At 36.0% G+C, this 57,671-nt stretch carries 49 protein-coding genes and 1 riboswitch; of the genes, 11 read left to right on the top strand and 38 right to left on the bottom strand.

Features of this window, described 5'->3' with window-relative positions; genetic code table 11:
* Positions 1 to 6 precede the first annotated feature (6 nt).
* Positions 7 to 702: a DUF4309 domain-containing protein gene (locus MT489_RS08245; protein ID WP_244681057.1), complete on the bottom strand. Its 696-nt coding sequence runs from the start codon at positions 700 to 702 to the stop codon at positions 7 to 9.
* A 421-nt stretch (positions 703 to 1,123) separates the two neighbouring features.
* On the opposite strand from MT489_RS08245, the gene MT489_RS08240 reads away from it, so the two are divergent.
* Together MT489_RS08240 and MT489_RS08235 are read left to right on the top strand one after the other, a co-directional pair.
* Positions 1,124 to 1,507, top strand: a complete 384-nt coding sequence (locus MT489_RS08240) for a hypothetical protein (RefSeq protein WP_244681056.1) — start codon at positions 1,124 to 1,126, stop codon at positions 1,505 to 1,507.
* Positions 1,497 to 2,012, top strand: coding sequence for an endolytic transglycosylase MltG (locus tag MT489_RS08235; RefSeq protein ID WP_244681055.1), 516 nt, complete (start codon positions 1,497 to 1,499; stop codon positions 2,010 to 2,012). Before MT489_RS08240 ends, MT489_RS08235 begins: the two co-directional genes overlap by 11 nt.
* A 159-nt stretch (positions 2,013 to 2,171) precedes the next feature.
* On the opposite strand, the gene MT489_RS08230 is transcribed toward MT489_RS08235, so the two are convergent.
* The 16 genes from MT489_RS08230 to MT489_RS08155 all read right to left on the bottom strand — a co-directional run bounded on the left by MT489_RS08230 (position 2,172) and on the right by MT489_RS08155 (position 23,708).
* Complete coding sequence (locus tag MT489_RS08230) at positions 2,172 to 3,848, bottom strand: methyl-accepting chemotaxis protein (protein ID WP_244681054.1); 1,677 nt, start codon at positions 3,846 to 3,848, stop codon at positions 2,172 to 2,174.
* Between the two features lie 552 nt (positions 3,849 to 4,400).
* The gene (locus MT489_RS08225) at positions 4,401 to 5,786 is read right to left on the bottom strand and encodes a family 4 glycosyl hydrolase (RefSeq protein ID WP_244681053.1); all 1,386 of its coding nucleotides are present in this window, start codon (positions 5,784 to 5,786) and stop codon (positions 4,401 to 4,403) included.
* Positions 5,787 to 5,788: 2 nt separating this feature from the next.
* The gene (locus MT489_RS08220) at positions 5,789 to 6,508 is read right to left on the bottom strand and encodes a 6-phosphogluconolactonase (RefSeq protein ID WP_244681052.1); all 720 of its coding nucleotides are present in this window, start codon (positions 6,506 to 6,508) and stop codon (positions 5,789 to 5,791) included.
* A gap of 4 nt (positions 6,509 to 6,512) precedes the next feature.
* Positions 6,513 to 7,622: an ROK family protein gene (locus MT489_RS08215; RefSeq protein ID WP_244681051.1), complete on the bottom strand. Its 1,110-nt coding sequence runs from the start codon at positions 7,620 to 7,622 to the stop codon at positions 6,513 to 6,515.
* Positions 7,623 to 8,316: 694 nt separating this feature from the next.
* On the bottom strand, positions 8,317 to 9,474 hold the full coding sequence (locus tag MT489_RS08210; RefSeq protein WP_307416235.1) for an N-acetylglucosamine-6-phosphate deacetylase: 1,158 nt from the start codon (positions 9,472 to 9,474) through the stop codon (positions 8,317 to 8,319).
* A complete protein-coding gene (locus MT489_RS08205) occupies positions 9,471 to 10,229 on the bottom strand; it encodes a glucosamine-6-phosphate deaminase (RefSeq protein WP_244681050.1) in 759 nt (252 codons plus the stop codon). Before MT489_RS08205 ends, MT489_RS08210 begins: the two co-directional genes overlap by 4 nt.
* Positions 10,226 to 11,068 (bottom strand): sugar phosphate isomerase/epimerase family protein, encoded by an 843-nt coding sequence (locus MT489_RS08200; RefSeq protein WP_342345942.1) that lies wholly within the window; start codon positions 11,066 to 11,068, stop codon positions 10,226 to 10,228. The genes MT489_RS08205 and MT489_RS08200 overlap by 4 nt, the downstream gene beginning before the upstream one ends.
* Before the next feature lie 36 nt (positions 11,069 to 11,104).
* A complete protein-coding gene (locus tag MT489_RS08195; protein WP_280518550.1) occupies positions 11,105 to 12,004 on the bottom strand; it encodes a Gfo/Idh/MocA family protein in 900 nt (299 codons plus the stop codon).
* A complete protein-coding gene (locus MT489_RS08190; protein ID WP_244681048.1) occupies positions 11,997 to 13,040 on the bottom strand; it encodes a Gfo/Idh/MocA family protein in 1,044 nt (347 codons plus the stop codon). Before MT489_RS08190 ends, MT489_RS08195 begins: the two co-directional genes overlap by 8 nt.
* Before the next feature lie 306 nt (positions 13,041 to 13,346).
* On the bottom strand, positions 13,347 to 14,510 hold the full coding sequence (locus tag MT489_RS08185; RefSeq protein ID WP_244681047.1) for an MFS transporter: 1,164 nt from the start codon (positions 14,508 to 14,510) through the stop codon (positions 13,347 to 13,349).
* Positions 14,511 to 15,281: 771 nt separating this feature from the next.
* Positions 15,282 to 17,186, bottom strand: coding sequence for a glycoside hydrolase family 127 protein (locus MT489_RS08180; protein WP_244681046.1), 1,905 nt, complete (start codon positions 17,184 to 17,186; stop codon positions 15,282 to 15,284).
* 197 nt (positions 17,187 to 17,383) lie between these two features.
* Entirely contained in the window at positions 17,384 to 18,232 is an 849-nt protein-coding gene (locus tag MT489_RS08175) for a carbohydrate ABC transporter permease (RefSeq protein ID WP_244681128.1), read from the bottom strand.
* A gap of 47 nt (positions 18,233 to 18,279) precedes the next feature.
* Positions 18,280 to 19,197: a carbohydrate ABC transporter permease gene (locus MT489_RS08170; protein WP_370876424.1), complete on the bottom strand. Its 918-nt coding sequence runs from the start codon at positions 19,195 to 19,197 to the stop codon at positions 18,280 to 18,282.
* A 51-nt stretch (positions 19,198 to 19,248) separates the two neighbouring features.
* A complete protein-coding gene (locus MT489_RS08165) occupies positions 19,249 to 20,604 on the bottom strand; it encodes an ABC transporter substrate-binding protein (RefSeq protein WP_244681045.1) in 1,356 nt (451 codons plus the stop codon).
* Between the two features lie 81 nt (positions 20,605 to 20,685).
* The gene (locus MT489_RS08160) at positions 20,686 to 21,678 is read right to left on the bottom strand and encodes a LacI family DNA-binding transcriptional regulator (RefSeq protein ID WP_244681044.1); all 993 of its coding nucleotides are present in this window, start codon (positions 21,676 to 21,678) and stop codon (positions 20,686 to 20,688) included.
* Positions 21,679 to 21,830: 152 nt separating this feature from the next.
* On the bottom strand, positions 21,831 to 23,708 hold the full coding sequence (locus tag MT489_RS08155; RefSeq protein WP_244681043.1) for a beta-L-arabinofuranosidase domain-containing protein: 1,878 nt from the start codon (positions 23,706 to 23,708) through the stop codon (positions 21,831 to 21,833).
* A 130-nt stretch (positions 23,709 to 23,838) separates the two neighbouring features.
* Here MT489_RS08155 and MT489_RS08150 point away from each other — a divergent pair, with 130 nt between their 5' ends.
* Together MT489_RS08150 and MT489_RS08145 are read left to right on the top strand one after the other, a co-directional pair.
* Positions 23,839 to 24,708, top strand: a complete 870-nt coding sequence (locus MT489_RS08150) for a helix-turn-helix domain-containing protein (protein ID WP_244681042.1) — start codon at positions 23,839 to 23,841, stop codon at positions 24,706 to 24,708.
* A gap of 130 nt (positions 24,709 to 24,838) precedes the next feature.
* Positions 24,839 to 25,681, top strand: coding sequence for an AraC family transcriptional regulator (locus MT489_RS08145; RefSeq protein ID WP_244681041.1), 843 nt, complete (start codon positions 24,839 to 24,841; stop codon positions 25,679 to 25,681).
* A 23-nt stretch (positions 25,682 to 25,704) separates the two neighbouring features.
* Here MT489_RS08145 and MT489_RS08140 read toward each other — a convergent pair whose 3' ends face one another.
* Positions 25,705 to 27,105, bottom strand: a complete 1,401-nt coding sequence (locus MT489_RS08140) for a HEAT repeat domain-containing protein (protein WP_244681040.1) — start codon at positions 27,103 to 27,105, stop codon at positions 25,705 to 25,707.
* A 134-nt stretch (positions 27,106 to 27,239) separates the two neighbouring features.
* On the opposite strand from MT489_RS08140, the gene MT489_RS08135 reads away from it, so the two are divergent.
* Positions 27,240 to 28,094, top strand: a complete 855-nt coding sequence (locus MT489_RS08135) for a nuclease-related domain-containing protein (RefSeq protein ID WP_244681039.1) — start codon at positions 27,240 to 27,242, stop codon at positions 28,092 to 28,094.
* A gap of 38 nt (positions 28,095 to 28,132) precedes the next feature.
* Here MT489_RS08135 and MT489_RS08130 read toward each other — a convergent pair whose 3' ends face one another.
* From MT489_RS08130 to MT489_RS08100, 7 genes are all read right to left on the bottom strand, one after another.
* Positions 28,133 to 28,894, bottom strand: coding sequence for a glycerophosphodiester phosphodiesterase (locus MT489_RS08130; RefSeq protein ID WP_244681038.1), 762 nt, complete (start codon positions 28,892 to 28,894; stop codon positions 28,133 to 28,135).
* Between the two features lie 91 nt (positions 28,895 to 28,985).
* Positions 28,986 to 29,741, bottom strand: coding sequence for a glycerophosphodiester phosphodiesterase (locus MT489_RS08125; protein ID WP_244681037.1), 756 nt, complete (start codon positions 29,739 to 29,741; stop codon positions 28,986 to 28,988).
* A 189-nt stretch (positions 29,742 to 29,930) separates the two neighbouring features.
* The gene (locus MT489_RS08120) at positions 29,931 to 31,310 is read right to left on the bottom strand and encodes an ABC transporter substrate-binding protein (protein ID WP_244681036.1); all 1,380 of its coding nucleotides are present in this window, start codon (positions 31,308 to 31,310) and stop codon (positions 29,931 to 29,933) included.
* An 82-nt stretch (positions 31,311 to 31,392) separates the two neighbouring features.
* Complete coding sequence (locus MT489_RS08115; RefSeq protein WP_244681035.1) at positions 31,393 to 32,208, bottom strand: carbohydrate ABC transporter permease; 816 nt, start codon at positions 32,206 to 32,208, stop codon at positions 31,393 to 31,395.
* A complete protein-coding gene (locus tag MT489_RS08110; protein ID WP_244681126.1) occupies positions 32,205 to 33,143 on the bottom strand; it encodes a carbohydrate ABC transporter permease in 939 nt (312 codons plus the stop codon). The genes MT489_RS08115 and MT489_RS08110 overlap by 4 nt, the downstream gene beginning before the upstream one ends.
* A gap of 2 nt (positions 33,144 to 33,145) precedes the next feature.
* Positions 33,146 to 34,258 carry an ABC transporter ATP-binding protein gene (locus tag MT489_RS08105; RefSeq protein WP_244681034.1) on the bottom strand — a complete coding sequence of 371 codons (1,113 nt, stop codon included), beginning with the start codon at positions 34,256 to 34,258 and terminating at the stop codon, positions 33,146 to 33,148.
* A 470-nt stretch (positions 34,259 to 34,728) separates the two neighbouring features.
* Positions 34,729 to 35,355, bottom strand: coding sequence for a hypothetical protein (locus MT489_RS08100; RefSeq protein WP_244681033.1), 627 nt, complete (start codon positions 35,353 to 35,355; stop codon positions 34,729 to 34,731).
* Positions 35,356 to 35,617: 262 nt separating this feature from the next.
* On the opposite strand from MT489_RS08100, the gene MT489_RS08095 reads away from it, so the two are divergent.
* Entirely contained in the window at positions 35,618 to 36,451 is an 834-nt protein-coding gene (locus MT489_RS08095) for a 5'-methylthioadenosine/adenosylhomocysteine nucleosidase (protein ID WP_244681032.1), read from the top strand.
* 69 nt (positions 36,452 to 36,520) lie between these two features.
* Here the strand turns inward: MT489_RS08095 and MT489_RS08090 are convergent, their stop codons facing one another.
* The 8 genes from MT489_RS08090 to MT489_RS08055 form a co-directional block, all read right to left on the bottom strand.
* Positions 36,521 to 37,519, bottom strand: a complete 999-nt coding sequence (locus MT489_RS08090) for a LacI family DNA-binding transcriptional regulator (protein WP_244681031.1) — start codon at positions 37,517 to 37,519, stop codon at positions 36,521 to 36,523.
* Positions 37,520 to 37,548: 29 nt separating this feature from the next.
* A complete protein-coding gene (locus MT489_RS08085) occupies positions 37,549 to 38,430 on the bottom strand; it encodes a DMT family transporter (RefSeq protein ID WP_244681030.1) in 882 nt (293 codons plus the stop codon).
* The gene (locus tag MT489_RS08080; protein WP_244681029.1) at positions 38,431 to 40,113 is read right to left on the bottom strand and encodes an amylo-alpha-1,6-glucosidase; all 1,683 of its coding nucleotides are present in this window, start codon (positions 40,111 to 40,113) and stop codon (positions 38,431 to 38,433) included.
* Positions 40,114 to 40,207: 94 nt separating this feature from the next.
* Complete coding sequence (locus tag MT489_RS08075; RefSeq protein WP_244681028.1) at positions 40,208 to 43,261, bottom strand: glycoside hydrolase family 2 TIM barrel-domain containing protein; 3,054 nt, start codon at positions 43,259 to 43,261, stop codon at positions 40,208 to 40,210.
* Positions 43,262 to 43,326: 65 nt separating this feature from the next.
* The gene (locus tag MT489_RS08070) at positions 43,327 to 44,148 is read right to left on the bottom strand and encodes a carbohydrate ABC transporter permease (RefSeq protein WP_244681027.1); all 822 of its coding nucleotides are present in this window, start codon (positions 44,146 to 44,148) and stop codon (positions 43,327 to 43,329) included.
* Positions 44,145 to 45,077: a carbohydrate ABC transporter permease gene (locus tag MT489_RS08065; protein ID WP_244681026.1), complete on the bottom strand. Its 933-nt coding sequence runs from the start codon at positions 45,075 to 45,077 to the stop codon at positions 44,145 to 44,147. Before MT489_RS08065 ends, MT489_RS08070 begins: the two co-directional genes overlap by 4 nt.
* Positions 45,078 to 45,369: 292 nt before the next feature.
* On the bottom strand, positions 45,370 to 46,614 hold the full coding sequence (locus MT489_RS08060; RefSeq protein WP_244681025.1) for an ABC transporter substrate-binding protein: 1,245 nt from the start codon (positions 46,612 to 46,614) through the stop codon (positions 45,370 to 45,372).
* Positions 46,615 to 47,338: 724 nt separating this feature from the next.
* A complete protein-coding gene (locus tag MT489_RS08055) occupies positions 47,339 to 47,743 on the bottom strand; it encodes a hypothetical protein (protein WP_244681024.1) in 405 nt (134 codons plus the stop codon).
* A gap of 503 nt (positions 47,744 to 48,246) precedes the next feature.
* On the opposite strand from MT489_RS08055, the gene MT489_RS08050 reads away from it, so the two are divergent.
* From MT489_RS08050 to MT489_RS08035, 4 genes are all read left to right on the top strand, one after another.
* Positions 48,247 to 48,990 (top strand): glycerophosphodiester phosphodiesterase family protein, encoded by a 744-nt coding sequence (locus MT489_RS08050; RefSeq protein ID WP_244681023.1) that lies wholly within the window; start codon positions 48,247 to 48,249, stop codon positions 48,988 to 48,990.
* 471 nt (positions 48,991 to 49,461) lie between these two features.
* A complete protein-coding gene (locus tag MT489_RS08045; protein ID WP_244681022.1) occupies positions 49,462 to 49,887 on the top strand; it encodes a hypothetical protein in 426 nt (141 codons plus the stop codon).
* A gap of 570 nt (positions 49,888 to 50,457) precedes the next feature.
* Positions 50,458 to 50,604 (top strand): hypothetical protein, encoded by a 147-nt coding sequence (locus MT489_RS08040; RefSeq protein ID WP_244681021.1) that lies wholly within the window; start codon positions 50,458 to 50,460, stop codon positions 50,602 to 50,604.
* A gap of 28 nt (positions 50,605 to 50,632) precedes the next feature.
* Positions 50,633 to 50,773, top strand: a complete 141-nt coding sequence (locus tag MT489_RS08035) for a sporulation histidine kinase inhibitor Sda (RefSeq protein WP_244681020.1) — start codon at positions 50,633 to 50,635, stop codon at positions 50,771 to 50,773.
* A 130-nt stretch (positions 50,774 to 50,903) separates the two neighbouring features.
* Here the strand turns inward: MT489_RS08035 and MT489_RS08030 are convergent, their stop codons facing one another.
* The 5 genes from MT489_RS08030 to MT489_RS08010 form a co-directional block, all read right to left on the bottom strand.
* A complete protein-coding gene (locus MT489_RS08030) occupies positions 50,904 to 51,407 on the bottom strand; it encodes a sigma-70 family RNA polymerase sigma factor (protein WP_244681019.1) in 504 nt (167 codons plus the stop codon).
* 687 nt (positions 51,408 to 52,094) lie between these two features.
* Complete coding sequence (locus tag MT489_RS08025) at positions 52,095 to 52,466, bottom strand: PilZ domain-containing protein (protein WP_244681018.1); 372 nt, start codon at positions 52,464 to 52,466, stop codon at positions 52,095 to 52,097.
* A 27-nt stretch (positions 52,467 to 52,493) separates the two neighbouring features.
* Complete coding sequence (locus MT489_RS08020) at positions 52,494 to 53,330, bottom strand: GGDEF domain-containing protein (protein ID WP_244681017.1); 837 nt, start codon at positions 53,328 to 53,330, stop codon at positions 52,494 to 52,496.
* 39 nt (positions 53,331 to 53,369) lie between these two features.
* Positions 53,370 to 55,556 carry an EAL domain-containing protein gene (locus tag MT489_RS08015; protein ID WP_244681016.1) on the bottom strand — a complete coding sequence of 729 codons (2,187 nt, stop codon included), beginning with the start codon at positions 55,554 to 55,556 and terminating at the stop codon, positions 53,370 to 53,372.
* Positions 55,557 to 55,628: 72 nt separating this feature from the next.
* Positions 55,629 to 55,718: riboswitch (cyclic di-GMP riboswitch) on the bottom strand.
* 332 nt (positions 55,719 to 56,050) lie between these two features.
* Positions 56,051 to 56,638, bottom strand: a complete 588-nt coding sequence (locus MT489_RS08010; RefSeq protein ID WP_244681015.1) for a competence protein ComK — start codon at positions 56,636 to 56,638, stop codon at positions 56,051 to 56,053.
* A 571-nt stretch (positions 56,639 to 57,209) separates the two neighbouring features.
* On the opposite strand from MT489_RS08010, the gene MT489_RS08005 reads away from it, so the two are divergent.
* Positions 57,210 to 57,533 carry a hypothetical protein gene (locus MT489_RS08005; protein ID WP_244681014.1) on the top strand — a complete coding sequence of 108 codons (324 nt, stop codon included), beginning with the start codon at positions 57,210 to 57,212 and terminating at the stop codon, positions 57,531 to 57,533.
* The last annotated feature ends 138 nt before the right edge of the window (positions 57,534 to 57,671 follow it).

The raw sequence follows: 57,671 nt of genomic DNA, 5'->3' as shown, positions 1-57,671 counted from the left end.
TTGCACTTACTGTTTCAATAAAATTACATGATTAGCTGCGCCGTCCGCATTCATAACAAATTGAAATTCGTATTGACCAAATCGATAAATATAATTTTTTTCGTCCGTCATACTAATTTCTCTTATTTCATCCGGTTCTCCAATTTGCTTCTTTAAATCATTGACAGTGATTCCACCAAGATTTGACTGTCTTTCAACCTTTGTCCCTCTATATCTCGCCTCTTTTAAGACATCCTTATCGTCATAGGCTAAATCATAGGAAGCATATCCCATTGATCCGTGATAGCGATCAAAGTCACCCTTTTCCTCAGGTTCACCAATTAAGTCATACACTTCATTTCGTTTTGTTTTCCCAACATAAATCTCGCTAGCCAGCTTGTAAACTCGCCCATCCTTTGCTTCTTCAAGCAATTCTTTCAAGGTGTCTAACGCCATTTGTTTCTGCTCATTTTCAACAGAAGTGGATTGATTATCTGATTGCTCTTCTTTTACTTGCTTATCTTCTGATTCAAGACCATTAGCTTGTTCATTTTGCTTAACATCTTCTTTTTCAGGTTCGGACTCAGTTGAATGCTCTATTTCTGAAGATTCCATTTCATTTATATGACTATCACCTTGAACTCCCTCTACCTTTTTCTTACCACACGCTACTAATCCGGACACCAACAAAATAGTGATCATTAAAAATCCTAACTTTTTCATATTTCTAACCTTCCCTCGATGCATCATACTTGAATTTACCCTACCACCTTTTTTAAAAAACTAATAGCAAATCCCTTAGCATAGAAAGAGTAATTCCATGTCTGAAGGGCGTTTGAATTTTAGTTTACTCTTTTATTCCTTTGAAGAAGGAATACTTGGGCGGGAGTAGCAACTACTTACCGCTTTAAGAACAAAGTGGCCGGTTGCCTAAAAAGTGTTGAAAAAGAGGTAATGTGTCTAACACGAGGATAAATGGGGTTAATTACCTTTTTTTACATCTTTTAATTCCATAATTCGCCATTATACTATTACTTTGTCACAAACACATGACGATTGTGACATTTTCATGTTTTCAAACGAATTCTAGTTTAATTTATGTATAATAAGAAGGTAAAATTTTTGGTAAGGAGGATACATAATTATGGAATGGGTATTAGCCATTTTGTTTGGTGCAGCTGTTTTGCTGCTCATTTTGTCGTTTATTAAATCGATGAAATCATCATCAAATTTTGAAAAACAAATGGATCAGCTTTCATATTCTTTAATGGATGATATACATCAGCTAGAACAGAAAATTAGGAATCTAGAGATAGATGCTGAAATCACTGCACAAGAGGCAGGTGTATTACCGGGGTCTTCAAAGGAGCGCCTCTTGTTACGCGACATGCTCGACTTACACAAGCGTGGGTACTCATTTGAAAGCATTGCAATGAAAAAACAATTGCCTAAGAATGAAGTAGACCATTTGCTTGCCCCTTACATAAGAGTAAAGGATGAAAGGAGCAAAGTTGCCAATGACGCATAAATCAATGCGCAGCTTTGCCGGAGGAATAATTGTCGCTGCAAGTATGTGTGGCGCGGTATACTATTTTGGTCCTAGCGAAGCAGATAGCGCAAAAGCAGTAGAAAAACCATCGATAGATGAGATGAAAAGTACATTAATTTCTGAAGGCTATGTTATCCATTCAAAAGAAGAATGGCAGAAGCAGGAAGCTGCCATTGAAGCAGCTAAAGATAGCGCAAAAGAAAAAACAGAAGAACAGACAAAAGAAAATGGGGAAGAAAAGACAGAAGAAAAATCAGAAGAAGTTAAAGAAAAAATTATATACCGAACGATGATATCCGTAACTCCAGGCATGACAAGTATTGATGTTGGTAAAGCTCTCGAGCGAGCAAACATCATAGATAGTGGGATGGAGTTTTTTAAAGAAGTTGAAAAGCAGGGATTGTCGAAAAATTTGCGTCCTGGTACATATGAAGTAGAGAGCGAGATGACGATGAAAGAAATAATATCGATCATCTTTAAATAACATTATGCCGAACGAAAAAAGCCATCAGTGGCTTTTTTTTAATACAAAAAAAGGGTGACAAGCACCCTAAGTTTTCTAAAAGTATATACCCAGTGCTACAACCACATTAAAGAAGTACATCTTCAAATTATATTAGACAACTATAAAACAAGTAAATTCTCAAGAAGCACGAAATCGTTCCATCACATTACTAAGATCTTTGGCTAAGTCATCTAAGAAATAAGCTTCCTTTGCTACTTCGTCAATAGAAGCGATTTGTTCCTCAGTGGAGGATGCAACCATTTCCGTACTTGTTGCAATTTGCTGAGAAATAGCCGTAATTTGCTCCATGCTTCCTACCATATCATGAGCTCTTTCACTTACGTCACGAGCTACATCAATTACTTCTTTTGCTTCCTGTAAAACTTTTTCTATGGCAAGCGCAATGTCATCAAAGGCTATTTCAGTCTTTCCTACCATATCCATCCCATTAGTTAATACTTCTGCTCCTCTTGTCATTGACTGCACCGCTTGTTCAGTCTCTACTAAAATCGTTTCTATAATATGCCGAATTTGAACCGCAGATTCAGCCGTTTTTTCCGCAAGCTTTCTCACTTCATTCGCGACTATTAGGAAACCTTTTCCATGTTCTCCCGCACGTGCAGCTTCGATGGTAGCATTCAAGGATAATAGATTTGTTTGATTGGCAATATCACTGATTAAGTTTACTATTTGATCGATTTGAGCCGATTTTTGCCCTAATGAATATATTTTTTCTGCTGCTTCATTTACAGCTTCATGACAATCTGTCATTTGATCTACCGTTCTACTAACTAACTGATTTCCACTTTTAGCTTTCTTATTTGCTTCATCAGCCGAAAATCCGACAGCACGAATTGAGGAATCAACACTTTGTATGCCGGCAGATATTTCAGACATGATTTCTGTACCGTGTATAGCTGATTGAACTTGTTGATCCATACCAACGGAAACTTCTCCAACTGCTGCTGCAATCTGTTCTGTAACATGCTTCGCATCTTGAGAAGCCGCTCGCAAGTTACCGGAAGTTGATGTTACGGAATGAGTACTCTTTTCTAGGTGACCTATTAACGTATTCAGACCTTCAATCATATGGTTAAAGCCAAAAAAGAGTGCTTCAATTTCTTTGGCATTAGATTTCTGCTGAATTTTTCCTTGGAAATCCCCTTTTGCAACATACTCCATTGACCGTTTTAATAATGAAATAGAGGTAAGCATTTTTCGAATGATTAAAAATACTAATACACTTGCTATAAAAATAGAAATCAGCGTCATACCAATTGTAATGTTTCGATACTCATAGACAGGCTGCAAATACTCACGATCGTAAAGAGCGATCACATATAACGAATCGTCCATTTCTACTTGATATGCTATAGAAATAGTCATTCCATCAATATGAAATATCCCTTGTTTTTGTTTATACATTTTCTTTATATCATCTACAGATAAAGTGGGGATACTACTTTTGAATCCATCAAATGGAGTGAGTTTCCCTTCTTTGGTAATTTGAAATTGCATTGGTTTTCCATTGCTTTTAGTAAATGAATTTGCATTTTGCTGAAGAGCATACGCCAGTTTCCGATCAAATTCTTTTTTGGTTGCAGTTGCTTTTAGCATTGTAATTTTTTCTGTTAAAACTTCTGCAGAGGACCGAAGCTGCTGTTCAACCGCATTAATCGTTAATTGCTTATTTTTTTCGTAACTGATATATGCGATGCTTATAGACGTTAATGAAATAACTAGAATGATAGGAAATACTAATAAGGTTTGTAAACTAAACTTCCAATGATGATTGATGATTTGCCATTTTTTCAATTAGTTCACTCGTTTCTTCACATGATTAAATTATTAGTTTTATGTAAAAGGACTTTATGCCTATTAATAATTAAAAACGATAATGTTTAATTTAATGTGAAGACAATGTAAAGTTTATGTGTAGAATGGTTATGACTCTTAACATCTATAACAATGAGAATGCGAGGAACAAAATATGAATTTAAACAATTTCACAAGTGTGATTAATAAAGCGATTATTGATTAAAACCTATCCCATTGGAAAAACAAATTCTGTTTAAAGTTAAAGGAAGCGATGACTACAAAATTGTTGTGAAACTGGAAAGGAATGGATAAATTATTCATTCAAATTGTAATTCCCTTTTCGGATTTTAGCAAAATTAAAAGGCATAAGTCCGGTTCAATACCGAACTCATACCTAATTAGCTGCATAAATTCCAGTGTCTATCTTTTTGGGTCTAGAACATACGGTGTGAGATGGCTTTCTTTCAATCTATTACAGTATTACGAACGATATATACCTAGCTTTCACGGACAATACCTTTCACAATTTAGCGAACATCTCCAATTTAACTACTTCCACTCCAGTTTCGGCAAAATATCCTTTTGCAACTCACACATTTCATCAATCATAGCACACGCTTGATAATAACTAGGAGCTTGTGGATCTAGCAGGATTGCTTGTAATAATTTTGTCTTAGATTGTTCTACAAATGCTTCAAGTAAAAGTTTATGAATTGTTCCTTGAATATGGATGGTTCCAATAATTGCTGTAGGCAGCTCCACAGACATTGGTACAAATTTAATCCCTTGTCCATTTACAATGGCTTGGGTTTCTACGACCATATCATCTGGAAGTCCTTTGATAGCACCATTGTTTTGCATATTGACTGAGTTTAATTGAATTTCTTCGTCGAAAAAGATTGCCTCAATAATGGGAATCGCATATTCATTACTTTTATGAACTTTGTCTTTATCAAATTTAAACGTTTCCTCAATCCACTCTTCTTCGGTCATATCATCTGAAAATAGACCTTTATCCAACGTATGGCCGCTCGCACAATAAATAAAATCCGGTACTCTTGAATCTTTTTCCCATAGCTCTTCTCTTATTGGATCATAACGATACTGCAACGATAACCCCGCGTAAAAATCCCCTGCATACGAAACGTACTCACCAATATGGTTTGTACCAGGATAAGGGTAGTAGCCGTACGTACGATACATCGTTCTAGAAAGACCAATATGATCAAATTGCGCTAAACGATCTGCTTTCTTTTCTTTTTCATCAAATAAAGGATACAAATCTTCCCCTGTTTTTTTATTCCATATTTTTGTAAAGAAACCGAAGTGATTTAAGCCTCCACCTTCTACTCCAATGTCTTCTCTATCCATTTCTAAAAACTGTGAAATCTGATCAATTCCCATGTCCAATCCATGGCAAAGACCGACTATTTTAATGGACGTTAATTTTGAAATGGCTTCAACTAACTTCGCCTCTGGGTTTGTAAAATTAATCATCCAAGCATCCGGACACACTTTTTCCATCGTTCTAGCAATCTCTAGCATAGGACCAAGATTGCGCAAAGTATGGAACATGGATCCTGGTCCGCCATTTTCCCCGTAAATTTGCTTACTTCCATAACGGCGAGGAATATGAAAATCTTGAGACCAGTAAAAGTATCTATTTACTTCAATTGCGACGATAACAAAATTAGCATTTGTGAGTGCTTCTTCTAGTTTCGTAGTTTGGGTGATTTTCGCTGGATGCGAGAATGCTGAAAACATTTCAGTAGCATATTTGTATGTTCTGTTTAGGTTCTCTTCCACAATATCCATTAGGGCTATTTCAAGATCCACCTGATTTTTCAAACGATCTGATAAAACCATGTCTTGCAGTGCTCCTAAAGCAAAAGATAAACTCCCTGCTCCAACAAGTGTTACTTTCATTTTTTTCATCTTTATCTAGCCCCTTTTTTAATATACTTTGCTGCATCTGCATCCAAGTAAAAATCAATATGGTCGTATCCAAGCAGCTCTTGCGCAGGTAATTTTGCTTCTTGATTCTCAATAATTTCTTTTACAATTTCAGCTTTATGCTCACCTGTAATGGCCACGACTACCCTTTTACTATTGATAATTTGCTTTAATCCGAGTGTGATGCCTTCCTCTAGATGTGTTGGTTGGTCGAAGTATTTTTGCGCAACTGTCTTCGTTGTTTCTGATAATTTTACAATGGAACTATTATTTAGTACTGGACTGCCTGGTTCATTCAATCCGATATGACCATTCATTCCCAAACCCATTAAACTAAACGTTATCGGATTATTTTCTATAAAATGATCAATTCTAGCACATTCCTCCTGAAGGTTTTGGGAGGTTCCGTCGAAAAATTCAATTTGATCCTTTTCTAGCTGTAGTAATGAAAATAAATCCTTGTTTAGCATTTGGTAGCAGCTTCCTTCAGAATCTCGACTAATTCCCACCCATTCATCAAGACTGACAATTTTAAGATTCTTTTTTTCTTCACCTACGTTTTTCGCAAACTGTTCATAACTTTTTTGCGGTGTGCTACCGGAAGCTAAGCAAAAAACAGGATTTTCATTTTCGATTAAATAGTGGTTCATTTCTTCTGCAATTTTATTAGCGACTGCTTCTGCACTTTCAAATATTTTTATCATCATGTCAACTCCCTGAAATTACTTTTTGAATCTCCTGTTGGAGAATTAGTATTGCCGCTCCAAGTGCCGCTGAATGCTCTAAATGACTAAGTGAAATATTCGGTGTCCATTCTGTATATTGTTCAACGTATTTTTTAGTACTTTTTAATATAGCATCTGGAAATAAATCGATCGTCTTTCCGCCAATAATGATTTCATGGATATCCAGGATACTGATTATGCTTGTGATTGTTAATGCGAGATTTTTTGAAATATAATCGACACGAGTTTGAATATCTTCTTTTTCGAAAAGATTTTTGATTCCGATTTTACTTTCTAGCCATCCTACAGACGAAGGATTTTTCCTGTAATCCGGATCAAAGCACATATATTCTAATTCCCCAGCGCTAGAATTAATTCCTCTATGCAGCTTTTTGTTAATAATAATACCGGCTCCAATCCCATCCCCCAAAGTGATATGTACCAAATCCGTTAAAGATGAACCATGATTCTCTAAATTTCTAAACTCAGCAACTGTTGAGGCGTTTACATCGTTTTCAAGAATAATAGGCAAATTGCTTTTTAGATTCCCCATAATATCCTCGTAAAGAAAATCTTGTTCCTTATATTCTTTTGTCTTCATTCTTATTGTCTTTTTTCGAGTATTGATTGCGCCATCTACACCAATCCCGATTCCTAAAACGATGCTGTTCGTTTTGGATGCTTTCGCTTTCATCTGATTAATGACTTTTTCAAATACCATCGTAAAATCTTCGCGATAAAATGGAATTTCTGTTTCCAGCGAATACGAATTAATCACTTGGCTATGTAAATTTACAAGTACAGCCGTTATTTTATTGCCGATAATTTGAATGCCAATTGTGACATAACTGTTTTCAACAAATCGATAAACTGTCCGTTTTCTTCCAAGGCCACCTGATCCTTCACGACTTTCGCCAGTAGCTTTTAGGATTCCGACGGATTCAAAAAAATTAACGATTTTACTTACAGTCACAAAACTAATCGCTGTCTTTTCAGTAATCTCCACTTTTGCCAGTTCTGGATGTTGCAAAAGAATATCAAATATAATCTTTCGATTTTCGTCTTTTATATCGTTCGGTAAGTACGATTTCATTACTTGTGCCCCTTTAATACTAAACTATATTAATTAATAAAGTTAAATAATTAGTTATTTAAAAATCATTATATACTTACTAGTACGGGTGTCAATAAAATCTATATTGATTGCTTGAAAATAACTTTATATTTTAATCTTTAATTCAGAGGAAATGATTTCACCATTCCACACTTTTCGTAATGAATAATAGTAACTTGGATTTGTTACATATGCGTCCAGGATTCACGAGGTACCTTATATTCATCGGAAATCTGTACCTTATTCTCGACGTAATCCTTTTAAAACTCAAGTTCATCGAGAATTAACACCTTATTCTCGACGTAATCCTATTAAAACTCAATTCATCGAGAATAAACACCTTATTCTCGACGTAATCCTTTTAAAACTCAAATTCATCGAGAATTAACACCTTATTCTCGACGTAATCCTTTTAAAACTCAAATTCGTCGAGAATTAACACCTTATTCACGACGTAATCCTTTTAAAACTCAAATTCGTCGAGAATTAACACCTTATTCTCGACGTAATCCTATTAAAATTTCAGTTCGTCGGGAATCCGCACTTTATTTACAACGAACCCCTTATAAAAAAAGATTTCATCGTGGATCGACCAATGTACTATTTCACGATGAAATCTAATTATATGTAATTCCGTATCTAATAAAAGCCTCATTTTGCTAGAACGCTCCACCTATCTACTTTTATCTGCCATATATACTAACTTTCCCGCCTTGTAAGTTTGAACCACATTCACACGACTTTCTTCCAAGCTAAAAACAACCAAGTCAGCTATCGCGCCCTTGCTCAGCCCCTCCAAAGTAGAGAGTCCCATAAAAACTGAAGGTCTAACTGAAGCCATTTCCCAGGCTTCCTGTAAAGTCGCAATACCACTTTTAACAAGATGTCCGATTCCGTCTTTTAACATTTGTGCAGAGCCAGCCAACATCTTTGGATTTTCCTTTAAATGCAATTTACCTTCTGGCGTTAATACAACTTCGCCGCCAATATGCGTTTGATAAGGTCCAGGTGCCATACCACTCAAATATACAGCATCGCTTACCAACATCGCACGGGGATCTTTCACTTTCATCGCAACTTTCAAAAATGATTCTGGAAGATGAAAGCCATCTGCAATCAGACATGCCCACAATTCATCCTGTGCTAATTGTTCCCATATATAATTCGGATGACGGGGAAGCATTAAGTGTGCTCCGTTTCCAAGATGCGTTGACATTTTAGCACCAGCGGCAACGGCATTCCGTATTTGTTCTGGGGTCGCCGCTGTGTGCCCAATTGAAACAACCACTCCGTTTTCTACACATTTCTTAATAAATTCAATCGACTCCGGCCATTCAGGTGAAATCGTAATTATTTTAATTCTCCCACCAGCGGCTTCTTGCCATCTTTGAAAAAGCTCCCAATCAGGCGCCTTCACAAATTCCTTCCCATGCGCTCCTCTTGGACCATCTTCAGGTGAAATGAACGGGCCTTCAATATGAATACCGGGAATACATTTATTAATAAAATGATCCTTTTCGCAAACTTCAGCAATCATTGCTACGGCCTTTTCAATTACCTCATCGCTATTCGTGATTACGGTCGGGTAAAAAGAAGTAACCCCTTCCTGCCAGACTGCTCCCGTAATTTCATTAACAAGGTCTTCTGGTATCGGCAGCGTATTAAAGTCATAACCTTTATATCCATTAATTTGTAAGTCGACCAGTCCCGGGGCAATGTAATAAGGAGAATCATGTTTTTCCTTAGTGATATTGCAAATTTTTTCTCCATCAATCGTAACAGAAATTGATTCCCCAGTTCCAAAGTGAACTCCTTTTATCGTCGTCATCATTTACTATATGATTCCTTATCCAAATAAAGGATGCAGCTGGGATGGCGACGTAAAATAGTAGCAGGATTATCTGTAGATAATGGACCTTCCAATACTCCTCTAACTGCTTGCCTTTTGGTTGGGCCAGGAACAATACAAAATAAATGTTTCCCTGACATTAAGGCAGGAATTGTTAAAGTAATCGCGTGAGTTGGTACGTCTTCAATTGTTGCAAAACATCCATCATTCACTTGTTGTTGCCTACAAACATCATCCAACTCAACCACTTTTATTAATTCAGGATCATTAAAATCAGCCACAGGCGGATCGTTAAAGGCGAGATGTCCGTTCTCTCCAATCCCTAAACAGACAATATCAATTTCCTCTTCTTTAATAAGATTTCCATAACGTAAAAGTTCCTCAGCAACATCCTGTGAGCTGTCCATATAATGAACAATCCCCGGTTTTACTTCATCGAAAAGCTTCTCCTTCAAAAAGACTCCAAAACTTTGCGGGGCGCCCGCCTCAAGCCCAATGTATTCATCCATATGAAATGCAACTATACGACTCCAATCAATCTCCGAATCTTTCTTCAACGTTTCAAAAAGTTCGTTTTGAGAAGGTGCTGCTGCAAAAATCATTCGAATCGTATCTTGTTCTTCCAAAAGTTCTTTTATCTTAGCAGAAACCTGTGTTGCTGCTGCTTTTCCTAAATCCTCACGCGTCTCATATACCTGCACAACCAAATGATCAACTCGTTCTACAGTTATACTCATTTTTCACACTCGACTCCCCATATTTTTTGTAGGCCTTCCAATGTCATTTGCGTGCCTTCTTTTGCCGTTCCACCTTCAGGAATGTAGTGAGTTTCAATTGTAAAAAGCCCCTCGTATCCATCATTTATCAGGGCTTGAAGCTGATCGAAAAAAGGTACACTTCCTTCACCAATTGGAACACATCTTGATTGTCCTTTCTCGTCAACGAAAGCATCTTTCAAGTGAACATGACCAATAAGCCCACGTACTTCTTCATAGCCTTCCGGAAAAGCGGGACGTCCTCCGTATTGTTCATTTCCAGGATCCCACAAAACCTTCAAGGAAGGCGAATCAACTTGCCGAACGACATGCGCTACTTCAGATGCATAGCCGCCATTACATGAATTTTCGTTTTCTAATAATAATAAAACACCATTTTCTTCTGCTATTTTCGCAGCTTTCTTTAAATGCTCAATAATGTCCGCATTGTATAAGGAAGGATTTTCTTCTCTCCAAAAGGAAAAGATTCGAATTTTATCAGACTTTAATTTTTTACAGATTTCTATGACTCTTTCAAGTTTTAAAAAGTGATTTTCAACACTTTCTTCTATTTGCCCGAACGTATCTCCAGAAGCAACAGGTCTCGAAGGATCGAGTGCACATTTGAACAGTGGGGAAGCGATGCCCGAAACGAATAAGTCCCTTTTTTCAACTTCAAAAAGTAATTGTTCTAATTCTTTATCGGAAAAATCCGCTATATTTTTCCCATCGACCATCCGAATCTCCACATGTTTCATTCTATTCCTCTCGGCCCAGTCAAAAGCCTCCGTTATGTTTTGCGATACCTCGTCCGTCAACACCCCTAATCGATCAAATATCAATGTATTCACTCCAGTCTATAGTTTCACAGTTTTTCCCGTTTCACCACTTTCGCCTGCCGCCTCTAAAAACCTCGTAATCTCTAATGTTTCTAAGTGGTTAATTGGTGATTTACCTGTTTTAAAAAATTGGATAATCTCTTCCAAAAGTGTTGCATAAAAAGGTGTTTTATCAGCATTCACATCGACAAATTGCGTACCTTTTTCCCTATGAATCAATGCACCAAACGAATTATTTCCTTTTCGATTTCCGCGCACGGTACCAATCCTGCCATCCTTCCATTCTCCGACAATTAAATCATGGTCATCGTTTTTCGTAACCTTTACTTTCTCGCACCCAGGACCAAACACTTTGTAAAGCATTTCTACCGTATGTACTCCATACCAGAACAATCCGTGTGTTGGTTCCATCGCCAATGGTCCATAGCAATCTACACCGAAAATTGCACCGCTTTCATTATTTTCAATGCCTGCCGTTAACCCTTCCGAATATCTAAGCGAGGAACTACTCATAACAGGAGTCCCAAATTCCTCAGTTAATTGAAAAATTTTCTTTGCATCTTCCGTCGTTGTAGCAATTGGCTTATCAATAAATGTTGGCTTTCCAAACGATGCAATTTTACGAAATTGCTCAAGATGAACACGGCCATCAACGGATTCTAGCAATATCGCATCGCTTTGTTCCGCAACTTCTTCAGGAGACTGAACAATCCTGATGCCAAAATCATTACGCATCTCCTCCGTAAACCCTTCCACACGAGTGTAACTAAATTCCATATCTTTAGATCCGCCCGGAAATGCTACAACAACTTCTCCTCCTGGAACATGATGTTCATGTTGCTTGCCATTGAGAAGCTTTGTAAAAGCTATCACGTGTGAGGTGTCTAATCCTATCATTCCAATTTTAATGTTACTCAAGAGAATCAGCTCCTACTTTTACTTCTTTTCCTGTTCTCGAGGATTCATAGATTGCTAGAATTAAATCAACTGCTTTGCGCGCTTCCTCACCTGGTACAAGAGGTTCTCGATTGTCAGTAACAGCCTGAATCATATCTTCGACAAAAACAAAATGTCCTTCATCCGAAATTGCCTTAGGATCGCTGCCTCCACCTTCTACATTTTCAACTTGCGGAATCTCGTTATCACCATCAAGGAATGTCCATTGTTGAAAACCACTATCTGAAAAAATGATCGAACCATTTTCCCCATGGATTTCAAATCTAGTTTCCTGCCCAGGGTAAACAGAAGTGGTCCCTTGAATGACTCCGAATGCTCCATTTTTATATTTGACCGCAATTACCGCAGTATCTTCTACTTCAATATCTCTAACTAACGGAGCAGTATAGGCAAATACAGAGTCGACATCTCCAACCATCCATTGGATCAGGTCTATCCCATGTACTCCTTGATTCATCAGAGCACCGCCCCCATCCAATTCCCAAGTCCCTCTCCATCCAGCACTCGCATAATATTCAGGACTTCGATAATATTTTAAATACGCGTCACCTAGTACAAGCTTCCCTAACTTACCTTCTTGAATCGCTTTACGCGTAATGACCGCAGCATCTAACGTTCTTCTTTGAAAAACACACCCCAATTTCACATTATGTTCCCTGCATGCCTTAATCATCGCAGTCATTTTTTCACTTGTGATATCTAAAGGCTTTTCACAAAGGACATGGATTCCCGCCTTTGCCCCCGCAATGGTCACCTCGGAATGAAGTCCGCTTGGCACACAAACGGAAACAATATCAATCTCTTCTTCCCTAAACATTTTCTCATAATCGGTATACGTTTTAGAAACTGAAAATTCCTCAGCAAGACTATCCGCCTTTTCTTTTCCCGTATCACAGATAGCAACTAATTCAGCCTTTTCATTAGCTGTTATTGCCTTCGCGTGAAACGGAGCAATCACACCAGCACCTACAATTGCGAACTTCATTTTGTCTGACATATGGTACACTCCCTCTAAGAATAAATTAAAACGCCTTCATTTTAGTTGAAAAACTATCCTCTTATATAGAAATTCTATGTTAAATACTAATATCCTTTAATAATCACATAAAAGAAAAATGTACCCAATCTAAAAATATAGGTACATTTTTTTCAGCAAGTAAATCATATTAGTTTAAACCTATGAAAAATTCCATTTAATTTTGTAAGATCAGCTGAATTTATTTACCGCATTTTCCATTGAACTGCAAATTGTTTGTAAAAGTAGGAGGCTGACCCAAATACCATGTAATTCTCCATTTTCCACTTATTCACCCATTCCAGCTGAACGCACCTTTTTAACGTTAAAATAAACTAAGCCAGCGATGCCCATAAAAGTAGAAGCGGCCATAAGAAAATATAGAGTTGAGCCTCCATAAGTATCAAACACAAATCCACCTGCGAAGTTACCAATAATTCCCGTCACACCAAACACAATGATCATGAAAGCCATATGACCGGTTGCCTGCATTTCTACCGGAAGCCGTTTATACAAATACTCAATCGCTCCCATAAATAAAATCACATAGCAAACTCCGTGCAAGGATTGGACGATGAGGAGGATGAACGGATTGGAAATAAAGCCAATGACGATCCAACGTCCCATATATAGAAATCCAGCAAGGATGATATAGTGAATTGGTTTTTGGGGACGGAACCAAAGAGTCGCTGTTAAAAACATAATCGCTTCACTCGATACACCAATAAACCACAGCCAACCCACAAGTGTCTCATCTCCACCAATATCAAATAAATACAAGCTGATAAAGCTGTCATTCATACGATGGGTTAAGGTAATAAACGAAACAACAAAGAAAAAAAGCAATAAAGTCGGGTTTTTGAAAAAGGCTCCCATCTTCTTAAAGTCCATTTTTTCTGTTCCTGTTTTTGCATCTTTCAACCGCAAGCTTAACAAAAATAACAAAATCCCTATGAATATCATTGGATAAGCAAGGTATTGAATTCCTATTTTTGCAAATAAGAATCCGCTTATAAGGGAAATTAAGGCAAATCCGATGGCAGCCCATGAACGTATGGAGCCAAAAGACACCCCGTTCTGGTCTGCAAGCCGTTTTGTTAAGTTTTCTGATAAGGGAAAAATGGCATTATAAAAAAGAAAAAAGAACGAGCCCGCAACAAAAATCCAGCCAATATGAGATAGCTGAAATATCCACACGAGACCAAGAATACTTCCGAGAACAACCACGATCACAATCTTTTTAACCGTTTTGTATTTATCGCTAATCAGTCCCCAAAATGGCTGTCCAATAAGACCGGCAAATGTACCAAGCGCCAAAAACATTCCAATTTCAGAAGTAGTTAATCCCAAATTCTTAAAATAAAGCGGTAAATAGCTGATTACAAAGGTATTCATCGACCCAACTAAAAATAAAAATCCTTTTAAATTCCAAAATAACGGTTTTTGATTCATATGTACGCTTCCTTTTCTATGATGTTCCCGTTGGTGAGGACACTCCTAATAATACGGACTAACCAATCCAAAAAAGACCCTTTTCCAAGCAAAAGAGAATGAATCCGCTTCAATTAAAGTTTTAATCTATTAATCACGTTGAAATGGCGATGTCCTTAAATCGACAAAGAAAAGGCTGAGACTCACCTTTTCGATTCAGCTATTTTCCATCTTCGCTTACGATTTAAATTTATTATTTTTCCTCTTTACTAAAAAGTGCCAACATCATAAATATTACACCGAATGTTCGAAATAGGCTATTTTATAAATAACTTTTTTATACTCAAATGGCTTCGTTAGAGGAAACGATTCACTCTAATCTTGTACTTTTTTTTCAACTTATTGTTCCTCAGAAAAGGTGGTGAAGAAACGTCATTTATTACGGTATGGAACTTTAAGGACATCTAGACAACATTACACAAAAATTTTTAATCTTTATGTATGATAGATATATAATAAAAAAGACCGAGAGAAAACTTGGTCGGAGTAGAAACTACTTGCAGCTTCAAGATTTGCTGGCCAGTTGGCTATAGAGTTTTAACAAAAGAAGTAACGGCCTGACTCTGGTGAGAGCGGTGGGCAGTTACTTCTTTTTTCTATTGGTGACTAGTGCAATCATAGCTACACTTTCGCTAAAGGTGAAGCCAGAAAAATGCCAAATTGAAATAGCATGTTCATTGCTTCATATGTCACCCTATCAAACACCAACTTTTCACATAGCCTGTTTTAGCTTCAACCTATCTCCTGTATCCAGACTCTCATCTGTCCCGGCTCACGGTTATCCCACGCATAGTAAGGAACTGCAGTAAATGTAAAAGGAGAAACATTAGGTTTCACAGGTCTATAGAGTTTGCTATCCCAATCATTATCCTCCATTACCTTTCCTTTACCACTAATTTTAACAACTCCATCAAGTAGCTCAGGAACGAATTCTTCAACAAAACCACTATCTCTACATACGCTAATTTTTTGAAGGGATTCGATATTGTCAGTGGATTCTAAGCAATAGACAACCGGTCCTTTTTGGATTGCAATGTGATTAATATTTTGGCGTACTTTTGGATTGGAATAAAAACGTTGAGCTGGCATGGCTAAAATGAGCTTTACTGTATCATCACTTGACCATTCTTTTTCAATCGTCACATACCCTTTCACAAGCTTATCAGGAATTTCAACATTCTCTCCGTTTACTTCTAATAGCGCATCTTGACACCATTCCGGTATTCTCAGTTTAAGACCGAATTTCTGCGGTGTTTGTAATTCAAACGTAAAATTAATCTCTCCATCCCAAGGATAGTTCGTTTTCTGATGTAAAATAACTTCTTGACCTTGTATGTTAAATTTTCCGCTTCCTTCTACATACAAATGAGTCGCAATTTCATGTTCGTTCTGGGAATATATATATTCTCCTAATGAAGCTAACAATCTAGCAACGTTCGGAGGGCAGCATGCACACCCAAACCAATCTCTTCTATGCACATTCCCTAGGCTTGCCAAAGGATTTTCATAAAAAAACTTCTTCCCATCCAATGAAATTCCACTGATTACTCCATTATAAAGAGCACGTTCCAATGCATCTGCATACTTTCCATCGCAGTCAAGCTGCAACAAGCGATGATTCCAGAAAACAACTGCAACCGCTGCGCATGTTTCACCATATGCTGTTTCATTAGGTAAATCATAATCGAAAGTAAACCCTTCATTTGCACGAGTTGAGCCTATTCCACCTGTAATATACATATTTTTATTATGAAGGTTATCCCACAAGCGTTCGCTAGCCTGAAGCAGACTTTCATCTCCAAGCTCGCCAGCAAGATCAGCCATCGCAGAGTACATATATAATGCCCGCACCGCATGTCCAACCACTTTATCTTGTTCCCTCACCGGTTTATGAGATTGATTATAGGCATTCCTATCTTGATGACTATTCATAAAGGCATCAAAAAATCCTGGCTGTATTTTTTTCTCTAAATCAAAATAATGGGGCTGTTTTCCTCTTTCATCAATAAAATATTGGCTCAACCTCAAATACTTTTCATTATCTGTAACTCTATATAATTTCACTAAAGCTAATTCGATTTCCTGATGCCCACAATAACCTCTCTTTTTACCCTCTTCTAACCCAAATACAGTATCAATATAATCCGCGTACTTACATATAACATCAAATAATGTTCTCTTTCCCGTGGCTTTAAAATGAGCAATACCAGCTTCAATTAAGTGTCCCGCACAATATAATTCATGTGCATCACGTAAATCCGTCCATCTTTTCTCAGGTTCAACAACAGTAAAATAAACGTTCAAATATCCATCCGGCTGCTGAGCACCAGCAATTATTTCAATTACTTCATCTAATAAGGCGTCTAGTTCTTTGTCAGGATGTGTGGCTAAACTGTAACTAGCGGCCTCAATCCACTTTGCTACATCTGATTCCCAAAAAATATGAGGCACAGGCTCTACCCCTGGCTTCCAATCTAGTCGAAATGCATCAATTCTACCTGTCGTCTTACATTGTTGATATTGAAAAGGAATCGTCTGTTTGCGGTTAACCTCTATTTTTTTCGCCCAAAACGAATCATTAATTGCCACATCTGTAAAAGAAAGCGGTTTATATTTTATAAGTTGTTTTGTAATCATTCTATTTCCTCCCTACCTTTTATCATTTTCATCAATTCTTGTCTTGAATTCACCAATTAACATAAGAAGATCATCAAACCGAGCAAAGATCTAAACAATTTCCCGAAAAATTTCATCATTTCTAACTAGAATTTCATCATTTAACTAAAAAAGGCCATCCTTCTAATTGGTTTATTGTTTAGTTTCCTCGCATACTCTTAACCTTTTGTTCCCGTCAAAGCAATTCCTTCAATAAAATAGCGTTGCATAAAAAAGAATAAAACAATAATCGGAGCGACAATCGTTGCAGATGCCGCCATTAAATATCCCCATTGAGCATTGTACATTCCTTTAAAGGAAGCCAGTCCTAAAGCTAACGTGAACTTTGAGTCATCGTTCAAATATATTAACGGTCCCAAAAAGTCATTCCAAGCACCGATGAATGTAAATAAGGCAACTACAATAATCGCCGGTTTTGATAATGGAATGATGACGGTTACAAGGACCTTTAATGGAGAGGCACCATCTATATAAGCTGCTTCATCCAATTCCCTTGGGATCGTTCTAAAGAATTGTCGCAATAAGAAAATATTAAAAGCCCCACCACCAAACCACGCAGGAACCGTAAGTGGCAAAATTGTATTAACAGCTCCAAGAGCCTTCCACCCCATAAAAACAGGAATGAGCGTAACTGCATAAGGCAACATCATTGTACTAAGGACGCAAGCAAAAATGATGTCTCTACCTGGCCAACGCAATCGTGCGAAGCTATAAGCACTAACAGTACTAGAGATCAAAACTCCACTGACAGCAAAAAATTCAATCGTCATCGTGTTTAAAAAGTATTTATGAAACGGAACAATAGTCAGGGATTCAGAGTAATTACTCCACACAAAAGGTCTTGGAACCCATTCAGGCGGAAACGTAAAGATTTGAGCAGTTCCCATTAATGAACTTCTTAGCAACCAAGCAAAAGGAAACAGCATGATAATACTTCCCGCAATCAAAATGATATACACAAGGATTCGCCAAATAGAAATCTTCTTTTTTCTCCTCACCTTAATCATTTGAGGACTTGTTTTATTGCTAAGACTAACATTGGATTCACCATTCATCATTTGTCACCGCCTTCGTAATAAACCCAGCTTTTAGAGCTTTTAAATACGATTAAGGTTAGAACCATAATGATCAAAAAGAGAACCCAAGCAAGTGCACTTGCATAACCCATTTTCGTTTCCTGAAAAGCAGTTCTAAACAAATAATAAACATAGAATAAAGTAGAATTATTCGGCCCGCCATTTGTCATAATATAAGCTTCATTAAACACTTGTAATGTTCCTATTAAGGACATGATTAAATTAAAAAAGATGGTTGGCGTCATAGTAGGAATCGTCACATATAAAAGTTTATGAAACGCATTCCCACCATCAATATCAACAGCCTCGAACAAATGAGTAGGAATTCCTTGCAGCCCTGCAAGAAAAATCACTGCAGAATTTCCGATTCCCCAAGTACTCATTAGGATAAGGGAAGGAACAGCGGTCTTCTCATCATAAATCCATTGCAAACCAGGCATTCCCATCATTTTTAACATGGAATTAAACAATCCAAAATCAGGATTAAAAATCCATAACCATAACATCGTGCTTGCGATACTTGGCACAATAACGGGAAGGTAATAGATTGTCCGGAAAATAGATAGACCTTTTACTTTTTGATTGAGTAATAGAGACACTATAAAGGCTACTATTATAACAAGTGGAACACTACCCAATGAATAATAGAGAGTAGCACCAAGTGATTTTTTGAAAAGAGGATCCTCGGTAAACATTGTTTTATAGTTTTCTAAACCTATAAAAGTAAATTCTCCCCCTATTTTCCAGTCCGTAAGGCTAAAAAAAAGTGAAGCAACCATTGGTCCAAGTGTAAAAATGAAAAATCCTAATATAGCAGGCAACGCAAGAAGAATTCCCCATCTTCGTTCTGAAACATATAAACCTGATCTTTTGTTCTTCTTCACGTTCAAAAGCATTCCCTCCTTTTAAAGAGACAGGAAGAAAAGTATTCCTCCTGTCCTCATTTTTTATCGCTCATATAACCCTTGAAGTAATGGTTGAACCGATTTTTCAAGTTCATCTAAAGCATCTTTAGCTGACTTTTTGCCTAGCCATATTGGATCTAAGCCTGCTCCAATTGCAGGATCAATCTCTACGAAATTTTTCAAGCTATAAGATGGACCTGGTTCTATATTATTCATTGTGTAGTCAACGACCGCTTCTTTAAATTCCGGAGGGTGTACCTCATTATTTGTCCAGCTATCAATATATTCCTGTTCTGTATAGTATTTTTCTTCCAGCGGCATCCATAACCCTTTCGCAAATAGATCTACTTCTTCAGGATTATTGTGAAACAGATAAAACTTCATTGCTTCATCAGGATGCTTAGTATCTGCAAAAATAACAGTTGGAGCTCCGAATATAACCGATTTCGCTTCTTTATATTTTGGAAGGACCCCGATTCCATAATTCAATTTACTTTCTCCAAAATCAAGGATATTCCAATGACCATCTATCACCATAGCGACCTTTTTTGTTTGCAAAAGAACACTTGTTGCAGGCATGTTTTCTTTTTGCGTAGGGGTAGGAGCTACATGATATTTGTACATTAAATCTTGTAAGTTTTGGAATACTTCCACCGCTTCTGGACTGTTAAGAGTATACTTCGTTCCATCTTCGTTCGTGATTGCTCCTCCGTTGCTCAGTAAAAATGGATACCAACCAGCCCACCAAGTTGGGAAGGATATTCCATATTGTGCAATGTTTTTAGCATCAAAATCAGGACTAAGTGCATTTCTACCTTGATTATCAAGCGTTAACTTTTGTGCAGTTTCAACAAAGCTTGCCCAGTCCCAAGCATTTTGCGCATCGGCAGGAGGCAAATCAACACCTTGTTCTGCAAATAAATCTTTATTATAGAAAAGGCTCATAATTTCTCCGGCTGTATTCGTACCTATTGTTTTGCCTTTATCGAAGTAATAGAACGTTTCAGGGATACGATTTTTTAACTCATCATATTCCAACATATATTGAGTAACATCCATAACCTTGCCTTCTTCAGCCCATTTTAATGCTAAGCCTTCACCTAAATAGGCAACATCGGGCAAATCTCCTGAAGCCATTAAAGTATTTATTTTCGTACCATAATCATTAGGAACATGTTGTGCATCGATTTTAATATTTGGATTTTTTTCTTCAAAGGATTTTACCATCTTCTCTACTGCTTGCTTTTCAAACACACTTCCCCAATACATGAATTTTAACGTAACTTTTTCACCATCACTTTTTCCGTCACTATTCTTGGATGAATTGTCTGAGCTGCATGCTGTAATAAAAATACACAAAATTGAAGTGAGAATTAAAATCCATATTTTTTTTGGCATCGGTACACTTCCCCCTTAATATTTATTACAAACTTTGAGACTACAGACGTTCAAAATTCTTACAATGAAGAGACCACCTCCCTAATGCTTATTCGCCATCGTTGATTCTCTAACTATTAACTTGCAATCTACTTTTTTCTTTTGGCCAGAACCTCTTTGACCTTGTATATTCTCAAGCAATCGTTTGGCAGCCAATTTTCCCATCTTAAAAGTAGGCAATTCCACTGTCGTTAAAGCAGGTATTAATATAGAAGCGAAATTCGTATTATCAAAGCCTACCAACGAAAGTTCTTCTGGAATCCTAATTCCATGCTCTACACAATACCGTATGACACCCGCAGCCATACTATCATTCGCCGCAAAAATTGCAGTAGGTCTTTCATTTCCCTTTAAAATATCAGCGGCTAATGAATAACCCGACTCACTTGACCAATCGCCTGTTTTAATCCATCTTGGGAATATTTCAAGTCCTTCTCTTCGATGTGCTTCAATAAATCCATTTAACCGTTCAATTGAGGCGTTCCAATCGATCGGCCCATTAATAAAACCGATTTTATTATGTCGCAATGTGATTAAGTGCATCGTCGCATCAAATGCGCCTTGAAAATCATTCGGAATGACATAATCTTCAGCTAAATCTTGGGTATATCCATACACATACGTGTGAGGAATATCGGGCGTTTTCCACTGAATTTCTCTCACCCAAGAACTTGCATAGATCAAACCATCAATTTGTTTTGGGTTAAAAAGCTGAGTATAATCCCACTCACTTTCATATTCATATCTGATTTTAGAGATTAAGATTGAATAATTTTGCTGATGCAAATATTCCTCTATTCCACCAATCATTGAAGGTACAAAATCCATAAAATTATCTGTTAAAACACCGATTGTAAATGTCCGGTTCTGTTTCAAACTTTTTGCAATAAAATTGGGCTGAAAGTGATACTCATTAATTACTTTTTGAACTCTTGCTTTCGTTTTTAAGCTAACCGGTGCAGTTCCATTCAACACATGAGATACTGTAGAAGGAGCAACACCGGCAATCCTAGCTATATCCCTGATAGTGGTCAATGTTCAGTCCCTTTCACTTTTATATAAAACCGATTTCATAAAACCGGTTCAAATTAGTTGTTGATTATTTTCACCAACTCTTTTTTTAATTTCCTAAATAATCGTAAAAGCTACCTCAATCGCAATTTCATCAATTATTGAAAGATCCTCTACTACCGTAACACTGGAAATTCCCCAATCCTCAACCTTGCACATCCATAGGGAACAAGTTCGATTGTTTCGATTGGTGCATTCTCATAAGGCTTTGGATCTTTTGGAGGTGCTGCGGCTGAATTTTTCTTCATCATCCAGTTTGAAAGCAGCCTTCCTTTTGTCAGTAATCTTATTGGGGCGTGGTTTGTTGTAAAAGGTTGATGATGAATTTCTTCATTTTCCTCTACTTCGAACTCAACATCATTTATTAAGGCATAACGCCATGAAGAAGTGGGGTAAATCTCCCAATCGTGGAATCGTTTGCGTTCCTGAACACAAACCCACTGTTCACCTATCGGCAACACATATACGAGTGGTCCACGATTCACACTAACCGCATTGTTATTTCGATCCTCCAATTGAACTTGCATCGGAAGCATAATCTCAATGCGATCCCCAGGATTCCATTCTCTTTCAAGACGCGAATAACCCTTTTCCGTTTTAACCTGTTGCACATCCCCGTTCACTCGTATTTCCATTCCTGAACACCAACCCGGAACTCTGAACAGAAGCGGGAAGGTGGACTTTTCTTGAAGATTCACTTCAATATCCACTTCTTTGCGGAATGGGTAATTACTGTTAACGACAAGTTCAATATCCCTTCCATCAGCTACAGTCGCTTGTACAGAACACGGCGCATACGAAACAGCGGCTAGCCCACCATCTTGAGTCGCCATCCACAAGCTTGAAGTAAACTTCGGCCAGCCTTGGTGCATATTTGCGGTGCAACATCCAAAGTTCGGTTCCAACCCAAACATGTTTGCATCCGGACCATTGGACCATGGTCGTTTGGCTAAGTTGCAAATCACTTGATTTACTTGCTGATCATATTGATGAGAATCCCATTCTGGTGAGATTGTTGCGGGCAGTGCATTAAATGTAACTTTTTCTAAAATATCTCCGAACATCCCATCTCCTAAAATGCGAGTTAGGTTTTCCAAACTGAACATATACTCAACAACCGCACATAACTCGACACCCTGACTTGGATGGGTTCCTGATAACCATTCATCGCCTGAAAACATTCCTTGTGCTTGACCATGATAGGTCATTAAGCTTTGAATTCCTTTATAGACAGCTTCCTTATCGCTTTCATCCCCAGTTTGTCGATAAAAAACTGCTGGTGTTTTAATCCCCATCGCTACATTTACAACATGCGTCCGATGATTCCATTCCGTTTGTTTACGCCAATAAGGGAATTTATTAAAAATCTTATTCCATTCAATTGTTTGGTCTTGAACTATTTGCGCTAATTCGAGTAACTCAGAATCCCCCGTTCGCTCATATAGCCAATGAATCGATAATAATAAATCCGCTCCACGGGCTTCATGCCATTCCTTTAATGGATGATCCAAAAGAGCCGTTTTCAAATACAAAAAATACTTCAACATAAATGGAATGACTCTTTCATCTTTCGTTGCTTCTTCATACTGTGTTAGCACTTTCAACATAATAAAATCTTGCCACCAGTCATAGTCATCCATAATGTTATTTGCATTTTTTAAATATGAAGGGCCAAACGAACCATCTTCTTTCTGGCTAGCAAACGTCCATTCTATCCAAGGCTTCATCTTTTCTATCAATCTTTCATCCTCTAAAAGATAAGCTAATGGCAGGAGCCCATCTAAATAGTAGGGACCACGCTCCCAGCTGTCTCCATTCCCACCAAGCCAGCCATTGTTTTGTCCAACATCTTCCCAATGTTCATCTAAATGGCCAGTGAAACCATTAGCTTGGATTTCCAACTGATTTTTTAACCATCCGCTAGGCTTTACACTTCCAAGTGGCAACGACTGAAAAACGGTTTCTTTTAATCCTTGATACGTTGTATGACTCAAAATCCTCCCACCTTTATCTTCTTTTCTATGTACCGTGAGCCCATTATATTGCTATAATGGTAGAAAAATAATGCAAAATTCAAACAATTTTTTGCACAATCGTAACCTTCTAATGAGGAGAAAAGACAAAATGCTACAATTCAGTGCACCACCTTTACCAATCTTCTTGGCCGCCGGGGAAGATACATATACAATTGGTCAAACTCACCCAAACCGTAATAATATTGGAGTCTTTGATTTACTTGTGGTAACTAGAGGTTGTTTAATAATGGGGGAAAATGGAGAAAAATACCCTGTTGAAGAAAAACAAGCGCTGATATTATATCCTGATAGACATCATTATTCGTTTACACCATGCGAATCTGAAACACATTTTTACTGGATTCATTTTGTTATGTCAAAGGAATGGATTGACATCACTGAGGATTCATCTAGAAGAGGATATGACTTTACAAAATCAGAACATCGAAATGCTTTCTCAGAACAATCATTTTGGATCAGACTTCCAAAGCACGGAAAAATTCAAAACTGGAGTGCAGTTGACGTCTTATGCAGGCAATTACTATTAATAGAAGAAAATACAACCTACTCGTGGGAATGGAAAAGACAAATGCAATTTCAGCAGTTACTGCAAGAACTAGCTAATAAAAATCACTGGGCAAAGTCATCTCCAGCATTAGCCGTGGCAGAACAAGCCGCTTCTTTTTTAAGAAAAAATTTTGCCAAAAAAATAAACTATAAAGAGCTTGGAGAATCACTGAGCTACCATCCTAACTATATTGCGAGATGCATGATAAACACATTAGGATACAGCCCAGTGGATTACATAAACCAAGTTCGATGCGACCATGCAAAAATACTTCTCGTCTCCACAAATTGGAGCATCGAAAAAATCGCGGAAAACTGCGGCTTTCAACAAACTGCGTATTTCAGCCGCTTTTTTAAAAAGAAAGAAGGAATGAGCCCGAATCAGTTTCGGAAGCAGTATGAAGGGCATTAAATTGTAAGCGACTAAGGCGTTTTCAATATTCTTCAAACTGTCTTTTCATCTTTTCTCCTAATTGTTCCAAGCAGGAACGTTTCAAAGTCTTAGCGAATTATTAGTTAAGACCTATTGTTGAGGTGATTAGGTGCTCAAGACAGAAGCTGATTTTTTGAAAAAGTACATTGCTAATGCTCAAGTTGATGTATTGGTCGCTAACCGTACAAAAGTGCCAGTTTCTTGGGGCGAAACGAATTTCACCCCAGAGTTCAATAAATTTTATTACATTCAATCTGGCACTGGCTTTGTAAAAGTTGGTGAGCAAATATATTACCCACGCTCTGGTGAGCTATATTTATTACCTGCTGGGTTAGAGCAATCATATGGAATATTAACGGATGATACATTTGATAAATTCTGGTGTCATTTCTTAGCCAAGGTAGGAGATACACACTTATTTGATTTAGTTAATGCTCCTCTTTTTATTAAAGTAGAAGAATCAACTAAGCTACAAAAGCAATTTGGACAGCTTATTAAACATTTGGAGAAAAACTCATTATCATCCTTATTTTATGTTCAATCAATTATATTGGAAATGATCGCATTCATGTTAGAGGGACATGACCAAGTAAAATCCCAACCTTTTTCTAACCCCTCTTTTGAAAATATTGAAGAAGCTAACCAATATGCAGAAAGACAATTATCTGAGAATATTTCAATCGAAGATTTGGCTACTGTTGCTGGCTTCCATCCAAATTATTTCATACAACTCTTCAAACAATTTACGGGTACCTCTCCGATTCGATTTCTTAATCAAAGACGGATGGAAAAAGCTCGCAATTTACTTACAACTACTAATCAAACTATTTCAGCTATCGCCGATTCAGTAGGGATGGAAGTATCTTACTTTTCACGGATGTTTCGTGAACAATTCGGTTTCACGCCATCACAATATCGAGACATGATGACCAAAAGGAACAGGCATATATAACCTGTTCCTTTTGGTATTTTAAATTAAAACGTACTTGCTGGGTTCGTTATTGGACACCATCTTGAAGTAAGCAAGAAATCTATTAGAATTTTTTTTGCTGCGTCAGTATTAATATAGTTTAGTGCCTCCACTGCATGGCCTCTTACATAACGATTTTCATCTTCCAGGGCTAAAGCTAAATGTGAAACAGCTGCATCTGCTTCTGAACCAAATCGGCAAAGGGCCAGTCCAGCAGTAAATCTTGTTTGAACATCTTCATTTTTTAGTCCTTGAATCAATGCTGCCACTGCAATTTCTGTAGGCTTTTGAATCATACTAATTGCATCGATGGCTGTGTTGCGAACAAATGAAGATGGGTGGTCCACCAATTCATTTAGCTGTGGCATCGCTGATGAGGCGAGTCCCCTTAATTCTCCAAGGGCAAAGGCAGCGTAGGCGATTACTTGAACCTGATCACTTTCAAGTGCTTCCAATAGTGCCGGGACCGCTTTTTCTCCTGCAACAGACAGTCCGTAAGCCGCCAGTCGAGAAATTTTTGGCTCATCTGAATGCAAAGCTTTTACCAAAGCCGTGATTCCATCCTCTCCCGAAGCCGCTAATTGATAGGTTGCATTAATGGCGTCTGGTTCATGTTCTCCCATCATCGTTTCGGAAAGTTTCTCGATATTAACGTTTTGTTGCGTATCAGCCAAACTTCCAATTTTTCCAGATAGCCAATTCCATGTTTCTTCCCACATTTCTTCATGCTGAAAAAGTAAGTCATTCGCTGATTCAGGTGTTACCCAGTTTGTATTTTCGTTATTCCAGCTTGGAGCAATTGGAGCTTCAGTTCTCATGAACTCAAACTTTAACATATATCGTGGCTGTCCAAGCGTATTGGCTGTAGCTCTATGCCAAATATCGTAATGGATTAAGATAAATGTGCCAGCTTCGCCGCTAGCAAGCGCTTCTTTTTCCATTTCATCTTCTTTAAAAACTCTCGTCTCATAGTTTTGCGTTCCTGGCATCACACCAGTTGGACCCAATTCGACCGGCGTATCTTGAGGAAAATACATAATCATCGCCCACCACGGATGATGATTTCGCATTCTGTTATAACCCCAATAACTATCTTTGTGCCATCCGCCAGGTTGAGGAGAGGCATTAAAATGACCGTGGCGATGAGTATGCATCAAATAATTTGAGCCAAGGACGCTTTGTAGAGCACCATGTACAGCGGGATGATTAAATACCTTCTGTAACTCTGGTACCCGTGGCAATAAGTTATTACCTGGATTCCCTTCTTTTTCATATACATGATTCAATTTCTCCATAAGCTGTTCATGAAACTCTGGTGAAAAATCAGTTTTTAAAATAAGATACCCTTTCGTAATAAATTCGCGCATCTGTTCGTCCGTCAATAAAGTAGCTTGTTGCATCACCATTTTCATCCTCCTCCTAGTTATGAATTAAAAACTTCATACATTTCCAATTATATGTAGTTCAAATATTATTAATATAGACGATATTAAGGTAGATTAGTACAATACTAAGAAGCTTTATGGCAATGGATTTTTAGATGATTTACATAGACAAAGAAGGAGAAGAAAATGTTTTTGTTTTTAAGTTTTTTAAGAAGAAAAAGGAAGAGCTTAATCTAAAGCAGGTTAATTCTAAATCCAAACAAGACAACACTAAATCTAATGAACGGATTGCTAAAAGAAAAGGAGAAATAGGAGAATACAAAATTGATATTCAACTCGAACAATTCCCCAAGGATTGTCGCTTTTTAAGCGATTTGCTTGTTGTAAATCCGAAAGCAACATCAGGGTATTCACAAATTGATCATGTTGTTCTAACTCCTTATGGAATTTTTGTCATTGAAACGAAAAACTATCAGGGTACCATTTACGGAGGAAAAGATCGAAAAACTTGGCTAGTCAATGGCAAATTCAAAATGATGAATCCTTTTGTACAAAATTATGGACATATCAAAGCGTTAAAAGCATTGATTGATGAAAAATACCGTGATCTATTTATTTCAATGGTTTCATTTACAAAACGTTGCACATTTAAAGTGGAGCTAGACTATCGCAAAATTCAGTCCAACGAATTGATTGTATACGACATTGAATTATCAGAGTTTATCCTTCGCAAGCTTTCTATATTAAAAATACAACACAAAGAACCTCTACTAAATGAGCAAGACATTTTAGCAATATATAATAGTTTTTATAGAGCAAACATTGTTGATCCAAAGATTAGAGAGGAACATACCCACGGATTAAAAGCTCAATTAGAAAAAACAAACGTTCCATCTACTTGCACTGTCTGCAATCAACCTGTTACTGATAAAGTTAAGTCTTACTGCTTAAGTAATAAAAAATTCAACGGTAAAATCTACTGTTTCGAACATCAAAAGACAGTACATTAAAATAAGGGAACATAAAATATCCTCATTCCACGGATATTTTATGTTCCCCCTCTAATTGCCTTTGCTTCATACCTAAGTATTTTTTTCGTAAAATGAATATAGTCCGTAAAATACCCATCTACATTTAAAGCTTTCACACGTTTTTGCTCTTCTTTTTGCGTATCCGGATTTGTGAAATATACATGTACTTCTTTACTGTTTCGATGTAAGGCATCGACCATTTCCCTCGTTACATTGGACGCTTCCACACCTATCATTGGGTAAGAAACGGATAAAGCTTTTCGTAAATCAAACTTACCTTTACCAAATAGAAGGGTTAACGGAATTTCAGGGGCTAATTCATTCACTTTTTTCAAACTAGCTTCTGAAAAAGATTGAATCATAACTAAATCTTTATTGATCAAATCATATTTTTCCAATAACTGTATTAAAGGTACTTCCATCTTCAATTTACCATCCACAAGACGGGTTTCAATATAATACATTTCAGAACCTCTAAAAGTCTGGATGACTTCCTCTAATGTAGGAATAGTTTCCATTGTCGTTTGTTGATTGAATACAGCAACCGTGCTAAATGATTTCAGTTCCTCTAAAGTAAAATGGGAAACGTCACCTGCTCCATTAGTCGTTCGATCAATTGTTTCATCGTGCATCACAACTAAACTACCATCTTTCGTCATTCGCAAATCCATTTCTAGTGCATCAACACCGTCATTGGCTGCTAGCTTATAGGCTGTTATCGTACTTTCATTGAAACGATCATTTGCACCACGATGAGCAAAGATTTTAGGCGAACCCATTTTAGCATGCTTCAAATTGTGATCCGAAGTATGAAATAGTATATGGAATGTAATGGCCATCATTATGACCAAAAGGCCAATATGTATGTTTTTAAGTATATAATTTTCGTGCATTTCTGATGCGTAATGCTTTTTCTGGATAGTCTGAAATAATGGCGTCCACACCTAAATCAAGAAGGTGCATAATTTCATACTCATCGTTTACGGTCCAAACCCGAATATTTCCATTCAAATTTTTCAAATAATGATTCCCCATTAAGACAATGCGTTTTGATATGTGCAGTCCTTCCATATCAAACGTTTGAATATAATCATTTGGATGGGGAAGCTGATGCTCATATAATAAGGCAATCTTTGATGAAGGATCCAATTTTTTCATACGAACCAAAGTTGGTAAATGAAAAGAAGAATAGATAACGTTACGATTATTTCCATATTGTTTAACGACTTTTAATACTTTTTCTTCAATGCCCTCATAATCTACTAGATACGTCTTTAATTCAATGTTCAGTTCGATATCATAAGGTGCAAGAAATTCTAGTAATTCCTGTAGCGTCGGTACACGCTCTAATTCCCAGGACTGGTCATAGTGTGGAAAATGGGGAAACTTTGCCCCTGCACTATACTCCTTTATCTCCGCTAAGCTTAAGTTTTTAATATATCCCATGCCGTCTGTCGTTCTATCTAATTTCTCATCATGAATCACAACGATTTCCCCATCGCTTGTCATATGTACATCTATTTCTAGGCCATCTACACCTTGCTCGATTGCTTTCTTAAAACTAATCATTGTGTTTTCAGGATAGATTCCCATGCATCCGCGATGACCATAGATTTTAGTTTCCATTATTTTAACACGTCCTTTATTTTATATAGTTAAAAGAAAATCATTTACTCTATTATATTAGAAATAATCCATTCAACGGACAGAAAAGGCAAGAGCCTAAAGTACGGGGGGAGAGTCTTTAGGTGATCTTGCCTACTACGATGATTAGTATCACTTGACTAGCAATAAAAATATTTTACTCACAAAATATTATTTACCTCTAGCTGCATTTGCTTGTTCTATTGCACTATTGAGTTGGTTCACTGCCGTTTTATACGCTTCATCTACATCTCCACCGTTATAAACTGTTTCAAGTGCTGTTTCAATAATTTTTCTTTCTTCAGGAATCATATCCATAACAGCACCTTGTGTGGCAAAAGATGATTTCGTATCTTGAAGCTGATTAATCGTTATTTTTAATTGCGGCATTTTGTCATGAGCGTCTTTAACGATTGGTTCGTCATAGGCAGCAGGGTTGATTGCAAAATAACCAGTGCCTACATGCCACTGAGCTTGTATTTCAGGAGATTGTACATACTTCATGAAATCCCATGCTGCTTTTTGTTCTTCATCCGATTTGCCGTCCACCATCCATAGACTAGCACCACCAATGACAACACCTTGGCGTTCTACACTTCCTGGATGAGGCAAGTAAGCTATTCCCACTTCAAATGGAGCATTATCAATAACATCTCTTGAACTTGCAGATGATTGTATGAACATCGATACGTCTCCAGCTAAAAAACCGGCAACCATGTTATCTTCATTTGTACCATAATTTGCAAATGTTCCATCATCAACCATACGTTTCACCCAATTAAAGATTGATTTACCTTGTTCATCAGTGAACCCGATTTCTGTAGGCGAATCAGTACGACCATTATCATTGTTCATTAATAAAGCGCCTTGGTTTGCTAATAATTGTTCGAATAACCATCCATAAGCTTGTAAGGCAAAACCTTTCATTTTCTGGTCGGATTTTAGGATAACTTTACTGGCTTCCTCTACTTCTTCAAATGTTTGTGGTGGGGATTCAGGATCCAAACCAGCAGCTTTAAATGCATCTTTATTATAATACATGACAGGTGTAGATGAGTTAAATGGCATTGAATAAAACTGATCATCAATTTTATAGTAGTTTACAATATTTTCTTCTAAGTGATCCATGTCATATCCTTCTGCATCAATAAATTCTTGGATTGGTTTAATAAAACCACTGTTAATCATCGACATCGTTCCAATTTCAAATACCTGAATCATCGTTGGCGCATTATCAGTACCAGCAACACTATGAAACTTCGCTAATGATTCATCATATTTTCCTTGATACTCAGCATTTACTTGTACGGAATCTTGAGAATTATTATAGCTTTCTACTACAGCATTCAGTGCTTCCTGTCCTTTTCCACTCATCGAATGCCAAAATGTTACAATTTGCTTTTTTGGGCTTTCGTCTTTTTTCTTTAGATCATCATTTGATGAAGTTTTTTGACCCGTTGCAGCTTGAGGAGAAGCTTCTCCCGAACTGCATGCCGCCATAAAAAATACTACCATTAGCATTAATAACGGTAAGCCCAATATCTTTTTCATGTCCACATACTCTCCTTTTATATGAAAAATGATTTCCGCATATTGCGGATAGAAAACCAATAGTCTTGAAGACTGCTCTAAATTATTTCAATGCACTTTCAGCTAAGCCTCTTTGTAATTTGTTTTGTCCAAAAAACAATATAATTAACGTTGGGATTACGACGATAATAGCACCAGCCATGATGACACCCCAGTCGTTTAATTGCTCTTGTGTCTGTAATTGTTTTAAACCAATTTGTACAGTACGTACTTTATCGTTTGTCGTTGAAAGCAGCGGCCATAAATACATATTCCAGGATGTTAAAAATCCATATACTCCTAAGGTAACTAAACTCGTCTTCGCTACTGGCAATACAATTGTAAAATAGAACTTAAAATCGCCAATTCCTGCGACTTCGCTTGCTTCCTTCAATTCTTTTGGTATTTGCTTAAAGGTCTGCCTTAATAAAAATGTTCCAAATGCTATCGCAAAGAAAGGCACAGATAAGCCTTGGTATGTATCAATCCATCCTAGGTCACGAATAGTATGAAAGTTTGGAATCACTGATGCTTCAAAAGGAACCATCATGGTAGCGATAAAAATGTAAAATAGAAAATCTCTACCCTTAAACTCTAAAAACACAAAAGCATAAGCAGCTAAACTAGAAAGTAATAATTGACCTAGCATGATGACAATGGCAACTACAAAACTATTAAATAAATATTTAAATAAAGGGAATTGGTTAAAGGCTTTTATATAATTATCAAATGACAATTCCTTTGGTAAACTCCCTGTCATAATATCTTGATTCGTCATAAAGCTCATAATAAACGCCATAATCGTTGGTGCAAAGACGATGATACTTGTCAGTATAAGCAAGGTATATAAAGTGATTATTTTACTGATAGGCACAGTCATTGGTAATGAACCTTCCTTTCACCTAGCTTAAATTGCAAGATTGTCATCAATAGAATGATGATAAATAACACAATGGCTTGGGCACTTGCTGAACCAAATTTATAATTAGTAAAAGCTTCCCGATAAATCGAATAAACGATTAAATTGGTAGTATTTTGTGGCCCGCCTTGCGTTAAAATATCAATTTGCCCAAACGTTTGGAAGGCGTTAATGATCGTGACGGTTATTACAAAAAATAAAGTTGGTGACAACATGGGAATCGTGATGCGTCTTAGTTTATAAAAATAACCAACTCCATCAATATCTGCACTCTCATAAAGATAAGCATCAATCGATTGTAATCCACCTAATAAGATCAAAAATGTAAACCCGAGATTCATCCAGATTGTTGTAACAGCTATAGCAAATAATGCCCAGTGAGGATCCGTTAACCAACCGATATTTTCTAAGCCAAACGCATTTCGAATTTGATTTAGTAACCCAATGGTTGGATGAAATAAATATAACCAGAATACAGATGCAGCTGCGACAGATATCCCCATAGTTGAAGCGTATATGGTGCGAAAAAAACCGACACCCTTTACCTTTTCATTTGCAATAATGGCTAAAAATAGACTAATAATAATCGTGATTGGAACGGTATAAAGGACAAATAAAAAAGTTGATTTAATACTTTGCAAAAATATTGGTGACGTAAATATATTGACGTAATTATCCAATCCAACAAACACAGTAGTTTCCCCATTTGCTTTCGTTAAGAAAAAGCTTAAATAAATAGTTCGGATCATTGGATAGAATAAAAAAACACTAAATAAAACAATAGAAGGCAGTAGAAATAACATTCCTTTAATAAAACTTTTAAGCCTTTGGTACTTTCTCACTTGATGAAAATCAATCGAACTAAAATCACTTGTTTGAACAGCTACTTGATCCATGCTCATATTGCTACTACCTCTTGTTGATTAGCTATTGAGGCTGCTTTCATTAATAAACCTGATTCTGAATCAAAGAAATTAAAATAATCAACAGATATTTGGACAGGAACCCGATCTCCAACATTAACCATCCATTGACCAAGCCATTTAGCTGACCAAAGTTCTTTGCCAACTTCAAATGTGACTAATGTTTCATTGCCCAGCTGCTCCACATTTATGACCTCTACCTCATGTGTTTTGTTATCACTAGTACCAAAAGGAATATGCTCCGCTCTTATTCCTACGGTAAAATGTCTGCCATTCGGTATCTGCAGTACAATAGAAGAATCTAAAGGGATATGGAGAGTATTTTCAATGACAATTTTCTGATTCGTGATGACTGCTCTACCCTTATTCATTTTTGGCGATCCAATAAAAGACGCAACAAAGAGATTGGCAGGTTCATTGTACAAAGTGATGGGTGGACCAACTTGCTGGATTACTCCGTCATTCAATACCATAATTCGATCTCCCATCGTCATAGCTTCAACTTGATCATGTGTTACATACACCATAGTTAGCCCTAGTCTTTTTTGCAAACGTCGAATTTCAATTCTCATATTTGCACGAAGTTTTGCATCTAGATTAGAAAGTGGTTCATCCATCAGACAAAGAGGAGCTTGACTTACGACTGCTCTTGCCAATGCTACTCGCTGCCTTTGACCTCCAGAAAGTTCTTTCGGTTTGCGCTTTAATAATTCACTTAAGCCCATCATATCTGCTGCCTCAATCAAGCGTTTTTTCTGTTCCTTTTTATCAACTTTCTTTGCACTCAAACCGAATAATATATTTTGTTCCACAGTTAAATGCGGATATAATGCATAGTTTTGGAATACCATCGATAAATTCCGATCTTTCGGTGGAAGGTGATTTACGGCTCGATTATTGATTTTTAATGTTCCACCATTAATTTCCTCGAGACCTGCAATCATTCTTAGCAATGTACTCTTACCTGAACCAGAAGGACCAACTAGTACGAAAAATTCCCCTTGTTCAATTGATAGATTAATTCCATTTAATACGTGTCTTTGCTTATCGTATGTTTTTGAAATATTAACCAACTCAATTTGCCCCATGCTTAGCCTCCTTTTGATGTGCTAACCATATTGAACCACATTTTTTCACAACGAAATTGTAATTAACTGAATTTTTACACTCTATTAAATGCAAATTAACAACTTTTACTATTCATTAACCGATTGTCAATAAATGGCGAGGAAACACATTAACTTCCATTAAACATTTGCCTACAATCTCATCCGATTCACTTTTATTGCCTTAGCAAAAACTTCATTGGAATAAATGTAAAAAAATAAAGTGCAGAGTTATGAACTATTAATGTTCATTAACTCTGCACTTTAGCGTTTGGATTAAATTATATAAAATCTATTGTTTTGATCATCAAAATAGAAATGGAATCACACAGTGATTCCATTGACCCTTACTTCATCACGAATTTTTACGATTACGAATAAATCCAAATTTTGCACAGTTTCGTCATGTAGGAGTGAATAGATAAATCAAACCAATCTTCACTCTCAAAAAACTATCTCTTCTTATTTCGCATAATAAATGCCACAACCATCCCAACTGCCAATCCAATCCCTAATGATGTAAATATAATATAACGCTGATTTACGTTGTCTTGTTTATCGGGATTAACCTGGTTTCCCAGTTTTTCAACGGTCTCCGATTTTTTTACTTCTTTCCCATCTGGAGATGATTCTTTTGCAGGCTTTTCTCCTTCTCCCAATTCTTTTAAATCTTCGGTAGCTGCAGCCAATTCAGCTGTTCTTGAGCAAAGATTCACTCTTAACTGTCCATCCACTTCATTCGCATACACAATATACTCTTCATTTAAGGAAAAATTAAAGCCACAACTAGCTGAATCTCTTTCCGTGTACACAATCAATTCTGACTGATTACTTCCTTTCCAAGATTGATCGACTGCAATTTTTACCTCAACTAAATCTGCGGAAGACTGGATTTTTTTATTTTGATTTGGATCTACTATTTCAACCACTTTACCTGAAAAAACAGCACTACTACCCTCTACCCCCTCCTGAACAGTGCCCAATGGGACACACGAACAAGCAAAACCTTTAGTTGGTGAAAAGGCAAAAAATATAAAAGTGATTGTCACTATGCTTATTAACCAATGAAGAACTTTCATCCTGATCACTCTCCTTTTTCTTTTTAGACGTTTAAGAAACAAGTTAGTTACAAAGAACCGTAAAGATAAACGAATGTTTTTCACTTGCCAATAGATACCACACCAACCACAATAAGACATCTCATCATGTTCGTCCACCTTTTAGTAGATGTCTTGATTTTTTTTGCGCATTATTATATACTACTTTTCGTAATAAACGAACAATAATCTTGTTTGATATTATAATGTTCGTTTTTTAAACTACTAGGAGGATTGGACAACTATGGAAATAAAAGGAATAATAAGAATTTTTATTGTAGTTATGATTGCTGCCATCGCTTTAGTCGGATGTTCAACACCACTGTCAAAACCAAAAGAAAAAGCAGCCAAGTCCGAACAATCAGAAGCGAGGACTTTTGGTATTATAGGAGCAATGAAAGAAGAAGTAGAAATTTTACATGGCAAAATGAACATTGAAAAAACTGAAACTGTAGCAGGAATGGTTTTTTATAAAGGAACGCTAGATGGTGAAAAGATTGTGTTAGTTCAATCCGGTGTCGGAAAAGTCAATGCAGCAGTGTGTGCTGAAATATTAGTTGATCATTTCGGAGTCAACTATCTTATTAACTCAGGTGTTGCCGGTGGTCTTAATCCTGATGTAAAAATAGGAGATATCGTCATTTCCACAGATGCCGTTCAACACGATGTAGATATTACTGCATTAGGAGAAGAACCAGGCGTGATTTCTAGAATGGATACAAGTGTTTTTAAAGCAGATGACAAGTTAATTCAATTAGCACAGAAAGCAGCAGAACGATTATCAAAAGATATCCATGTTTTCCAAGGAAGAATTGCAAGTGGAGATCAATTCATTGCAAGTGATGAAAAGAAAGCAGAAATCAATAAAAACTTTTCACCATATGCTGTAGAAATGGAAGGGGCAGCTATTGCTCATGTAGCATCTTTGAATAAAACACCTTTTGTCGTTATTCGAGCTATCTCTGATGACGCAAGTGGTGAGGCGGATGTAAAGTATGAGGACTTTGTAAAATCGGCTGCCAAAAATGCAAGCGAGATGATCGAGCAAATGATAAAAAGTGCCAGCGAAAATCTCTAATCTAATCATGTTTCAATCATAAATAAGGACTCCAAAAAGTCGGATATCTAACTTTTCGGAGCCCTTTTTTTATTGATTCTTTTTTAACTTAGCAGTACTTCCTCTTTCAATGAGCTTTGTATTTATCGTTACAACTTTTGATATATCACGCTTTGTATTAATTCGTTCCATTAACACTTCGTAAGCAGCTTCACCCATTATTTCGGTGTAAAGTTTGATTGTTGTAAGCGGCGGAACCATAAATTGAGCGGAGGATATATCGTTAAAGCCAACGATACTTAGATCCTCTGGTATTTTAAGCCCGAACTCATACGCAGCCTTATAGCACCCAACCGCAATCGTATCATTTGCAACAAACAAAGCAGTTGGTTTATTTTCATTCTGCAAAAGTTCTTTTAATAAGCTATAACCGTCTTCAGGATGATAGCCTCCGATTTTGACAAACATCTCATTAAAAATACCACGTTCGATTAAGTATTTTTCAAATACATCTTGCCTTAAATCTTTGAAACGATTGCCATACATATCATTATCGCTTCCGCCAATAAAGGCAATTTTGCGATGACCTAAACCGTACAAATGATCAAGTGCTTTTTTGGTTGCCGAATTAAAATCGATGCCAACTGAATCAAAGTGCTCATCTGGATTGGAATCCACGATAACACAAGGCTTATCGACCTGTTTAAAAAATTCGATATCTGCACGATTAAACATTCCGAGACAGACCAGACCGTCCAACTTTTTGAGTTTTTCCTTTGAAGCTTCTTTATTAACTCTATAAAGCTCCAAACCTTCACTCTTGATCTTCTTTTCAATTGCTACCCGGATGGACAAATAATAAGTATCGGCAAGTTCTTCCTCTAAAGAATAGGATTGATAAAACCCGATCATTCGGCTGTTTTTCTTATTTTGTTTGGCAGGCATTTTATAATTTAATTCTTCCGCTGCCTCAAACACCTTTTTTCTAGTATCCGGTGTTACATTTAGGGTTTCATCATAATTGAGAACACGTGAAACCGTCGTAATGGAAACTTGTGCTCGTCTCGCAATATCTTTAATCGTCGCCATCAGCCATCCCCCAACTCAATAAAGTTAAATCATGAATTACTTAATGGAACTTTCAGCTTCGCCAAGCCTAACTTCGTTTCTGATAAAATAATGGCAAATAGAATAATGACGGCCCCAAGCACCATTTTCGTAGTGACGATTTCATTAAGGATAATCACTGAGAAAATCATCCCAAATAGTGATTCTGTCGAAAGAAAAATAGCTGCTTTTGTTTCCGAAATGTATTTCTGTGCAGAGGTTTGCAATATAAAAGCAATCGTCGTTGAGAAAATCCCAAGATATAAGACAGGTAAAAGAGCTTCCTTATCCATTGCCATTGTACCTTCACCTTTGAAAATAATCACAACAATGCCAATCACAGCTGCTGTTAATAATTGCACTAATGTAAGTAAAATAGGGTCCTCATTATTTACATATTTAGCAGTGTAAAAAATATGAAAAGCGAAAGCAACCGCACATAATAAGGATAATGAATCCCCTATATTAAGTTTAAAGGAATCCTGCAGTGACAGCAAACCTACACCTGTCATTGCTAAAAATGCTCCAACTAACTCAAAGCGATCTAATCGTTTTTTATATATCAAATAGCCGATAAAAGGAACGATAACAACATTCACCGCCGTTAAAAACGCATTTTTCGATGGTGTTGTAAATTGTAGTCCCACCGTTTGCAATGCAAAAGCGATATAAAGAATCGTTCCCAAGAAAATGCCTTTTAATAAAATAACACGATTCAACTGTTTCAGTTTCTTAAAAAAGAAAACCAATAATATTACACCGCCCACTAAAAAGCGAATGGCCATCATTTGATAGGGACTATAATGATCTAGCGCAACAGCACTTGCAACGAATCCACTTCCCCAAATAATCGCCGTAATTAATAGTGCGATCTCCCCAAGATATTTTTTCATTTAAGCCTCCGTTACTTTTTCATGTAAAAATAGTAAAAACACACTCGACGTCCATGCAAATGATGTATCAACTAAGCCTTTCCCAGTAATCGGATCGAAGTTTTCAGCCATTCCGCCTACTAATGTCACTTGCAAAAATTTATCTCGTAGACGTTTCGCCATTTCCTCAAATCCAAAGGACGCCAACGAATCGATAAATAAATACGTAACAGGTGCCCAAATCGGACCGAGCCAATAGCCATTTTCTTTATAGTACGGGCTATCAATCCGCTCCGTTGCTAGTCCAAAATTCGCTTCAAAATGTTCCGCTAATTCACGAACTAGCTGCTGCTTCACCTTTTCTTCTAAACGATAACCTATCATAATCGGCAATTTTAAAATCAAACTTGAACGTGCTTGAATCGGGTCGGCATTTTTTCCATAGCGCCCGAAAAAGCCGTTCTCATCATATAGCCGTTCCATTAATAATGAAAATAATTGATCAGCTTGCTGCTTAAATTGTACGGACTCTTCTTCCTCTCCAAGTATTATAGCAAAAGATGCTAAAATATCGCAGGAGCGGATAAGAAAAGCTGCAAGATCGGGAGCCTCAACGACCATACCTGCATGAAATAGAGACGAATTATCCCAACCCGAATCATTTCCGTGCTTATAATGAGGCAAACATCCAGTATTTGTACGGTATTCAGCAAAATAGCTCATCACTTTTTTGCTTGATTCATATATGGCTCGAAGACGTGTTTCTTCTTTAAAATAATCATTCATTGCCATTAGCTTTTCATACGTATATAGGAAAATTGGTGGTTTTATACAGTTATAGGAAGAAAACTTATCATTTACGAAGTCAGGGTAAGCACCTGATTCATCTTGATGCTCGATAAAAATATTGATTTGATCATAGGCAAGCTCTGGATATTTTTCCGCTAAAAGTAATGCTCCGAAACAATTATCCCACGACCAAATATTGTACATCCAAAGCTTTGACATGTACATAGCATACCCTGGAAGTACTCCCTCTGGCCGAACAAAATTTGCCCAAGTAATATATGACGCCCTTTCAAGTGAAGGCATAAATTCCGCATCATTATAGCCTTTACTCATATGGCTAAACCATTTTTCATACTGCACACTCAACTTTTCCTTGCCAGTTGCGAAATCGTCATATTGCTTTTCCTTATACACGGTACGATAATTGCGGAGAACAAAATGACCATCTTGTAAATGAATGCGAATAAAATGGTTGCCAATCGTGTTCCACGGTGCCTCGATATCCATTACACCTGCAAGCTTTACGAGCATTAGTTTTAGCTCTTTTGAGTATATATGATATTCGTACAGATTCTCAGATAGCTCCATGAATGAATCATATTTTCCGTTTTCCGGTTCAAGAGAAAGAGTGACACCTTGAACTTGAATATGAAGTTCATCCTCTTCTGGAATAATGATTTCTGCAAAGCGAGAAGAATCCCCCTTTACAGAAAGCTTCACTGCAATTTCAGATGCCTCAACCTCTGCGTCACAAGGCTGTCCATCTTTCAAAAGCCCAAGTTTAAACAAACGAGACGGAGCTTCATCTCCACCATGCACATCACGAATATATATATCTTGATTATCCTTTTCCTGCGATACACAAAAATAAGAACCAAATCGCGAAAACGGAATTTCTCTAATGTCTAATTTCAATCTTAATCCCTCACTTTTCTCCTAAAACTAATGTCCCTGTTTATAGCAAAATGAGGGTGTTTCGCATATCAATTTGAAACACCCTTACATTCAATCATTTAGACTTATAAAATTTACTTTCTTCTACAATATCACTGCGCTTAATGTTTCGAATTTCAAGATCAATCGTGAAATCCTCAAAGCCGACACGGTAAGGCGGAAGTTGATCTTCCCCACAGCTATTGCTGCCAAGTCCACTTTGCTTATAATCAATTGTCAGCACATTGTAAGGTGATTTTTTGATATTGCCAAGGTGCTTCGCTTCTTCAAGATTCTCTGTTGTATAGTCATGAATTGTGAAGTCGCGCTCTTCTTTTGATTGGATCAAAATGGACTTCTCCTCGTGAGACAATGCAAGGAATGATGTATCAGTTCTCGCACCATTTTCTTGAGGATACACATAATCCGTGTGCATATCTGCCACTGTTTTTTCATATAAACCGATGAGCTGACTACGTTTGCTATCTTGATAGCTTTCTCCATCCCCGCGACCAAACCATGTAACATGGTCAAACGACTCGTTCATATGAAGTTCAATTGCAATTCTCGGAAGCATCGGCGGAATTTCTTCACCACGAAGAACTTTTTCACCATTCAACTGGATTCGCAAGCTCCCATTTTCATTCACGACATAACGATAAGTAAGATCAAAGCCCCAAGCTTGGTTGACAGTTGAAAAATACTTTTTCACTTCTACGATAATTGCACCATCAACATGCTCATGTGAAAAGGATACAAGCACTTCCTTTGCTTGCTTCAAAAAGTACTTATTAATCCAATCATCCTTTTTGTACATATCATTATCAATAATTGCACGCCAAACCGTGAGTTCGGGACCTTTTTCAATTACTGCTTCTCCATTTACTTCGAAAGTTTCTAGCATTCCTTTAAATTTCGAAAAGACTGCCTTCATCGTTCCATTTTGTAATATTAACTCAAGCGGCGTTTCTTTTACTGCAATTGCATCTTGTACATCTTCAACTACGTTTTGCTTCGTCAATTTTGTTGCTGGAACTAGGAAGTTTTCCTTCGTAATTTCATGCCCTTTTTCAGCATATAGCGTATCTATCGGCTCTACATATTGAACGTAAATATATACATTATCTTCTGATTGGATACGATCAAATGCAAGTGGCAGCTGGATTTCATGTACTTCACCTGGTGCAATCTCAGGTAGCGTTACAGTCACTTCGTCGATTACTTTATCATAAGAAACCGCCTTGGCTTTTAATAAAATTCCTTCAAGATTACGGAAATCATAGCGATTTTCAATACGAATACGCCCTTGATCAGCATCAATTACTTCAGTTACAATCGGCTCGATGACTTTTTTGTACTCGTACAAACCTGGTGAAGGAGTACGATCAGGATAAACAAGTCCATCTATACAGAAGTTGCCGTTTGTTGGGAAGTCACCAAAATCTCCGCCATAACGATAATACACTTCTCCATTTTCATTGACCGTTTCAATTCCGTGGTCACACCATTCCCAAATAAAACCACCTTGCAGACGCGGATATTTACGCATTAACTGTTGATATTCTGTTAATCCACCAGGTCCATTCCCCATCGCATGACCATATTCACATAAAATATGTGGCTTGCAGCCTTCTGACCTTTTACCGATTTCCTCCAAGCGATTCAATCTTGTATACATGGTTGTGTACACGTCACTATAAGCAGCAACACGATCGCCTTCATAATGAACAAGTCTTCTATCATCAAGCTTTTTAATCGCCTGATACATCGCACCGAAATTGCGGCCAGCCCCTGACTCATTACCAAGCGACCACATAATAATACTTGGATGATTGCGGTCACGTTTCACCATACCAACCGCTCTCGCTACGTACTGCTTTTCCCAAAGTTCATTATCACTGATCCAGTTATAATCACCGCTATTTTCAAAGCCATGACATTCCAAATCAGCTTCATCAATGACATACAATCCATATTCATCACATAGATCGTAAAACTCATCCATATTCGGATAATGTGCTGTACGTACTGAATTCATATTGTATTGCTTCATCATTTCTACATCTTTACGCATATGCTCAACTGTGACAGTACGACCTGTTTTCGGATGAGAGTCATGACGATTAACACCATTAAAGAAAATTCTTTTGCCATTCACAGAAATTTGGTTGTCTATTATATCGATAGAACGGAAACCAAATCGAAGTGGAATCATTTCCTTCGTGCCATCCACAAGCTCGTATTCTACTAATAATGAGTATAAATAAGGTTCTTCAGCATTCCATAATTGAGGATGCTCAAAATGCTTTGACACAACAAACTCACCATTTGCCTCTGCATCAATAACAGCGACAACTTGCTTTTCACGATCAAGCACGGTCAATTGCACATTTTTATGCTCGTTTGAGAAAAATTCACCTGTTACTTTTAGGGTAAATCCAATGAAATCTTCATCCGCAATCGTATCAACATAAATATCTGCTAGAGTATCAGTCGTAACGGTATACAACTCTACACTTCTAAAAATACCTGATAGCCACCACATATCTTGATCTTCCAAATACGTACCATCAGAAAATTGATAGACGCGTACAGTAAGGCGGTTGCTGCCGTTTTCGATAAGATCAGTAATATCAAATTCAGATGGGAGACGAGAAATTTTACTAAAACCAGCATGCTCGCCATTTACATATAAATCAAAGGCAGAGTCGACACCGTTGAATTTTAAAATCGTCCGCTCCCCTGCTTTTTTCTCTAGCTCAATATCCTTAAAATAAATACCTGTTGGATTTTCATCTGGCACATACGGCGGATTGAGCGGGAATGGATATAATACATCTGTATAGTGCATCTTGCCATAGCCCTGTAGCTGCCAACATGAAGGTACTTCAATTGTTTCTAATGAAGAAATATCAAATCCCTTTTGCTCGAACCCTTCAGGCGAAAATTCAGGTGCCGGTAAAAATAGAAACGGCCATTCTCCATCGAGCAATCGGTAGCCTTTACTATTTTTCTTATCGAATGTGAAAGCTTCTTCCTTGTTTTCATAACGCCAAAAATTTGTATGAGCCGGAAGTTTATTTATATGAGTGAGATGGACATCTTCCCATCTTTTTAACGCTCTTTGCATTTCTTACCTCCAAGTGATAAACGTAGTAGAAGGGAAAACGCCAAGAGTTTTCCCGTTTGTCTGTTCTATTTAATCGAACCACTTACACCTTCCACAATATATTTCTGTGCAAAGAAGAAGACGAGCACAGGCGGAATAATCATGATGAGAGTGATCGACATGATTGGAATAATTTGCAAATCATGTACACCTTTAAAAGCAGCTAGCCCAAGAGCCAACGTATATTTTGATTGATCTTGCAAGAAGATTAACGGTCCTAAGTAATCATTCCAAACTAGCAATATATTTAGTACCGCAATCAAAATAAGTGGTGCCTTCATGATTGGAAGAAAAATTTTATAATAAATTTGAAATTCATTCGCACCATCAATACGCGCCGCATTTTCCATGTCCTTAGGAATATTCATCAAAAATTGACGCAATAAAAAGATGTAATAAGCGGAACCGAAAAAGGCTGGTACGATTAATGGCTTTAACGTATTAATCCATCCGAATAAATTAAACTGCATATATAGCGGGATCATCGTTACGTCCCACGGAATCATCATCGTTGATAATAAAATGACGAAAAGAATATTCTTATATTTAAAATCATATCGAGCAAAGCCGTAGGCAACGAGCGAGCACGAAAGCAACTGACCAAAAGTCGTCATTGTTGTTACGATAATTGAGTTTTTCAAGTAAGTGCCAAATGGCTGACTTGTCCACGCATCGATAAAATTATGAAATTGTGGAATTGCCGGGAAAATTTTAGGCGGAAACTGAGATACTTCCGCATTAGATTTTAATGCCGTTAAAAGCACCCAAATAAACGGAAAGAGGAAATATAATGAAAACAATATTAAAAACGTATAAATAACGGCTTTATATGTTCTTGAAATCTTCATGCTTTCTTCCCCTTTCCTTTTTGGACTTCTGTTTCATAAAACACCCATGCAGATGATGATTTAAAGATGATCATCGTTAAAATTAAGATGACAACAAACATGAACCACGCATTAGCACTTGCATATCCAAGCTTATGATGCTTAAACGCATTGTTGTACACGAATAGTCCATAGAAATACGTTGATTTCAACGGTCCGCCCCCTGTTAAAAGCAAAACGAGCGTAAGTTGCTGCAAGGCGTTAATGACCGAGGTAATAATGTTAAATAATAGAGTTGGTGTAATACTTGGTAGTGTAATATGGAAAAATTGTTTTACAGGTGATGCTCCGTCGATTGCCGCTGCTTCATAAAGCTCTGGCGGAATCCCTTTAATATCGGTATAGAAAATGAGCATCATCGTACCTACACCCCACGCACTTGCAATAACGATTGTAATAATTGCCCATTTTGGATCAATTAACCATTTCGGACCTTCAATACCAATAAATGAAAGTAAATAGTTCATAATCCCGTATTCAGAGTTGAAGATCCAGCCCCAAATAATCGAAATCGCCACACCAGAAACAACAGCTGGCAAGTAGAAAATGGTTCGAAACACTTTTATCCCACGAACACGTTGACTAATTAATAATGCAAGAACAAGTGCAATGATTAGATTTAGAGGAACAAAGATAGCAGCGAATTTAAAGGTAATGGTTAATGATTTATAAAATTGCGGATCATCCGTGAACATTTTGGTATAGTTTTCGAGACCAATAAACTTCGGTTCGCTCGTAATTGGCCAATCATATAAACTCATAACGAGTGAAAAAATGAGTGGACCAAGTGTAAAAACGATAATTCCAATGATCCAAGGGCTAATGAATAAATACGGCACTCTCTTTTTCACTAATTGAAATGATTTTTGTTTTTCCTTTGTTTTTACCATGGAAATACCCTCTTATTATTATTTGCTTAGGCTTAGTATCATTGTGACAAACGTTGCAAATAGATTAGAAAAGCGCAAGGCGCGCAGCTTTCGGCGACAAGCAAATGCTCTGAGACGTAAAAAGTTTTTTAGATTTTTAACAGCTCATGTTATTTGGCCTACAGTGAGTGCTGCCTTACGCTACACAGTAAATAATAGAACTAATAAAAAGCTTGTATTTTCTTTGCTTTCCAAAAAGATGGAAGGAAGTAACGGATTAAACTTTAGTTACTTCCTTCATATTTATATCTTCTTACTGAGCAGCATCATTTAAAGCTTTTTTCGGATTCATTAATGTGCTTGGATTGAAAATTTCTTCAAATACTAGGTTAAGATCATCAGCAACTGTACTCCAATCCTCGATACGGAAGGAAGATGGTGTAAAGCCTTCACTATTCTCAAGCATAGAATAGAACACGCCTTTTATTGGATCTTCATTTAGTTTCTCTTGCTCTACAACTGTTTTTAAAACAGGAAGCTCATAATTAATTCTCGCTTTATTCGCTTCTTCGCCTGTCCAGAATTTCATAAATTCAAAGGCAGCATCTTTATTTTTTGAGTCTTTTGACATCGCAAGTCCTGATGAACTGATAACACTTACACTTTTATTTCCTTCAAAATGTGGAACCTCTACAACACCAAAATTAATACCAGCATTTTTGAATGTATCAATATACCAGGCTCCATTGATGAACATACCAACTTTTCCAGTTTTCATTTCATCAGTACCTGATTTTTCAGAAGCAAGTGCAATTTTGTCTTTCTCCATTTTTTGGAACATATCAAAAACTTCAATTGATTTTGGAGAATTCAAATTACCTTCAAGTTCACCATTTTTATCAGAGTAAGCTGCTCCATTGCCCCAAAGGTACATTTCAAAATCATAAGGATCTGGCTTTCCAGAAAATACGAAGCCTGTTGTACCTTTAGCTGAATCTGTTAATTGTGCAGCAACCTTTTGGAAATCATCCCATGTCCAATCCCCTGTAGGATATGGAAGTCCTTTCGCATCAAAAAGATCTTTATTGTAATAAACAACATGTGTTGTATAACCAACCGGAAGACCAAGAACCTTGTCATCTGCTGAATTATAATTCCATAAAGCTTCATAGAAATTATCTTTATAACCAGCTCCTGCACCCTCGATATAAGAATCAAGTGGCTCAAGTGCATCTTTGTATTGCGGATAGTTCCACATATACATTACATCTGGTGCATCCTTAGAGCCCATTCCTGCAGCGATTTTTGTATCGTATTCGGAACCATATGCTTCTAATTTGACTTGGATATCAGAATGCTCTTTGTTGAACTTATCCACTAACTGTTTTTGCAAATCAAGGCTATCCTCAGAATCCCACGTCGCAAAACGAATCAGCGTCTTTCCATCTTTCGTCTTGCCAGTATTACTATCTGAGCTTGAACCACATGCAGACAGCGTTAAGATTGAGAAAATTACAAGTAAAACGAAAATACTCTTTGTGCGAAATTTACTTTTCATCTGATTTCCCCCTTCGTTTGATTCGATTATAAAACAGGTTTTTACTAAATGTAAAGGTTTTATTTCATAGTTTTACTAAAAATATTAAACCTTTAAAACCTTGGAATTTTAAGAACGTTAGAGAAAAAGCAAACGTTATCTTAGGTGTTTTCCAAGTAAATAAAGGTTTAACGCAAATTTTCGATATGAATTAAAAAAGAGATCTTTTAGGAAAATAATTGGAAACGTCACCATTTTTACTAAAATGTACCATGTGAAGAACGAGCATTTTTACTAATATTTAGTCACAGTTCACTATGAGCACTGAACATACCAACAATCTTAAATTTTCATCATTTCCCATTAGAACCAATCTTCATCATTTAAATCAAAACCTCATCAATTATCATAAAATTCCCTTGAACATTTAGATTATTCATATAAGCATCTAAAACATTCATATCCATTTTTTTCATCGCCTTATATATCAAGGTTTAATGCAATATCACATTGTCCCTTTACTTAAAAAACATAGATTTATAATTAGTCATTCAAGAGAGACTAGGAAAATAAGAAATTTAAGGTAGATAAACCAGTGTGACGACAATAAAAAAACGCTCAGATATCAAAAATCTGAGCGTATCTTAGTACATATTCAATACCAAAATTTTTTAAAGTATTTTACTTCTTAATAACATTACAATCTTTAATAATTGCTTATTACCAAAGACTTCCGTAACTAGAGTTAAAAATCTCTTTTTAGTACTTCGTAGAAAGAAATGATATTGTCCTCGCTGCCATTCATTATCCTCTTATAGACTTTATCAATAGGAAAAAATCTCACTTCTTCATCTTTCAAATGAATGATCTTCCCATCACCAAATACCTCTTCTTCTACCCAGCATAGTTTAGGATTCACATATTTCTTTAGCAGTTGACCTAAATAACTGCCCCAAATCAATGACATGGAATAAATTTGATTTTCAGTAGGCATGGTTTTAGTCATTTTTCTTAGTAGATTTTTAAGCAAATTTCCTTTTAAATCTTTAGAATAAAAATCTAATATTTCTTCCAAATCTTTTATATCATCTTCAGAGTATGTAAATGATTTACCAAAAGTCTTAGCATACTCAACTGCTTGTTCACTCATATTTTGATATCTTCACTAATGCCATCGTTCATGGAATTTCTCCCCTTAATTTAACTTCATTATTTAATATTTGACTTAGTTGAAGAGAAAAAAGCAGCAAAAATAGAGCAGAAAACTATTGTGGCACGAGCGTGAATTAGTAAAAATCCCCACAATAATATATTATACTACCAATAAAAAAAATTTAAGAATTTATTCTCCTAACCTATTATCCGGATTAATGCTTATTTTTCATGATATTTAGTTCATTCGGATTTTTATGTATTTGAAAATGTACAAACCGATTAATTGAGCTGAGATCGATTAAATACTTTTTTTACTTTTAAGAAAAAAGCATTATCTTTTAGACAAATTTTTGGTTCTTACTATAATCCCATTATTATAATGGTAATATGGAAATATTATGAAATAATGAGGGGAGGAAAATTAAAAGATCAATCTTATAGTTTTATTTTCAAGATTACTCAAATTTAAGTAGATTTAAATGAGGAGTAGATAATCCCATGATCGAACAACTTCTTGACCAATCAAGTATAATTGTTGCTGCCCATCGTGGATATAGTTCAAAATATCCTGAAAATACATTATTGGCGTTCCAAAAAGCTGTTGAAACTGGAGTGGATATGATTGAGTTTGATCTCCGAATATCGAAAGACAACGAAGTTGTAATCATACATGACCAGACGGTGGATCGGACGACGAATGGTTCGGGTAAAGTACGTGATTTTACATTAAAAGAATTAAAAGAATTGGATGCAGGCAATGGACAAAGGATTCCAACATTAGATGAATTTTGCGAATGGCTTCAACCTTATTCCGATATACTTTTAAACGTTGAAATCAAGCGATGTGGTACCGCTATCGAGGTTGCTGATCGCGCAATAGAGATACTAAAGAAGTATGATTTCCTTGATAGGTGTGTATTTACAAGCTTCGATGCAAATATTGTTGCGTATATTAATGATAAATATCAATTTAAAACACAAGGATTCCCAGATAAGCAAATGTCCAACTATATTCTAGGTGACAATGGAACCTTTTCAAAATTATGGGCCATTGGGATTGATATGAACCTTCTGAATCCAGAAATAGTTCAACGCTACAAGACATCTGGAAAATTGGCATGGTGTTTTTGTCCAGACGATGCGGAACAAGTTAAATATTCATTAGATTGCGGTATAACACTAATGACATGCAATAATCCGGTTCCAGCGTTAGAGTATATTGAAAAAATAAAAAATGTGTAAATTGATAACTATGATAGATACTACTGAACAGTAGTTCATCAGAAACTACCGAGTTGGACGACTTTAAAGAGTTGAAAGGGTTGCTTGATAAGAATGATTTGAATAAGTTCCATGTTCTAAGTACTGAAGATTACTGTAAAATAATTAGTCCCAAATTTAAGGTAAAATATTAATCTAAGTTACCTTTACTAAAGGTAATAAAAAGAGCAGATGCTGATTCACCTGATCAGTGCAACTACAAGCCGTAAAAGGACGACTGGGCCATATTTCAAGCAGAAAAAATAGAGTAACATACCCTATCTGTTGGATTGGAGAGGGCAGTTACTTTTTTTATTTGTGTCCAACTTTACCAATTTTATTAAACTATTTAACTCCTATACTTTCATTTCTTTGTCTTTGCTTTATTTTTGCATCCATAAGTATGTTTCTTTATAATTTACTAAGTCTAACAAACGAGAAGGGAGCGTACTTATGAATAGACTACTCATCATATTATTAAGTGTGATTTTGCTGACTGCATGTACTAGCAAAAAAGAAAAAGCACAAGAAGCTAACAATATTAATGAAAATAAGGTTGAAGTCACACAAACATCTGAGCCAGAGGATAATCAAAAAGATAATACGAAAAACACTGAGGGGCCTGAGAAAAAATCAGATGAAACTACAGTTGAAAGTGTCGGTAATGAAGACTATGCAGAATTGGCAGCAGTGTTCAAGAAAATTGGCAGTGATGAATACGAGAAGGTCATTGAAACAGATAATCCGAATAAAAGAGTGATTTTTTTAGAGGATCAAAATCATAACAAAAAATTTAAAAGCATCTATATTAAGCATGAAAATCGTTTAAAATTGATTGATTTAGAGAATGACCAATTGATAATAAATGAAGTTTTATAACATTAACAGCTCTGCCACATGACTGAACTTAGTTATTTATTAATTTCCAGGTCTGCAATAAACAGTAACATCATGATACATAGGAATTTACCTACTTTCCACTTAATATAAATTAAATATATTTTTTGGCTAATTTAATAGAACAGCAGGAGTAGAATATACTAATTATATTCTCCCCCTGCCCTAGTATCTTTCGTCACTCTAATCAACATGCGTTCTCTCCGCCCATTCCTCCCATAAATTCTTCATTTTCTCAACTTTATCTGGACGTACGGTAGTACTCCTTCACGCAATACTTCAGCAATCGTCACACATTTTCCTCTACACCGCCAAAAGAGGATATTGAGGTATTCGTTTTTCTATACAACCTTATGATAAAACCGGTGTATAAAGTCTTTTGATACCTAGGTAACTACTACAAACTCCATACTTCCGACCTAAAAAAATACCAATTATTTACATTTTATACATCTTTTTGTACAATTTTATATTTAATATTATGTAATCGCTTTCAATACGTTTCAATATTTTCCAAAAAGGGAAATTTAAAAGAAAAAAAGGAGGGTGAATTTGCGCCAAGTTGACTTCTTAGACTATGAACTTCGTCGATTAAGGTTTGATTTTGATAAATGTAACTCTCCTCATATAAAAAAACAAATATATTTAGATATAGATTTGTTACATCAAGCATTACAAAAATTAAAAAATCAAAAATAAAAATTCAAAAGGAGAATTGAAAAATAACATGAAAGTTTTGTCGAATGAATCGCTTTTAGAAACAATTAAAAAAGCGAAGAAACTCCAACTGGATTCAGATTTTATTAAATTACTGGAGTTTGAGATTGAAAGGCGAAATATCTCTGATACCAAAAAGTTTTATTCATGAACCACTTCCCCGCTACTCAAAAAGGTGGAGAGTAATTCCCAGACTCCGAAATGGATTCTGGGAATTACTGCTTTGTAATCAAGGAGTACTCTAAGTGAAAAACTTACAGATTTCCCACATATTCTTACTGCTACAACTCAATTATCCCTTCCTTCATATTGACCCGTATGTTTTGAATCGCACCTGTACGCCATTTCTTTACTGCAGACAATGATACACCTTCCTTATCGGCAATTTCTTGTGTACTCATTCCAAAATAGAAAGTAGCGATTACCCACCCTCTCTGCCTCTCAGTCAATCCTTTACAGTAGGCATCCAACTGTTCTAACTCCAGTGCCTCCACCTTATTTTCATCAACTGACATTTCCCAAAAAGCATCATCTGGATACACAACTCTCTCTTCATCCCGATTCATTTTCGTCATTTCAGTCTGCATCCGACCTTTAATATATGAATACGCAAATGTGGAAAATTTTCCCCTCTCCTCATGGAAACGTTGCTTTGCATCCCACAAAGCAATCAAACCTGTTTGATAAAATTCCTCCCGATTCTTATAAATTCCCAACGACTTCATTACGTGAAAAATCATTCGCTCATACATATTAACCAATTCATAAAAACATTCTCTTTCCATTCCGTTTCCTTCCTGGAAAGCGCGCTTTCTATTGTTTTCTCGAGTACCTTAAAGATAGTAAGAATAAACAATTGAAGCGAATGAACGTTTTATCAAAAATAACGCAATTTCACAATGTCATATCCAAAATCATCTTAATTTTTCAATTTTCTCTAGGCGATTTTTGTAAAATAGTATGATTTGCTTTATCGATTTTTTAATTTTATATCTCTAAAAGTAGAAAATGACTGAATCCAATAGGATTCAGCCTTGAAAATAACTGCATTTCTGAAAAATAAAAGAATCATATCACCCATAGTTTCTTCTATCTCAATTTCTGTTAACATAGAATCTACAAAAAAAAGACTTAATTACTAGAAGGTAGAAAACACCTTTATAATCTAATTCTCATAAATTTAAAAATACGACGACTCCATTATAAAATGTTCTCCCAGGTAATATGTGGATAAAAAAGAAAAATCGAAAATGATTTTGTATTAACTTTTCAAATAAGAAAAAGATTGATATTTAGAGTTTCTATGGAAAGTCCTACAAAATGTAAAGCAAAATTATCTTAATTTTTTCTACAAGATACGCCATTATTTAAAGTGGTTTCTAAAAAAACAAAAAAATAAAAGGACCTTATCCAATTCCCTCAGAAAGACCCCCAATAACTTTCGATATTCACCTTTAAACTATCTTCTATTCCTATAGCATATTATGCTTTTTCTTTGATAATATTTTCAGTTGATTAATAATCTTTTGTTCTACTTCAACATCATTATCTAAAAGAACACCATACAAAAATTCCCCTATATGCGTTTCTTTCCACCTAAAATGCCCGGATACTAAAAAATCCATTTCCTCCAAAGTGAATTTTACTCTTACCCTTACCATATCCCGATTCTGGGGTATGTTTAATTCGGTTGAGAACATTAACCCATGAGGACTGATATTATGAATTTCTGCATTTCCGAAATGACTTACTCTGTCTAGATCACTTTCTAATGCAAGATTAAATTCACACGGAAGAGGCGGTGAAAAGGTGTAGCGAAACGCCTCGTGGCGATTGCTTATCATACATTTACCTCCAAGTTTATTAAAATATCATTCAAATACTACAACCTGATTTCGGCCATTCGTCTTGGCTCTATACAATGCAGAGTCAACTCGATTAATTAATTTCTGTATTTCTTCTCCATTATACTGTGCTATCCCTATACTAATCGTAACTTTAATAGGTGTACAATTATAATCAAAAGATGTTTCGTCAATCACTCTTCTTAATCTATTAGCTACTGATTCAGCTGTTTTAATAGAGGTTTCCGGCAGAAAGATAGCGAACTCCTCACCACCAATTCGAAAAAATATATCTAAACCTCTTATTTGATTATTTATGATTCTCGTTAATCCCTTTAAAATATGGTCTCCACACGGATGCCCATATTGATCATTAATCATTTTAAAATGATCAATATCAAAATAGATTAATTGAAATGATTTACCCGATTTTTCATATTCTGATACGGAACTTTCTAAAAAAAGATCAAAATACCTTCGATTATAAATTCCTGTAAGTGGATCGTGAATGACCAAATCATGTAATTGATCAGTCATTATTTTAACTTTTATCCTATAATAAGCAACGCTAAATAGTATGATTGCATTTACTAATGGATTCATAATTAATACTTTTAACCGTACTGCACTTGAATCACCAATATCTAAGAAATAATACTGAGTAAATATTTCAACACATATATATCCCAATATTGTAATGATTGCTATAGCTCGTTTTGGGTATGTGATTATAATAAGAAACCCGGGTATAAAGAGAAGAGACCATAAAAAGTTATATGCTTCATCATTAAAAAATAATAGTGCAAGAATAATAGGTAAAAAAGAAGTAAAAATAATAATTCCTAGTATTTTATACTTGTGCATTTGTATTCCTTTCATATTTAGAGAAACAAAAAAATCCATTTAATGTTTTTTAAAAAAAGTATAAATGTCCGTAATAATGAATCTACAATCAGGAACGATTGGATTTTTACGAATCTTTACCGTAAGTGTATTTACAAGCTTAGCAATTATATCACGGTCTTTTTCTTCTATTATAAATTCCATCCCATAGCTGTATACATCATCATTTAATTCCTTCATCCATACAAGCTTTCCTATAAATTCAATGTTTTCACCTAGTATTTCAGTTTCCATACTTATAATCATATCGGGTCTTACAGCCATCTTGATGTCAGAGATGAAACTTAATCCGCCTATACTAACATCTTGAATGAGGACCTCTGTTTTCCCTAATGTAACATCCCGACCCATAAACTTAATTATAGTCATATCCGCTAATAGAGGATGAACTAAATTTAGTCGAAAAAATTTACGTCTATTTTCTATTTCTTTATTAAGTTTGCTCGTTTGTGCATTAATTTTAATTTTTCCTTTTTTGAGTAATTCTTTAAATTCTGCAGCTTTAACTGGTCTACTATAGAGATATCCTTGAACTTGATTACATTTGAGGTCACGAAGAAATCGTAATTGTTCTTCTGTTTCTACCCCTTCTGCAATGACATTAATATTAAGGCTTTGAATTAAATTTATAATCCCTTTTACGACTAATTCATCTTGCTTATTTTCACCAATTTCTTTAATAAAGGCACGATCTATCTTAATCGTATCCACCTTGAATTGCTTTAAGTAAGAAAGTGCTGAGTATCCTGTTCCAAAGTCATCTAAAGATACTTTTAATCCTAAATCACTTAATTGATGGATAACGTCAACCGCCAGTTCTTCATTTTCCATTAAAGAAGTTTCGGTAATTTCAATTTCTAAATATTGTGTATCTAATTGATTCTCTAACAAAATTTTTTCAATGTTTTTAACAAATTCTTTTTGCATAAACCTTTTAGCAGATATATTTACTGCAATAGGAACGATGTTCAATCCCTCTTCTTGCCATTTTTTATTCTGCTTGCAAGCCGTTTCCTTCACCCACTTACCAATAGGTATAATTAACCCCGCATCTTCGGCTAATGTGATAAATTCATTCGGTGACACGAGATCCCAAACAGGGTGATTCCAACGTATAAGTGCTTCAGCACCTACAATTCGATTGGTATGTATATCAATTTTGGGTTGGTAATATAATTCAAACTCTTCCATGCCCATTGCTTTATGCAGACTATTTTCAATGGAAAAAGCTTTGAATGTCTTAATATCTCTTATAGAGCTGTATGCTTTATATTGATTTTTACCGTCTTCCTTGGCGAGGTTTAATGCAATATCTGCACTTTTCATCAGAGCTTGAGTATCTTCTCCGTCCTCAGGAAAATTACAGAGCCCAATACTAGCAGTAATAAATAGTTCATATTCATTAATAAAAAAGGGTACTCCTATAGACTCAATGATCTTATGGGCTACACTTATTGAATTTTCTAACCTAGTATTTGGTATCAAAATTGAAAATTCATCTCCGCCTATTCGTGCCAAGAACCAGTCTTCTTGTATGCATTCTTGCAAACGGTTTGATATTTGCATTAGTAACTGATCACCTATTGCAGGGCCAAGAGTATCATTTATATTTTTAAAACGGTCCAATCCTATATACATGACAACGAATTTTTGTTGTAAAGCATTGGAAATAATAACGTTATTTTCTAGTTCCTCTTCGAACTTAAATCTATTAGGAAGTTTAGTTAATTGGTCATAAAAGGCCAAATAATAGTTATTTTTCTCCATTTGTATACGATCTGTAATATCCCTACCAATGATAATAAGGGCTTTTTTACGGCCATCAGAATGAAATATTGGTTTAGATATTAAATCAAGAGTCACTTTCTTGCCATCATGACTTATAAAACTTATCTCGCTCCTATCCAATACTTGTAATTTCCATACACTTTGATCATATTCATAACGCGAAAAGAATAATTCGCTAAATTTTGATTTGATTCTAGCAATTTCAATAGAAGTTTTTCCTAAATACTGAGATTCCTCTAACCCAAAAAGGGAATAAGCATATTGGTTTGCATTAATCCAACGATCTTGTCCATCCTTAATAATTATTAGATCAGGAAAAGTGTTAAGCAATGTTTCTAACTTTTCATCGGTGTCAAATAAATCGTGGCAATCAATTTCCTCAACTTGAGCTTTCAACATAATCACCTCATCTTAAAAATAAATAAAAAAACTCTTTTTCGGGACCGAAAAAGAGTTTTTTTGTATAAGTTTTTCGGTAACTGGCTGGCATCGTGTAAAGTTTACACATTAGCCCCTTTAGCTTTGCGTCATCATTTTTCAATGATTTTGCCTTTTTCGTATAATATTTTTTATAGCCACAAAAAATAGGAATAAAGAACCACATCCTTTCCATATTAACATATTTTTCCCTTTTTGTGTCTATAATTTGAAAAAATATATAATTTTAATTATGATAAAATTTTTTTATTTCCTAATCTCCTTTTAAATATTTTTTTATTCTCAATGTCTAGATTTTTTTATTTGAATACACTACAACTATTGAGTTAAAACATATAGAAAACCCTTCGACACAATTTCCAACGTCAAAGGGGCTCTCTAAAACTTTCTTTATTTTTTTTACCTACCTATATACGAATCTTACTTTTCCTCGTATATCTTTATCACAAAAAAAGTTATTTTCGATTATTTTTATCCCGTTCTCTATTCCTAGTCTTAATAACATATGTATAATGTTTCCTATCCGGATCCCGAACAATCTGAATGGAATTTGCCTCCTTATTAAAGTAATGCTCACCGTTTGTTCTGTTTTCTATGATATTTTTCAATTTATGTGCCCTACTGACCTTCCTATCAAAACTTCCAAAACTACTTTCTATGTTAATCCCATTTCCATCATGAAACATTACCCTCAACGACTTGGTACCAATTGGATAATAGTTTTTAATATGATTAATGGAAAACCAGACATTGTCATCATGTTTAATAGATTTTATCGGAAACCAATACATCCCTAACTTCCCGCTAACCTTGACCGGCGGCGTACTAATATTTCCTAAAACACTCCTTGCCCCTTCTATAGCACCCTGAAGACTATGGCCGTAAAAATTAATACTATTTTCAACAATGGAGAGCGGACTTTCTTTAACCTCATAGACTTCATCGCCTTCAAGTACTAAGGAACACAAACTCCCAAACTTATCATATTTGTTTAAAATTACTTTCGTATCCACATTAATTATATATCGGTCTACTACAATCATAATTCGTTCCTCCCTTTTTCATAGGTCTTTCTTTTTTTATCAAAAGGAGTATACTTAAAATAATTGGTATACTCCAATGCAAAAACCCTTGGATTTCGTCCTGCAAGACTAAACAATCCAAGGGTTTTAATATGTATAATCGATCACACTTACCTCACCTCCCTTGCAACCGTAAACATTCCGCCAATTGAACGATATTCTATTATAAAAAAATGATAAGCCACTTTTATCAGTCACCTGCACCTGCAAACGTATACAACTCTAGCTATAATATTGGAATTCATCATAATCCCCAAGTCCACTAAATATAATGGAATATGTACAGAAAATGGTTTTAATCATATGAATATACTAAAAATTCAAATTTTACTTAGTCTATATTCCTGGTACTATTGACCTACATTATACACCATATAAAATATATGTCTAATTTTGTATTTTTTTCATATACTTTTTTTCATTAACAGTTAATTATTGTGTCAAAATATGAGACAATGTTGTTTAAAAGATCATCTATGAAAATTGATCATCTTCGAAATTATAATAAATGATTGATAGGAGTAGAGGATATATGAAGCCATTGCCAATAGACGGAAAAGCATTTTGGATTAAAGTGAAGGGGCTAGATATAGAAATTTTCTGTACCGTTCATGATGACCATGTATTAAGTTTTGCCACCTATTACTACTATGACGAGGATAGCTTCGATGGTATGCATGAGGAACCAATTTTGGGAAGAAAAGGAGTCATTCCTTCTGTAAACGCAGCAATCAACGGATCTGTGACGAACTTATTTAAAGAGATGAAAAAACAAGGATTTAAAGTTTGGCAAGCCGAAAATCCAAACACAAAACAAACTGCAACCATAAATTTCTTTGGACCTGTAAAAAAATAACCTAATAGTAGATGCCCAGATTTGATGTGCACCCCAAAAGTTAGAGTCAAAATCTAACTTTTGGGGTGTTTTTTATGGTTAAATATGCGGATAACTTTAAGGCGATGGTAGTGAATGAATACCTCAAAGGGACGCTTG

Origin of the sequence: Lederbergia wuyishanensis (assembly GCF_022900255.1) — a bacterium.
Lineage (GTDB): Bacteria > Bacillota > Bacilli > Bacillales > Bacillaceae_C > Lederbergia > Lederbergia wuyishanensis.
The sequence above is the reverse complement of the archived record's forward strand: the minus strand, read 5'-3'. Positions and strand labels throughout refer to the sequence as shown.

Coding starts and splice junctions, on each gene's coding strand:
- MT489_RS08010 (WP_244681015.1), bottom strand. CDS start 56,638: ATGATTGTAGTAGACCGATATATAATTAATGTGGATACGAAAGTAATT.
- MT489_RS08225 (WP_244681053.1), bottom strand. CDS start 5,786: ATGAAAAAAATGAAAGTAACACTTGTTGGAGCAGGGAGTTTATCTTTT.
- MT489_RS08035 (WP_244681020.1), top strand. CDS start 50,633: ATGAAAGTTTTGTCGAATGAATCGCTTTTAGAAACAATTAAAAAAGCG.
- MT489_RS08240 (WP_244681056.1), top strand. CDS start 1,124: ATGGAATGGGTATTAGCCATTTTGTTTGGTGCAGCTGTTTTGCTGCTC.
- MT489_RS08150 (WP_244681042.1), top strand. CDS start 23,839: ATGCTACAATTCAGTGCACCACCTTTACCAATCTTCTTGGCCGCCGGG.
- MT489_RS08085 (WP_244681030.1), bottom strand. CDS start 38,430: ATGAAAAAATATCTTGGGGAGATCGCACTATTAATTACGGCGATTATT.
- MT489_RS08120 (WP_244681036.1), bottom strand. CDS start 31,310: ATGAAAAAGATATTGGGCTTACCGTTATTAATGCTAATGGTAGTATTT.
- MT489_RS08095 (WP_244681032.1), top strand. CDS start 35,618: ATGGAAATAAAAGGAATAATAAGAATTTTTATTGTAGTTATGATTGCT.
- MT489_RS08210 (WP_307416235.1), bottom strand. CDS start 9,474: ATGATGACGACGATAAAAGGAGTTCACTTTGGAACTGGGGAATCAATT.
- MT489_RS08030 (WP_244681019.1), bottom strand. CDS start 51,407: ATGGAAAGAGAATGTTTTTATGAATTGGTTAATATGTATGAGCGAATG.
- MT489_RS08065 (WP_244681026.1), bottom strand. CDS start 45,077: ATGGTAAAAACAAAGGAAAAACAAAAATCATTTCAATTAGTGAAAAAG.
- MT489_RS08215 (WP_244681051.1), bottom strand. CDS start 7,622: ATGAAATCGTACTTACCGAACGATATAAAAGACGAAAATCGAAAGATT.
- MT489_RS08005 (WP_244681014.1), top strand. CDS start 57,210: ATGAAGCCATTGCCAATAGACGGAAAAGCATTTTGGATTAAAGTGAAG.
- MT489_RS08090 (WP_244681031.1), bottom strand. CDS start 37,519: ATGGCGACGATTAAAGATATTGCGAGACGAGCACAAGTTTCCATTACG.
- MT489_RS08205 (WP_244681050.1), bottom strand. CDS start 10,229: ATGAGTATAACTGTAGAACGAGTTGATCATTTGGTTGTGCAGGTATAT.
- MT489_RS08050 (WP_244681023.1), top strand. CDS start 48,247: ATGATCGAACAACTTCTTGACCAATCAAGTATAATTGTTGCTGCCCAT.
- MT489_RS08060 (WP_244681025.1), bottom strand. CDS start 46,614: ATGAAAAGTAAATTTCGCACAAAGAGTATTTTCGTTTTACTTGTAATT.
- MT489_RS08125 (WP_244681037.1), bottom strand. CDS start 29,741: ATGGAAACTAAAATCTATGGTCATCGCGGATGCATGGGAATCTATCCT.
- MT489_RS08170 (WP_370876424.1), bottom strand. CDS start 19,197: ATGCTTTTGAACGTGAAGAAGAACAAAAGATCAGGTTTATATGTTTCA.
- MT489_RS08180 (WP_244681046.1), bottom strand. CDS start 17,186: ATGATTACAAAACAACTTATAAAATATAAACCGCTTTCTTTTACAGAT.
- MT489_RS08130 (WP_244681038.1), bottom strand. CDS start 28,894: ATGGGTTCGCCTAAAATCTTTGCTCATCGTGGTGCAAATGATCGTTTC.
- MT489_RS08015 (WP_244681016.1), bottom strand. CDS start 55,556: ATGTTGAAAGCTCAAGTTGAGGAAATTGATTGCCACGATTTATTTGAC.
- MT489_RS08220 (WP_244681052.1), bottom strand. CDS start 6,508: ATGATAAAAATATTTGAAAGTGCAGAAGCAGTCGCTAATAAAATTGCA.
- MT489_RS08135 (WP_244681039.1), top strand. CDS start 27,240: ATGATTTACATAGACAAAGAAGGAGAAGAAAATGTTTTTGTTTTTAAG.
- MT489_RS08185 (WP_244681047.1), bottom strand. CDS start 14,510: ATGAATCAAAAACCGTTATTTTGGAATTTAAAAGGATTTTTATTTTTA.
- MT489_RS08020 (WP_244681017.1), bottom strand. CDS start 53,330: ATGCACAAGTATAAAATACTAGGAATTATTATTTTTACTTCTTTTTTA.
- MT489_RS08045 (WP_244681022.1), top strand. CDS start 49,462: ATGAATAGACTACTCATCATATTATTAAGTGTGATTTTGCTGACTGCA.
- MT489_RS08075 (WP_244681028.1), bottom strand. CDS start 43,261: ATGCAAAGAGCGTTAAAAAGATGGGAAGATGTCCATCTCACTCATATA.
- MT489_RS08105 (WP_244681034.1), bottom strand. CDS start 34,258: ATGGGGCAAATTGAGTTGGTTAATATTTCAAAAACATACGATAAGCAA.
- MT489_RS08110 (WP_244681126.1), bottom strand. CDS start 33,143: ATGGATCAAGTAGCTGTTCAAACAAGTGATTTTAGTTCGATTGATTTT.
- MT489_RS08115 (WP_244681035.1), bottom strand. CDS start 32,208: ATGACTGTGCCTATCAGTAAAATAATCACTTTATATACCTTGCTTATA.
- MT489_RS08175 (WP_244681128.1), bottom strand. CDS start 18,232: ATGATTAAGGTGAGGAGAAAAAAGAAGATTTCTATTTGGCGAATCCTT.
- MT489_RS08100 (WP_244681033.1), bottom strand. CDS start 35,355: ATGAAAGTTCTTCATTGGTTAATAAGCATAGTGACAATCACTTTTATA.
- MT489_RS08235 (WP_244681055.1), top strand. CDS start 1,497: ATGACGCATAAATCAATGCGCAGCTTTGCCGGAGGAATAATTGTCGCT.
- MT489_RS08165 (WP_244681045.1), bottom strand. CDS start 20,604: ATGCCAAAAAAAATATGGATTTTAATTCTCACTTCAATTTTGTGTATT.
- MT489_RS08055 (WP_244681024.1), bottom strand. CDS start 47,743: ATGAGTGAACAAGCAGTTGAGTATGCTAAGACTTTTGGTAAATCATTT.
- MT489_RS08140 (WP_244681040.1), bottom strand. CDS start 27,105: ATGGTGATGCAACAAGCTACTTTATTGACGGACGAACAGATGCGCGAA.
- MT489_RS08190 (WP_244681048.1), bottom strand. CDS start 13,040: ATGTCAGACAAAATGAAGTTCGCAATTGTAGGTGCTGGTGTGATTGCT.
- MT489_RS08070 (WP_244681027.1), bottom strand. CDS start 44,148: ATGAAGATTTCAAGAACATATAAAGCCGTTATTTATACGTTTTTAATA.
- MT489_RS08245 (WP_244681057.1), bottom strand. CDS start 702: ATGAAAAAGTTAGGATTTTTAATGATCACTATTTTGTTGGTGTCCGGA.
- MT489_RS08025 (WP_244681018.1), bottom strand. CDS start 52,466: ATGATAAGCAATCGCCACGAGGCGTTTCGCTACACCTTTTCACCGCCT.